We start from the raw sequence: 50522 nt of genomic DNA on the forward strand, positions 1-50522 counted from the left end.
TACTGCGGTAACACGTGGGAGAGTAGGTCGGTGCCAAATCTTAAAGAAAGCCTGTAGGAAACTACAGGCTTTTCTTGTTTAAAGAGGTTTTTTATCAAACAGAAATAAACCCGGCCTTCATATAACCCGGTATATATAATCTGTAGTATAGGGGAGTCAAACTCCTAACCTTGATCCGGCTCCTGGAAAAGATACACCTTATTGATAGTGATTGGAGCTATTTAATCCCTGGAATTCAATGAGGGAGAACTCAGAAAGATACCTCCCATTATAAGCCCTGTAACGCATTATCTATAATTGATCACCTGATTGTATCACTCTATGCGCATTATTCGATCTGAGCGCAGGTAAATATTCTATCCTAACTCTATTTGTCTTCTGATACTTTCTTCCAGTGAGATTAACGTCTCAGTCCGCTGTATACCTTCTACTGCTTGGATTTCTTCATTCAGTACATGGCGTAAATGATTTGTATCTCTGCATATGATTTTAGCGAACATACTATACGCACCGGTCGTATAATGAAGCTCCACAACTTCTTTAATTCTGCTGAGTTGTTCTACAGCATCCTTATATTGAATTCCTTTTTCCAGGTATATACCAAGAAAAGCACAGATGTCATACCCCGCTTTCTGCGGATCGATGATTAAATGGGATCCTTTTATAATCCCCATTTCCTGTAGTTTTTTCATCCGGACGTGAATTGTTCCTCCCGAAACGATCAAATCTTTAGCTATTTCTGTGTAGGGTTTAGTGGCATCCTGCATCAGTTGCTTTAAAATGTCAATATCAAGGTTATCAATTTCTAAATTTTGGCTTTCTTTTTTGAGCATGATTTCAATTAATTATAATGATGATCTAATATAATTACAATAGTCGTAATAATGAAATTAAATCGTTAAAATATTTGCAACGTATGTAGTCTATCATTACATTTGTATCAAGCAAGTAAGAAAAAAACGTTCATTTTAATAATTGCTTATACTCTGTAGGGTGGTGGAACTGGCAGACGCACCTCCTTGTCTCGGTGGTGGAGAATATGGAAAACCTGAAAAGGCTAACCACTCCTTGAAGGTTCGACTCCTTCCCCTACAGCCAAAGAATGATTGTTCTTTATTTAATGTTGGGTGGTGAAATTGGCAGACACACCTTCTTGTCTCGGTGGTGGGGATCATGGGATAAACACAGTTTATGGGTTGACCACAAATTAATTTTTTGAACTGCAGCTAACTTCCCCTTGAAGGTTCGACTCCTTCCCCAACAGCCAGTTTTTTTATTTTAATAAGTTAGTTAATTAGGGTGATCCGGAGGCGGATTACCCTTTTTATTTTTTAAACTTAATCTATCGTGTGAAGTAAATTAACAATTCCAAGCTAGTTTAGCATTATAGAAAAACGATAGAAAAATCGTATTTTCATAACAATCTAACCGGAAAACAGTTTATGATGAACAACAGAAAACTACAGCTTTTCTTAATGGCAATCGGTGTATTCACCATTACCTCATGTAAGAAACAAGGAATTGAAAACGATATTCCTGCAATTAAAAACGAAAGCGCAATGACAAAACAGAACGCTTTGCCGAATTACTCGCTAAATAACTGGATGAGCTTTTTACCAGATACCACAAACATTGCACAAATTTCCATTCCTGGTACACATGATTCAGGCGCAAGGGTTGAACCTATAGCGGGTACTGCAAAATGTCAGACGCTGAGCATTGCGGAGCAGTTAAATGCTGGAGTACGCTACCTCGATGTGAGATGCAGACACATTAACAATAGCTTTGCTATACATCATGGTGCGATCTATCAAAATTTGAACTATGGCGACGTTTTAAAGGCATGTGTTGACTTCCTGAATGCAAATCCATCAGAAACAATTATTATGAGCGTAAAAGAAGAGCATACAGCTTCTGACAATACACGTAGCTTTGAACAGACTTTTGATAGCTATGTGCAGGAAAATGCGGCAAAATGGGACTTGGGTACAGGGATTTCCAGACTTTCAGCTATCCGTGGTAAAATTAAACTGCTGAGAAGATTTGGTTCAGGAAATGCAAAAGGAATAGATGCTACTCAATGGGGAGATAATACTACTTTTGACATTAATAATCCAGCTGCCAGCTTGAAAGTACAGGATGAGTATAAAGTTTCTAACACAGATACCAAGTGGACCAGGGTAAAAACACAATTGGACGCAGCGCATGCTGACAATTCTAACAGGTTGTACTTAAACTATAGCAGCGGTTACAAATCACTTATTTTTGGTATTCCTGATATTAATGCGGTACACAACGCTGTTAACCCAAAGATTGCTGCTTATTTTAATGGCAACATCAGTGGCAGGTATGGCGTAATCCCTATGGATTTTGTAACAGCCGATTTAGCAAGAGGAATTGTAAAGACTAACTTTAGTTCAACCTTATAATGATTCTAAATACCAATAAAAGGCCGCTGTTCATATAAGCAAACATTAATTTCTTATTTTTGAAGAAAAAACTTGTTATGGGTATTTATGAAATCTTGAAGAGTGCGCACTCTGGATGGCGTTATTTAGTAATCATCTTATTGCTGGTTGCTTTTATTAACGCATTAATGGGATATGTGGGTAAGAAACCATATACCGAAGGGAACCGTAAGTTAAATGTGTTCGCTTTGATCAGTGCGCATATTCAACTTGTTTTGGGTTTAGCAATCTATTTTATGAATAATTGGTACAAAGGAGACAGTTCAGTTGCTATACAGCGTTACTGGAAAATGGAACATTTATCCATGATGTTACTTGCAATTGTCTTAATTACAATAGGTAATGCCCGTTCTAAAAAAGGTGCTACTGCATTAGCTAAACACAAAACTATATTTATCTATTTTGGATTGGCACTTTTATTAATCACAGGGGCAATTTTTGCGATGGTTAAGGTAGATCCAAGCAGACATCTCTTCGGAATGTGATAATTATTTTACGATTTAATTTTGGTTTGTAAGATTTATTTCTATTTTTGCTACTCAATGATTAACAATAAACATACTACTTGGCAATGGCGCGGTAATTCTGAAAAGAGTTTCGTCGTAGTCTCGTGTACCTTATAGTTTATCAACCTAAACCAAACCACACATACTAAACCCGACGTACAACACGTCGGGTTTTTTTTGTTTTAATAATTTCAGATGGAGAAGATAAAGATCAATACCGTTTTTAAAAAAAGATTAGCAGATACCATTACTCCTGTCAGTATTTATCTGCGGTTGAGGGACGTTTTTCCAAACTCCCTGCTACTGGAAAGCTCGGATTACCATAGCCGGGAGAACTCAGTAAGTTACGTTTGTGCAGATCCTGTGGCAGGTATTATGCTGGAAAACGGAAAGCTGTCTTCTTATTTTCCCAACGGAGAAAAGGTAGTAAAAGAGGAATTTGTACTGACTGAGGAAATCGAAGCCTTTAAAGCAAGATTTGATCCGCAAGCTGTGGAAGCCCAGGGCCGTATCTCTACAGGAATGTTTGGTTATTTTACCTGGAACACGGTACAGTATTTTGAGGACATCAAATTTACAGCCCAATCTCCAAAAGGAGAAGAGATTCCAATGATGCAATATCATGTTTATCGCTATATTATTGCTATTGATCACTTCAAGAATGAGGTTACGCTCTTTAAGAATAACTTCAATGATGAAGATGACGAAGATTTAGAAAGAATCGAATACCTGATTCAGAATAAAAACTTCCCTGAATATAGTTTTGACACGATAGGTGAAGAGCAGTCTAACCTGACGAATGAAGGCTTTATGGACATCGTGGAGAAAATGAAGAAACATATCTTGCGTGGGGATGTCTTTCAGATCGTTCCATCCAGAGCTTATAACCAGAAATTCTCGGGTGATGAGTTTAACGTTTACCGCTGTTTGCGCTCTATTAACCCTTCCCCTTATCTATTTTATTTTGATTACGGAAGCTTTAAGCTTTTTGGCTCATCGCCGGAAGCACAGATCACGATTAAAAATGGAGCGGCTAATATCTTTCCAATAGCGGGAACTTTTAAACGTACCGGTAATGATGAAGAAGATGCGGAACTAGCAAGAAAGCTGGAACAAGACCCTAAAGAAAGTGCGGAGCATGTGATGTTGGTAGATTTGGCTAGAAACGATCTGAGCAGACATTGCAGGGGGGTTGAAGTTAAATCGTTTAAAGAAGTTCAGTATTATTCTCATTTAATCCACCTGGTTTCAAAAGTAAGTGGAAATATACAGCCTGATGTTTCCGCTTTTAAAGTGGTCGCTGATACTTATCCGGCAGGTACTTTAAGTGGTGCGCCAAAATATAAAGCGATGCAGCTAATCGATGAATATGAAGGGTTGGCCCGTAATTTTTATGCGGGTGCAATTGGGTATATGGATTTTGGCAGTTCATTTAATCATGCCATTATGATCCGTACGTTTATGAGCAAGAATAACCAGTTGCATTATAGGGCTGGTGCTGGTATTGTGGCAGATTCTATCGCAATTAATGAGCTGAATGAGGTAAACAATAAGATCGCTGCGTTGCGCAAAGCAGTAGAAATGGCCAAAGGGCTTAATAAAATTTAAATTAAAGACATGCAAAAGAAAATATTAGTCATAGATAATTATGACTCCTTTACCTATAATTTAGTGCATTTAATTAATGAATTGGGTAGAGAAGCAGAAGTGTGGAGAAATGATAAATTTGCCCTGGCTGATGTCGCTCAATTTGATAAAATTTTATTATCACCTGGTCCTGGTATACCATCAGAAGCAGGGTTGCTTTTAGAGGTGATCAAAACTTATGCAGCTGAAAAAAGTATTTTGGGGATTTGTCTTGGACAACAAGCCATAGCAGAAGCATTTGGTGGTCAGTTGTTGAACTTAGGCAGACCTATGCACGGCATAGCTACCCCTATAAACGTAATTGATAAAGAAGAATTCTTATTTAATGACTGTCCTGAAGTGATTAACGTTGGCCGCTACCATTCTTGGGTAGTTAGCAGGGAAGGTTTTCCGGCTGAGCTGACTATTACCGCAACAGATGTGAGTGAGGAAATTATGGCACTCAGACATCAGACTTATGATGTGCGTGGTGTACAGTTCCATCCTGAAAGCGTGCTGACGGAATATGGAAAAGAAATGATGAAAAATTGGTTGGATAATTAAAATAGACACCATGAATATTTTAGATAAAATCGTACTCAGAAAAAAAGAAGAAGTTGAACAGGCTAAAAAGCTGGTTTCTATCAAAGAACTGGAACAGGGTGTTTATTTTAACAGAACACCTTATGTTTTGAAAGACTTTATGCTAAGTCCTGAATGTACTGGTATTATAGCAGAATTTAAACGCCGTTCTCCATCAAAGGGAATAATCAACGACCATTCTACAGTCGTAGAAGTGACTACTGGGTATGCAGCAGCAGGGGCTTCGGCTATTTCTGTACTGACGGACATCGATTTTTTTGGTGGTCATCCGAATGATTTACTGGAAGCAAGGGCGGCTAACACTGTTCCGCTATTAAGGAAAGATTTCATGATCGATGAATACCAGATAGTGGAGGCAAAAGGTTTGGGCGCCGATATTATTCTACTGATTGCGGCAATTCTTACGCCTGCGCAAATTGATACTTTCAGCAGACTGGCTAAAAGTTTAGGCTTGAATACACTGCTTGAAGTGCATAACCTGGAAGAATTACAGCGCAGTATTAATCCTCATATTGATGCAATAGGCGTGAATAATCGTAATCTGGCAGATTTTTCTGTCAATATTCAGACGTCGTTTGATCTGGCAGAGCAGATCCCAAAAGAATTTCTGAAAATATCTGAAAGTGCAATCAGTGATCCGCAGACAATTAAGCAGCTGAAAACAGCTGGATTTAACGGTTTTCTGATTGGTGAAAATTTTATGAAGACTTCTGACCCGGGAGCTGCCATGCATCAGTTCGTAGGGGAGTTGATCTCGGTATAACTTTTGTATCTTTGTACTTTACATGGGAAAAGAGAAAACTTATGATACCGCGGTTAAGCAGGAACGGGCAGTCCTGGTAGGTGTGATCAGACCGGGAGAAAAACCGGAAGAAACAAAAGAATATTTAGACGAACTAACATTTTTGGTAGATACAGCAGGTGGGGTAGTGGATAACATCTTCACACAAAAAATGCTGAAGCCCGATAGAGGTACCTTTGTTGGAACGGGAAAATTAGAAGAAATAAGAGCCTACGTGAAGTCGGAGGAAATTGATATGGTCGTTTTTGACGATGAACTATCTCCTTCGCAATTACGGAATATAGAGCGTGAACTGGAAGTTAAAGTCCTGGACAGGAGTAATCTTATCCTTGATATTTTTGCCGGAAGAGCGCAGACTTCACAGGCTAAAACTCAGGTTGAATTAGCTCAGCTGCAATATTTATTACCACGTTTAACACGTTTATGGACTCACTTGGAGCGCCAGAAGGGTGGTATTGGTATGCGTGGACCGGGTGAAACTCAGATTGAGAGTGACAGAAGGATGATCCTGGAGAAAATCTCCCTGTTGAAAGGAAGATTGAAGCTGATCGATAAGCAGAATGAAACACAGCGGAAAAACCGTACTGAATTAATCAGAGTGGCTTTAGTGGGCTATACCAACGTTGGTAAGTCTACGATCATGAACATGATTTCAAAATCAGAGGTTTTTGCAGAAAACAAGTTATTTGCAACTTTAGATACTACGGTAAGGAAAGTTGTGATTGAAAATTTGCCATTCTTATTGTCAGATACGGTTGGATTTATCCGCAAACTTCCGCATCACCTGGTGGAATGTTTCAAATCGACATTGGATGAAGTCAGAGAAGCTGATATATTAATCCATGTGGTGGATGTGTCTCATACGAGTTTTGAGGATCAGATCAGGGTGGTCAATGAAACATTGAAAGATTTGGGCGCAAGGGATAAAGAAACGATTGTAGTTTTCAATAAAATTGATGCTTACGTGAATCCTGAAGCTGATGAAATGAACGAAGAGGAGAAGGTGACTTTAACACTGGAAGACTTTAAAAGAAGCTGGATGGCACAGCACAACACGCCGTCGTTATTTATCTCAGCACTGCATAAGGAGAACCTGGAAGAATTTAAACAACTTTTATACGATAAGGTTGTTGCCCTTCATACGGTTAGGTATCCTTATGACAAATTATTATACTAAATAAAAGATTACAAAAATCATGGAAAGTAAACGTCAACAGAAATTTGCTGGTGTACTGCAAGAAGAATTAGCGACATTATTTCAAAGAGAAGGGGCAGAGTACTTACCCAATACATTAGTTACGATTACAAAAGTCCGCGTGTCTCCGGATTTAGCGGTAGCCAAGGTTTACCTGAGCTTTTTAAGCACAAATAATACAGGACTATCCATTGCAACTGTAAATTCACATGCCGGAGAAATCAGATATAAACTGGGTGCGCGTATTCGTCACCAGGTGAGAGTTGTTCCAAGTTTGACATTCTTTTTAGATGATACCAATACCTATGTAGAGCATATGGATAAGATCTTTGATAAGATTTCAAAAGAGCGCAAAGAACAAGGTAAGGAAGAAGAAGAAGAAACAACAGAAGATTAAATTCTGATGGATTCTCTGGAAAAACTTGAAGGGTGGTTATCAAACCCTGAAAATCAGATCAGCAGTGTGGTAAATTTCGATCCTTCTGCTGATCGGTTATATCCTTTCGATTTTACAGCGGCTAACCTGGAGCTCACGGATAGCATTCTCGCCGATACGTCAGTTTTCTCTTCGTGGGTTACAAAAAAGCTCGGAGATACCCATTCCCGCTATGGTATTGGGGGATACGATGAGCATCGGACTATTTATTCAAGAAGTATCCATTTCGATACAGTAGAAGAACCTCGGAGATTACATCTTGGGGTAGATATCTGGGGCCCTGCAGGGACTTCAGTCTATAATTTTTTTGATGCGCAGGTGCATAGTTTCAAAAACAATGATCATTTCGGTGATTATGGCGCAACGATCATTTTAGAATATCAACTCGGCGAACTTACTTTATATGCACTTTACGGACATTTAAGCCTGCAATCATTAGAAGGACTTGAAGTAGGACAGTTTATTGCCGGAGGAACTTTATTCGCTTCTTTTGGGATTCCTGCAGAGAACGGAAACTGGCCTCCGCATCTTCATTTTCAGCTGATGTTTGATATGCAGGGAAAAAATGGAGATTATCCCGGTGTTTGTCAGTTCTCTAACAAAGCTGTTTACCTGGCCAATTGCCCCGATCCGGGACTGATTCTTAAGCACACCTTTAAGATTCCTGCCGAATAATTTCGTAAATTAGGGAATGAAGAAGATTCTTGCTGTATTCCTGTTTTTCGTTGGTTTTTGTGCTCAGGCGCAACCCGTGCTTAAAGGTGGTCTCGATGCTTTTATCCAAACCAATATCATTTATCCCGGATTCTCCTTAGAACATTGTCTGGAAGGAAAGATTAATGTTAGTTTTAAGGTTAACCTGGCAGGAGAAGTTTATACCTCGAAGGTGAGCAGTGGAATGGGGATTGATCTTGATCAGGAGGCTTTACGTTTAATCAGGCTGAGTAGTGGGAAATGGCAGGTGCCTGAAGGCTATGATACCGCTTATGTAATTATTGCCCCGGTTAACTTTACTATTTCTGGCGGAGATTGTGCCACAATTGCCATTGCGGAAAAAAATAAAGCAATAGCAGCTTATAGGGCAAATGAGGGCCTGACAGAAGTGATTACTAACTTTTACAGGAATAAAGGGCAGGGGAAGTTTAATGAGGCTGAAGAAGGCAGAATAATCGCGCTGAAGGAAGAACTGGGTTATGATGATACTTACCTGAAGAAAAAAATCGGAGAGGGGCAAAAACGATTAAAACAAAATGATAAACAAGGAGCCTGTGAGGACTTTCTTTTTGTTAAATATATGGGTTCAGCTCTGGCTGATGAACTACTGGAAAAATATTGTAAGTAAATGCGTCTTTTATTCAAAGTATTCGCGTTGCTGGATCTGATCAGCATCGTTTCTTTAAGTCCTCAAATCTGGACTGTTCTGGTTAAATATCAAGAAATCCCGCTGGAAAGATTTGCTATAGGAAGGGTTGTCTTTACCCTCCTGATCTTCTGCTCATTATTTTTTTCTGCTGCTGGGCTGTTTAAGTTCAGGAAATACGGCATTATAACTTATTATATTCAATTACCTTTCAGGTTAGCGTTATGGGTATTTTCTATCGGGTTTATTACTTTTATACCTGAATTACTTCACCAGGGAGACCAATGGTTTGGTATTTTATTCAGGATATGTATCATTGCTGAATTTTTCAGAGGATACTATATCCTTCAGGCACACCGTAAATATTTCAGATAAACAAGGTGTTCAGGCAAGATAACTATACTATTTAGCTTAGCACTGGATTAAAAATCACTGTTATAGCCGCAGGCAATAGTTTAGCTTCTACCGTATTGACTTTGCCTATATATTCTCCGTCTACTTGAAAATGGGCCCTGTATTTAGTTTGAATACGCAAACTTTTAGTCTGAAAGGATTCAATTTTTTCAGGATTAAAAGGTAAATCAGTGAACCGTATCTTAATGATTTCCATTAAAGAGTATTTTTTGACCAGGATAACCTCAAAAACATCATCGTCCAGCTTTCCTTCCGGATTGATTTTGACACCAGTACCATACATGGTCGCATTCGCAATAACCACCATCGCTGCTTCTGAACGGATTGTTTCTTCCCCGATCTGGAATTCGACTTCCATCTTATGATGGCTCCACAATGCTTTCCATAAAGCTTTAGTGTATCCCCACATTCCTCTTTGTGGCAGGTCATCGAATTTTTTAACGATATAAGCATTGAATCCGATGTCAGATAAATGAATACATAACTCTCCATTCACTACCACTGCATGAATTTCTTTAGTTTCCCCATTGATGGCTAAATCAAGCGCTTCATTAATAGCTAATGGCACACCGAGTTCTTTTGCCATGCCATTTGCCGATCCCGCAGGAATAATCCCGATTGGTGTTTTCGTTCCTTTCAACAAATCGCAGACTAATTTCAAAGTTCCATCTCCGCCCACCGCAATCACGCGTGTTGCTTTTGCCTGGTCAATAGCTGCCTTAATTTGTTCGGTGCTACAGTCTTTAGTGAGTTCATAGATTTCAAACTTATGCTCCAGCGCTTTAAAAAAGTCTGTGATCACCGTTTTGAAATCTGTATGATCACTTCCCGAGCCTGGGTTGACAATAAATAATAATTTCATGGCGGTAAATTAACGTATCGTAATGTTCAATAGCACAAACAACTCTGCGTCTGCTCTGTTTGATTTATAATGAATAATTCTATCACTGTAAAAGTATATCATGGTTACGGCCACACGCACAACCTTGTGGTGTACGGCCATGTCTTTAAATTTAAAGCGAAAAATACCCAGAACTACAGCAATAACTTCTTTGTAAACATTATCTATCTGCTTAGAATGTTCATTTTAAAACCTTATCCATGGGTTAAAGTCAGGCTTAGCTTTTATACACAAACCGTTACCCAAACTACAGAATATGACGGTTTTTTTAAGTTTGAATGGAGTGCTGAAGAAAATGTGAGTGCAGGCTGGCACCAGGTAAAAGTAGAGGCGCTAGCCGATAACGGGGAAGTTTTAGCAGAGAGTACCGGTGATGTTTATGTTCCTCATGTTACCCAGTATGGGTTTATATCTGATATTGACGATACAATTATGATTTCACATTCTGCTACTATAGGCAGAAGATTGAGAGAGCTTTTTATTAAGAATCCACATACCCGGAAAACTTTTACTGGTGTTAGTTCTCAATATAATTTATTGGCTTTATCCCATACTGATGCCGAACATCCTAATCCTTTTTTTTACGTTTCCAGTAGTGAATGGAATCTGTATGATTATTTAGTCAGTACTTTCAGGTTTAATAATTTGCCGGAGGGGACTTTCTTACTCAACCAGATTAAACGATGGAAAGACCTGTTTAAAACTGGAAAAACAGGGCATGAAGGTAAATTAATTCGTGTAATGCGGATTATAGATGCCTTTCCTAATCAGAAGTTTATACTCTTTGGAGATAATTCACAACAAGATCCGGACATTTATTCGTCAATTGCAATAAAGTACCCAAACAATATAGAAGCTATCTATATCAGGAACATCAGGAAAGAGAAACAAGCTGTTACCCTTGAGCTGCTTAAAAAGGTGGAGGAACAAAATATTCATACCTGCCTCTTTACAGAAAGTAAAGAGGCAATGTTACATGCCGCTCAAATCGGACTGATCAAAGTTTAAATAAATCCCAGCGTGTTAAACCGCTTATTCAGTACTTGTGAATTGTTGACATCCAGCCATTTGTCCAGAATAGTGCCATATACCTCTCTGAAATCTACCTGGTATTTTAAATCTCCATTGTCCAGATTTGCTAAATCAGGTGCGGCGTTATAAATGCCTTGTTTTTTCAATCTGCCGCCAAATAAAAACATATTATTAGCCGTACCATGATCAGTTCCGTTGCTCGCATTTTGAGCCACCCGTCTGCCAAACTCTGAGAAAGTAATCACCAGCGTATCTTCCAGCTTATTATTTTGATGAAGATTTTTAACAAATGCATTCATTCCTTCTGCATATTGTTGCAATAACCGGCCTTGTTGATTAAGTTGATTAACATGTGTATCAAATCCGCTTAATGAGACATAATAAACCCTGGTTTTTAAACCAGAGCAGATGAATTTGGAAACAGTTTTCAACTGATTGGCAAAAGCTGAATTTGGATAGGTATAATTCGGCTTATAAATTTTGGAGGTATTCTGGATATAATTGGCAGAAGAAGACGTCTCGATCATCGTTTTATAGAGATAACCTAAATTTTCTTCATCCAGGTGTTCTTTATCACTCTGAATCATTTCTCTGAAAAAAGGTTCATTTGTATTGCGGAACAAAGCGGCCGGGTCTTTCAATGCAATTCCTTTTTTACTTAATCCTTTCATCGCTAAAGAGAGGCTGTCATCAACTTCGATTGCTGTGTAGGGGAATTTACAGGTTTGACAATTGGAGTCCAGGTAGCGGCCTATCCAGCCCGTAGAAAGGTATTGATTTGCATCACTTGCAGTTTGCCAGATATCCATAGAACGGAAGTGTGACCGGTCAGGATTAGGATAGCCAACATCGTTGATGATAGACATCCAACCCTGATCATAAAGTTCTTTCAAACAGCTCAGGTTTGGATTTAATCCTTGCATATCATTTAATTTGATAACGTCTTCTGGCTTAATTGCGATCCCGTTTCTCATTTGATAATAAATATCATTTCCAAAAGGTACTACCGTATTCAGGCCATCATTACCACCGGATAGTTGTACTACGACCAGGTTTTTATATAAACTCAGTTCATCCAATGCTAAAGCCTCAAACGGCTTGATGAAAGCGGGAACAACTAATGTCCCTGCTGCTGCAAAGGTCGCCTTTTTTAAAAAATCTCTTCTTTCCATGTTCTTCAGGTTAGCATAATTGATACTCTGGCATACTGGTTACGGCAATAACCGTGTTTTTTAGGTTAACATTCCCTGCCACCAGATCGCTGATTTTTTTTCCAACAGCAGGTTCCAATAAGAATGCGGCCATTTCTGTTTGTTTCATATCCCTGGGAAAACAGGATAGAAATTTTGGCCAGTCTGCTTGTGCATTGACATAAGACTTAACAGGTCTTGGCTTTTGTCTTTTATTCAGCGCAATTACGGCTTCTTCTTCAGGATCTGTCTTTCCATCAAAATCAAGGATTCCATCATTTAAAACCAGGGAAGGTATCTTTAGCCGAAGCATTAAAGAAGAACTGTCTATCCAGTTTTTACCTCCCGGCCATCCTGCTACATTGGGAGGATTAAATAAATACTGGCCAAGACTGCTCTGCAGCTGAATTAAAATCTGTGGCTTATTATAAGTCACATAAAACTCTCTGCTCAAATTGACAAGAAACTCTACTGGCGATTTTATTTTGTTGCCCATGTTTTCCTTACTATAGAACCACTCCGCGTTGAATAAACGTTGCATCAATGCGCTGATATCATATTGCTGGGTATAGAAATGTGCAGCCAGTTCTTTTACATGTGTTTCATTGGGAGTGTCGTTGACAAAGAAAGTATAAAGCTTACGGCAAATGAAAACCGAACTTTCGGGCTTGGCGAGTATTTGATCAATGATTGCTTCTCCATCAAAATTTCCCGTCTTTCCAAAAAATGTTTTTTCCAATGGATCGTGTGTCCTGGGATTGAATTCGAATTCTCCATTCTTATTGTATGCCCATCCAGTAAAAGAGCGGGCAGCTTCCTTGATATCGGTTTCTGTATAATTACCCCTGCCTAAAGTGAATAACTCCATCAATTCTCTGGAAAAATTCTCGTTGGGATGGCCCTTTTTATTCTGCTGATTATTCAGGTAATCGAGCATGGCAGGAGACTTGGACACCTCCATCAGCAGCGTCTTAAAACTGCCCAAAGCATTTTTTCTTTGAATATTATTGAGTTGTTGAGCGTAAAACGGATTATTGGCCCGGCAAGCAAAATGGCCATGCCAAAATAAGGTCATCTTCTCTAGTAATGGGTTTTCTGTGGAGATCATCCTTTGTACCCAGTTCAGGTTAAGATCGCGGCTTTTTTCATTCCTTCCCTTGGTAATGTCTTCCCGCTGTTGTTTTTCTTCTGGTGTCAGTTCTTTTTTGCCATTTAAACCGGCAAGTATAAGTTGTTGTTGTTTAAACTCATCGGAGGTAATTGTAGTCAGGTCAGGTCCTGGTGCCGGGCTGATGAATAGACCATTGACAGCCTTAGTTATTTTTCTTTTGCTCAACTGCAGCAAATCGGGGTAGGCTATCCCGAAACCAGCTCTGTTGTAAAGGTGCTTGATGTTAGAGAAATTGTCTTTTCTATCCATGGTGCAGGCTATTTTCAAGGGTTATGACAGTTATAAAACGTTTAGGTTTAAAATTTTATATTTTTGTCTCCATGATATTTCAGTTACCTGAAGAAGAATTGATTTTTCCTAATCCCTCATTAGCAGAGGAAGATGGATTGCTGGCTATTGGGGGAGATTTAAGTAAAGACAGGCTGGTACTCGCTTACCAGAACGGAATCTTTCCGTGGTTTAGCGAAGGAGATCCGATTTGCTGGTTTGCTCCACCTGAACGCTGTGTGATCTTTCCTGAGCAAGTTAAGGTAAGTAAAAGTATGCGAAAGGTAATTGCAGATGGTTTTTTTACCGTGACTATGGATCAGGTTTTTGAGGATGTGATTCTTTGCTGTGCGCAAACACCCAGAAAAGAAAAGTATGGTACATGGATTACCAACGCGATGCAGCAGGCTTATATAGGCCTGCATCAGCACGGTTGGGCCCATAGTGTCGAAGTCTGGTATGAAGGGGAGTTGGCTGGAGGTCTATATGGCTTGAAAATCAACGGCGTATTTGTTGGAGAAAGTATGTTCAGCTTAAGAAGTAATGCTTCTAAAACAGCTCTGATCTGGCTCTGTCAGCAAGGCAACTACAGACTGATAGATTGCCAGGTTCCTAATGATCATTTAATGAGTTTAGGTGCTGAAATGATTTCCAGGGAAGCTTATACCGAAATTTTGCAGGCAGATCTTTAGTCTTACACACCGAGCTTTAAGTCAGACACCAAGCTTTATGACCTGTAAACCTATTTTAAGATCTCTCTGATATCCTCTTTGCTCAAAGATTTGAAGAAACTTTCCTCTGTTGTAATCAATGAACTTGCCAGACGCTTCTTGCGGTTTTGCAGGGCCAGGATTTTTTCCTCGACAGTGTCCTTCGCAATAAATTTGTAGATAAAGACCTTCTTTTCTTGTCCGATACGGTGAGACCTGTCAATAGCCTGTTGTTCAACAGCTGGGTTCCACCAGGGATCTAAAATAAAGACATAATCTGCCTGAGTAAGGTTTAGACCAACTCCACCAGCCTTGATTGAAATCAAGAAGACCTTAAGATCTTTGTTCTCCTGAAATTCAGAAACAATCTCTCCACGGTTTTTTGTAGAACCGTCCAGGTAGGCAAATGGAATTAGCTCTTTCTCGAAATGATGCTTGAAAATAGTGAGGTGCTTTACAAACTGTGAGAATATCAATACTTTATGACCGCCTTTAAGTACATTGTCGAGCGTATGAATTACGTTCTCAAATTTACCAGAGTCCGATAAATATTCATCGTCAATCATGCTTGGATGATTGGCCAGCTGGCGTAAAGCGGTTAAGCCTTGCAAGAGCTGTACTTGTTTTTTAGCATAAGTACCATCATCCATACTACTCAGCAAATCATTCCGGTAAGCAGACTTTGTTTTTTCGTAATAAGAAGCCTGATCTTCGCTCATATCACAATAAATGATCTGTTCAGTTTTTGCTGGTAACTCTTCTGCAACCTGTTCTTTGGTACGTCTTAAGACAAAAGGTTTGATGATTGCCTGTAATTTCTTCGCTTTATCTTCATCTTTTCTCTTTTCAATAGCCTGTACATATTCCTCGTTGAAAAATGCCTGCGTGCCCAATAATCCAGGATTAAGAAAAGTAAGCTGTGTCCAAAGATCGCCTACCGAATTTTCTACAGGCGTACCGCTCAGAATTAACCGGTGTCTTGACTTTAACTGTCTGACAGATTTGAATGACTTAGAAGAGGGGTTCTTGATATTCTGACTCTCATCAAGAATAATATAATTGAAATAAAAATCCTGTATCTCGTTGACATCAACTCTGGTGATTCCGTAAGTAGTAATTACGATATCGTATTTTATAAAATGACTGACATCCTTATTCCGCGTACTGCCGGTATGTGGAAGGATTTTCAGTTTTGGTGTGAATTTCTTTGCTTCAGCCAGCCAGTTATAAATTAACGAGGTTGGCATAATGATCAAAGAAGTACTGTGTGTATGGTTCAGCTCGTCTTCTTCTTTCAGTTTTTGTAGCATCGCTAATGTCTGAATGGTTTTACCCAGACCCATATCATCTGCTAAGCAGCCACCAAAGTTATAGGTTCTTAAAAAACTGAACCAGTTATAACCAGCTTTCTGATAACTTCTTAGTTCACCTTTAAAATGAACAGGCATCTGGATGTCTTCGATGTTCTCAAAATCATTCAGTTTTTGAAGTTTGCGCTGTAAGGTTACATTGGCAATTCCATCACCAGCCAGATCATTGATCAAACCAATATGGTGTTTTTTAAGCTTCAGCATTTTTCCTCCGTCAGAGAGGCTGAATAAACTTCCGTATTGAGAGAACCATTTTTCCGGTATAATGGCTATGGTGCCATCAGGAAGTGGGAATTCTCTCTTTTTATGTAAGATATGCTGTTTAAGGGAAATAAAAGGAACAGGATGCACGCCGAAATATACAATTGCGTTGATGTCAAACCAATCGTTATCTTCTTTGATTTCAAAGTCGATTTTACTCGATGCAAACAAGAATTTTTTCTGACCAGTTGACTGCTCAATACTATAGCCTTTAGCTGCTAACTGTTCAATATGTTCGTTAACCCAGTTCAGGATACCGTAAGCTTTATCTTCAGTATCAGTTGCTACAAGTTCCAGGTTATAAAAGAGTGCGCTTGTTTTTTTAAGCCCCAGTTTCGTTAGCTCAGTATATTTATGCTTTTCCCATATTGTATCTCTTTTGACACGGGTAAACACATAGTTGTTCTCCTGTTTTTCAACATGGACGGTTACTTTCTTTTCATTCCCCAATGCAAAAACATGTTCACCATATTTGAAATAGAGCTGGAGCTGAGAAATACCACCCTCAATATAAATTACTTTTAGAATTGCAGTTGGCTCATGCTTCTCTGTCTGGATATCAAACCCTTCTGCATAAACGTGATATTTCTCTATTAATGGGGCTACGAATTTTTCAAAATAAGTTTCTTCTTTGGCAGTTGGGATCGTGATGTAACGCTTATTCAGAAAAGGGAATAGCTTTTTACCTTCGATATCCTGTTCAAAGAAATAAAGTACATCGTTTAAAAGTAGCCATGCTGGTTGATTACTTACAATCTGCGCTTCTTTAAACATGAAATCTATTCGCAGAGACTGGTATTTAATAGTAGGGAAGTAGCGGGTTTCTACCTCACTTCTTCTAAAGTGGAATAAAATCGTAGCAGGCTCAGTAGCCAGCTCAATTTTACGCTCTGCCGGCCATCCATCTTTATCCATGAGGTATAACTCATCTTTAACTTTAAGGATTTCCAGTACTTCAGCTAATTTCTTCTCGATTTTAGGCCTCGCATTTTCATAGAATTTATCATCGTAAAACTTGCTGAAAAACTCAAAAGGTCTGATCGCTTTTTTATGATACTTCTTAATGACGTGATCCTGCTCTGTTTCATCGAGCATTTTAATGATTTTGAGATCAGATTCTGTAAGATGTTTAGCGAATTCCTGAGCGGTATGGCTGAACAGACGCTGATAGGTTAAAGAAAAATCTCCCTGTGGATTAAGCTGAACGATATGTGGTTCAATTAAATAGCCTAAATACTCATGCTTGCACAGTGAATATACGATTTTGCAGGGTTTAGAACTATCGACGCGTAACATGAGGTAAATGATTAAAAAAAGAGGAGTCTTTAAGCTAGTAAAGCTTTAAACATACATCAATTTTGAATCGTGGTCAAATAGAAAATTGATTTTTCAGAGGATTATTCAAAAAAAACTTAATACAGGCGGGGTCGGTGGACATAATTTTGGTTAATGGCAGTTGATGAGCACGTTGAGTTGGTCGGAAATTTAAAGGCGTTTGTCGGGTTTGATCCGGTTATGGTATAAAAGACAAAAAACTTTGCAACGTATCGTGGGAGTTTGCGTCTTAATTACAAACTGTTTAGAAACAGACCATTAGAAACCATTAAATATAAAGATATGAAAACTTCATTCAAAACATTAGTAGCATCGGCAATGACTGCCATCGTTTTATCTACCACAGTAGTTACAGCTTTTGCTGCAGAAAAAGTAACAGCAGCAGAGAAGGTATCCGAAAATCAGGATATTAAAAAAGTAGTTGTCAGCGGAACTACTAAAGTGTTCATTGTGCAGAGTAACCGTGACTGGATTTCTATCGGAGATGATAACCAGGATAAAGTGTCGGTTAAACAAGTTGGAAATACATTAAGTATCAACTCATCGGAAGAAACGCCGGTAGTAGTGACTGTATATGTGAAAGATCTTTACAGGATCGCTGTTGCAGATCATGCAGATGTAAGTACTGTTGGGACAATTAACCTGCCTTATCTGCAAGTAGTGATGAGAGATCATGCTAAAGCACATATCAAAGCTAAAACTGAAAGCTTATACACTGACCTGGCTGGTGAAGCAAACCTGGAACTATTAGGAGCTACAGAGAGCCACACTATAAAAAATGCAAGTGCCGGAGATTTAAAAGTAGAAAGACTATTGGCTGCTAAAACTGAGAACTTACCAGCAGGATCAAGACTGGCTATGAATGATACTACTGTTCAAGCTAAAAGAATAAACGCGAAAAAATAGTCCCGCCGATTATCAGGCCTGATCAAGCATAAGATGTTTTTACTGTAAATGAGCTTACAGCAAAGAAATGTCTTATGCTTTTTAGTTTATAGAATTGTCTTTGATTTAAAGAGAAATGAAAAGAACCCTGATTTTAAGGCAGGCCTTCTGCTATAAAAGACCTGCCTGTTATTTATTTATAAATCAAACTTGATACCCTGTGCAAGCGGTAAGGTATCCGCATAGTTTATGGTATTCGTTTGTCTGCGCATATATCCTTTCCATGCATCAGATCCGCTTTCTCTGCCGCCGCCAGTTTCTTTCTCTCCACCAAAAGCACCACCAATCTCAGCTCCTGAAGTACCAATATTAACATTGGCAATACCACAATCAGATCCAGAACAAGAAAGGAAAAGTTCGGCCTCTCTCAGGTTTAAAGTCATGATCGCAGAAGATAATCCTTGCGGAACTCCATTTTGGAGTGAAATTGCTTCCTCCAGCGTTTTATATTTAATCAAATATAAAATTGGTGCAAAAGTTTCTTCCTGTACAATCTCGTAATGATTCTCCACTTCGGCCACACACGGTTTAACATAACAACCAGAATGGTAAGCTTCGCCTGTTAGTGTACCGCCCTCTACTACAAAATGAGCACCTTCAGTTTTTCCTTTTTCAATAGCTTTATTATATTGATCAACCGCATCTTTGTCAATCAGCGGGCCAACATGGTTATGCTGGTCTAAAGGATCTCCGATTCTGAGCTGACCATAAGCTTTAACTAATTTGTCTTTGAAAGCATCATAAATAGCTTCATGGATAATCAACCGCCTGGTTGATGTGCAACGCTGACCAGCAGTACCCACAGCACCAAATACTGCCCCGATGATAGACATATCCAGGTCTGCGTCTTTAGAAATGATAATCGCATTGTTACCACCCAATTCTAAAATGCTTTTTCCAAATCTTGTCGCTACGGCTGCAGAAACTTTTCTTCCAATACGGGTAGAGCCTGTAAAGGAAACTAATGGAATTCTTTTATCATTATTGATCAGGTCTCCAACCGCATTGCCAATCAAAAGAGAACTGATTCCTTCAGGCATCTCATTGTCCTGTAGTACTTTTGCTAAAATATGCTGACAAGCAACTGCACATAATGGTGTTTTAGAAGAAGGTTTCCAAACACAAACATTACCACAAACTAAAGCCAATGCAGTATTCCAGCTCCAAACAGCTACAGGGAAATTAAAAGCAGAAATTATTCCTACAATCCCAAGCGGATGCCACTGTTCATACATGCGGTGATTTGGCCGTTCAGAGTGCATTGTTAAACCATACAATTGACGGGAAAGGCCGACTGCGAAATCACAGATATCAATCATTTCCTGTACTTCTCCAAATCCTTCCTGTAAACTTTTTCCCATCTCATAAGAGACCAGCGTACCCAAATCTTCCTTGTGTGCACGTAAGGCATCACCAAGCTGGCGTACAATATCACCACGTTTAGGTGCCGGCAAACTGCGCCAGTAAATGGAAGCCGTCTGTGCCTGCGTTAATACCGTTTCATAATCTTGCTGATCAGCAAGCTGTACTGTCGCAATCTTTTTGCCGTCTACCGGCGAATAACTGTCGATAGTTCCACTGCTTGCTTTCCCGCCCCATACACTTCCGGTACTGTAAGCTGGATTTGAGTCCAGTATACCTAGGTTTTTTAAAACTGAATTGATATTGGTTTGCATAGTTTATTGGTATTGATTTATACAAATCAACAAAAAAAATCCTGAATGGTTCGGAAACTTCCCCAGAGTCTCAAAAAAGAGACCTGTTGATTTCTTGACTTGAATTTTACGCAGATTAAAATTAAGTTGCGTTACTTTGTATCAATTCAGGAAAAACCCCAGATAGCAATATTAAACCTGCATGAGTTTTAACTCATAACATGGACATGCTTAAGCAAGCTTCATTACAGCTAACACTGTAAATCGTATGAATAATGCTGACCCAAGCCAGACGGCTTATTTACTGCTAAATTTAATACTATCAACGAATTACGATGTCAGTTGTTTGGATGTTGATAATTATTTCGGTTGCATGCTATATAATACTGTAAACTTATACTGTATTTTAGGAAAAAAGGGAGCTGTTCTTTAATTATTCAATACAATGGAAGAGGAATTTTACTTTGATTTTAGTGATGATGCGCAGCGTTCGGTAGAGCGTTACGAAGAGATGATAAGGAACCAGGATCAGTATTTTTTTGATGCCCAGGCTTTTGAGAACATCATTGACTACTATATAGAAAAGAGTGACCCCGTAAAGGCACTTCAGGTGATAGAGTATGCCCTAAACCAGCATCCATACGCTGCAGTTTTTTTAATTAAACAAGCGCAGCTTCTTTTCGTTACTGATCAGATAGACAAAGCATTTTTCTCTTTGCAAAAAGCAGAAATGCTCGAAGCATCAGAATCAGAAATCTACGTACTTCGCGGAAATATATACAATAGCCTGGAGCGTTATACCGAAGCATTGGATAACTTTCAGATTGCATTGACATTCGCGGAAACTACAGATGAAATTCTGCTTCAAATCGCTTACGTCTATCAGAATATGCTGGATTACGAAAGTGCAATCAAGTATATTAAACTGAGTCTGGAACAAAATATGGAGAACAAAGACGGTTTATATGAACTGGCCTTCTGTTACGATATTTTAGACAAACAAGAAGAAAGTATCCAGTTTTATATGGAATATATCGACAACGATCCTTATTCCTATGCCGCATGGTATAACCTGGCTAACTCTTATCATAAACTTGATTTGTTTGAAAAGGCGATCGATGCGTATGATTATGCAATTCTGATTAAAGATAATTTTGCTTCAGCTTATTATAACAAAGGAAATGCACTGGTTCAACTTGACCGTTATGCCGAGGCTATAGAAGTCTATAAGCAAACCTGGGAATATGAGCAGCCAAATGCAGATACCTATTGTGCGATAGGGGAATGCTATGAAAAGCTGGAACGTATGGATGAAGCACGCGCCTACTATAAAAAATCCGTGAAGATGGATAATAAGCTGGCTGATGCCTGGTTTGGAATAGGGGTGACGCTGAATTTTGAGGAACGCTATTTTGAATCTCTGCACTTTTATAAGAAAGCGATAGAGCTGGACGATGAAAACCCTGACTTCTGGTTTGCGATGGCTGATGCTTATTATAAACTCGGACAAATCGAACAATCTGTTGAAGCCTATTATAAAGTATTGGAATATAATCCACTTGACATAGAGGCATGGCTGGACTTTTCCACCGTTCTTTATGAACAGGGGAGACTGTTAGAAGCCTCAGAAACTATTTCTGACGGAATCAAAAATAACCCGGATGCTGCAGAGCTTTATTACAGACAGGTTGCCTATTTATTTGCCCTTGGACAACATAAAGAGGCATTGGTTTATCTGGAGACAGCTTTAGTGACTGATCCTGACAAACATTATATCTTGTTTGAATACCTGCCGCAGTTACAGGATAACAATGCAATTATTGAAGTCATCAACAGATATATTAAATAGCCACATTATCGTTACCTGATAATACAGAATGCAATTTAACGTTATGCAATTAATAACATCAAAAAAGCTTATGTCAATATCTGGCATAAGCTTTTTTGAGTGAAAAACAAATTTATAGTGATGAAATAAGCCTTATTTTTTTCACCTTTACAGCAGATATGAATTACCCATTAAATAATATTCCCGAACGTCCAGTAAAACCACGCCAGAGCGGCATAACTATGGTGATGGACAAGGGCCTCAGTTTGAGACAGACAGAAGACTTTATTGATGTCGCAGGTGTCCATTCCGACATCGTTAAATTAGGTTGGGCTACCTCTTTTGTTACCCCAAGATTAAAAGAAAAACTAGATATATATCGCAGTGCAGGTATCCCGACTTATTTTGGCGGTACTTTGTTCGAAGCATTCATTATCCGCAATCAATTTGAAGATTATATCCGTGTACTGGAACAATTTGGTATGGAATACGCAGAAGTTTCTGACGGTTCTATTGAAATTGAACATGATCTTAAGTGTGAATATATTCATAAATTAGCGAAACATGTTACTGTAATTTCAGAAGTTGGCTCTAAGGATGCTACAAAAATATTTGCGCCTTATAAATGGATCAAATTGATGAATGCTGAAATTGAAGCAGGTTCTTGGAAAGTTATTGCAGAAGCCAGAGAAGGTGGGAATGTAGGTATTTACAGAGGATCGGGTGAAGTGCGTGAAGGATTGGTAGATGAAATACTGACACAAATACCAGCTGAAACTATTATCTGGGAAGCTCCTCAAAAAGAACAGCAGGTTTGGTTTATCAAGTTGATTGGTACCAATGTGAACTTAGGTAATATTGCTCCTGCAGAAGTTATTCCATTGGAAACTATTCGTCTGGGATTAAGAGGAGATACATTTGATTACTTCCTTAATTTAGCAAAATAGCCGGTTATCCGGTTTGCTGCTGTTGCATATATGAGAACATTCGGACTAATTGGTTATCCGCTCGCGCATTCATTTTCAAAAAAGTTCTTCACAGAGAAATTTCAGGAAGAAGGAATTGCCGGTCATCAATATGAACTGTTTCCTATAGAAAATATAACTGCTGTAGTCTCTTTGATTGCAGCAGATGATTCTCTTTCAGGATTGAATGTCACTATACCCCATAAAGTGGGTGTAATGGCCTACTTGAATGAGCTGGATCCTGCAGCAGAGACCATAGGTGCCGTAAACTGTATTTCTATCCAGCATCAAGACGGGAAAACCTGGCTTAAAGGATATAATACAGATGCATATGGCTTTCAGGAATCTCTTAGACCGTATTTGAAAAAACACCATACTCATGCGCTGATTCTTGGCGATGGCGGAGCAGCCAAAGCAGTGAAATATGTATTGGATCAATTGCAGCTTACTTATCTTTCTGTAGTCCGTTCGGCAGCTCCGGATGCGATCCTGTACAGCGAGCTCACAGCAGAAATCTTTCAGCAGTACCAGGTTATTATCAATACCACGCCGTTGGGTACTTTCCCGAATATTGAAGCGGCTCCGGCTATTCCTTATGAGTGGATTACCGATCAGCATCTGGCTTACGATCTGGTTTATAATCCTGAAGAGACTGAGTTTCTGAAACGTGCCAAAGCAAAAGGAGCAGCGATTAAAAACGGATTTGAAATGTTGCAGCTTCAGGCAGAACGGTCCTGGTTTATCTGGAACCCTTAGGCCAAAACGAACATGAAATCATATTTACTGTATAGCGTCTTTTTTCTTTTATGCCTGAGTGCGGCCTGTACCAGTAATGAAACTTATACCCCTAAGCCGAGAGGCTATTTTCAGATTAAATTCCCTAAGAAAGAATACCTGACCTACGATGATGGCTGTCCATTCACTTTTGACTATCCAAAATATACAAAAATAGAAGCTGACCAGGAACGTGGAGCAGGTAATTGCTGGAGTAACCTTCATTTTACGCAATTTAATGCCCGTATTCACCTTACCTACTACAATGTTTCTTCGAAAAAGGAATATGAAGGTTTGGTAGAAGATGCCCGTACATTAGCTTTTAAACATACCGTTAAGGCCAATGCCATCGATCAGAAGCTGATTAACTTTCCAGACCGGAAAGTTTACGGTATATATTATGCAATTGATGGAAACACCGCATCTTCTGTGCAGTTTTTTCTGACAGATAGCGCTAAACATTATTTCAGGGGGGCTTTATATTTTAATGAGCGCCCGCAATATGACTCTGTTGCACCCGTTGTGACTTTTATAAAGAAAGATATCGACCGTATGATTGATACTTTCAGATGGAAAAACTAATTTAAACTCTGATGATTACTCTTAAGCAATTTACATTCAACCCATACCAGGAAAATACCTATGTTTTATATGATGAAACAGGGGAATGCGTAATTATTGACCCGGGGATGCACGATGGCAGGGAGCAGAATATACTGGCCGGCTGGATTAAGGAAACCAAGCTGAAACCAGTGCTGCTGTTAAATACTCACTGCCATATAGACCATGTTTTTGGCAATAAATTTGTTTTCGATACCTGGAGTTTAAAACCGCAATTTCATAAAGGAGAGTTGTATATTCTTCAGGCAGTTCCAGGATATGCTCCACAAATGGGCTTAAACTATGAGCTCTCACCAGAACCAGAGGTCTTTTTAGAAGAAACAGGAACAGTGACTTTTGGAAATAGTGAATTAGAGTTGATTTTTGCGCCTGGTCATTCTCCGGCACATTTGTGTTTTTATGCAAAAGAGGATGGATTTATTGTTGGCGGTGATGTTTTATTCTATACCTCAATTGGCCGTACAGATCTGCCAGGCGGTAATCATCAGCAATTAATAGATAATATCAGAGAGAAGCTATTTATCTTGCCAGACAACGTAGAAGTATTTCCAGGTCACGGCCATCCGACTACAATCGGCTTTGAAAAACTAAACAATCCATTTTTAAAATAAGTACCTGTATATTTGACCAAACCACCATCATTTGAACACAGCCCTTTATATTGCCCGCAGGTATCTCTTTGCTAAAAAGTCTACCAATGCTATAAATATCATCTCTACTATATCAGTACTGGGTGTTTTTGTAGGCAGTGCGGCGTTGATTATTGTTTTATCAGTATTCAATGGATTTGAAGATGTTGTGCTGAAGATGTTCAATACCATTACCCCGCAACTGGTCATTGCACCCGCAGAGGGAAAAACCTTCAATCCGCACAGTGTTTTCTTTACAGAGCTTAAATCTGCAAAAGAAGTTTATTCCTTTACCGAAGTACTCTCTGAAAATGCCTTGCTGAGATACCGTGATAAACAATCGGTAGGAACGGTTAAAGGCGTGAGTACGTCTTATCTTAAGAATAAAAGTCTGGACAGTATTACTGTACAAGGGAAATTTATACTGCAGACTGAGGCAGGCCCTAATGCAGTGATTGGTTCTGCGCTGCAAAACTATTTAATGGTGAATACCAATGACCCGTTTACACAATTGCAGGTCTTTTCTCCCAAAAAGGGGCTGAAAACAAGTTCTGTGAATCCGGCTGATGATTTTATGGATCTGTATATTCCTGTATCAGGCATTTTTGAAGTACAACAGGATTTTGACAACATTGCGATTGTACCGCTAAGTTTCGCCAGAAAATTATTAAACGAGGAAATTAAAGTCTCTTCGATAGAGCTTAATTTACAAAAAGGAGTAGACCCGGATGTTTTTAAAGCGAAGATTGCACAACAGCTGGGCAAGAACTACGTTGTTAAAGATAGAGTGGAGCAGAACAAAGCATTATATAATATTTTAAGTACTGAAAAGTGGGCTGTATATATCATTTTAACATTTATTCTGATCATTGCCATTTTTAATATTATAGGCTCACTAACCATGCTGGTTATTGATAAACTGAAGGATATTGCGATATTGAGCAGTTTGGGAGCTGGAAAAGGCCTTATTAGAAAGATATTTCTTTTCGAAGGAATGATGATCACTTTAGCAGGCTGTGTTTTTGGTCTTTTTGTCGGGCTGGTTTTTTGTTTATTACAGCAGAAATTCGGATTGGTCAAAATGTCACAGGAGAACCTGCTGATGAGTAACGCCTATCCAATTGGCCTTAAATGGAAAGATTTTTTATTAGTATTCATCACAGTGAGCATTTTCTCGTTTATGGCATCAGCTTTGTCATCTAATTTGAGCGTGAAGAATATTAATCACTTAAATCAAGATCTCTAACATGAATTCCTTAAAACATACATTTTTATTATTATTCGTCCTTTCTATTGCTTTTACAGCTTGCAACCATACCGGCACAGAGACTCAAAAAAGTAAAACCAGAATAATCAAGGGATTGTATAGCTATGGCCCGGAAATCAAGTCTTTTACAGACTGTGAAGAGGGCAGGGAATACTGGGTTGCTGATAGTTCTAAAACGTTAGAGCTGGGTTATAGTAAATTCAATTTTGAGAAACCATACGAACCTGTTTATATTGAGGCAGAATGTCATGCTATTAAATCGGACAGCCTGGTGGTCTCAGCAGATTTTGACTCTACTTTAGTGGTGACTAAACTGATTAAAATTACACGCGAAATTCCTGATGGCCCCTGCAATCAATAGCAGGCCGATGCTTAATCGGTCACGTAAAGATTTTGCTTAATTTCAGGGATAATTCCTTTTTCCTGAGCCATTTTGAACAAGATATCTATCGCTTTTCTGCCTTCAGTACCCAAATCAACGGAGTATTTGTTGACATATAAATCGATGTGTTTATACATGACTGCTTCTTCCATTTCCTGTGCATGGGCAGAAATAAAGTCAATTCCTGATTTTGGGTTTTGGAAAGCGAATTCTACAGATTTGCGGATCAGGCGATTCACTTTCAGCTGTATTTCATGATCTAGCTTACGATTAATTACAATACCTCCCAGCGGGATCGCGCAACCTGTCAGTTCTTCCCAGTAACTACCCAGATCAACTATTTTATGTAATCCTTTTTCTGTATAAGTAAAACGGTTCTCATGAATAATAAGACCAAGATCAATGCGATGATTCAACAGGGCATCCTGGATCTCTGAGAAAACCATTACCTGTTTATTGAGCAAATTGGGAAAAGCAATACCCAACAGGAAATTTGCAGTAGTCAGTTCTCCGGGAATAGCCACACTCAAAGTAGAATCTTTTTGTGTTAAGCGTTCACTGCCAATTAAATCTTCATTTTTGCAAATTAACAACGGGCCGACTCCAAAGCCTAATGCACTTCCGGCATCCAGCAGTGCATATTTTTCTACTACATGTGCAAAAGCATGAAAACTTAACTTCGTAATATCCAGTTCTGAACGTAACGCCTTTTGATTTAAGGTTTCTACATCATCAAAGAATACTTCGAACTCCAGGCCCTCTGTATCAATTTTATGATGAATTAATGCGTCAAAAATAAAAGTATCGTTTGGACAAGGAGAAAAGCCGAGTGAAAGTTTCATGTGGTAAATGTAAGGAGTTCCAGTAGCCGCTTGGTTAACTGTTTGTCAAAAATTCAATTGCCCAATCGTTCAGATTTTTAATTGCTAACCCTATTTTCCAGCTGTCGCGGTTTCTTTCTTCCACATAATTGGAAATACTGCGAACTTGAATGCAAGGTATACCCAGCCGTGTACAGCAATAAAATACAGCAGCACCTTCCATACTTTCGGTAACCGGATTAAGGCGGCTGGTAATGGCCTGGATACTTTCCTTATTACCATGTACTTTGTTCACCGTAATCCCGTTCACTTCTGGTAAACCGGATAGCACCGCTTGTAAATTGGCAGATGAAGGTATTGCTTTCCCAGTGTACTTGCCTTTTCCAAAACCCAGCTCATCAATGGTCAGAAATTCATCTTTATTCTCTGCACCTAATTCTGAAAACTCGTCATTCACAATATTAACCAGGCTGCCTAAAGGGATTTCGCGATCAAAACAGCCCGCAATTCCTAAATTAACAACTAATTTATAATGCGTAGCTGCGGATAAATGCTGACCCATTGCAAATGCAGTAGCTGTCATTCCTACGCCAGTAATTAAAAGATCAAAATGCGGGGTTTCTATAAAACTTCCTTCGGCCAGTTCAAAAGCCGTACAACATCCGGCTAATTCGGCTCTTGTTGCTGCAACTACCAGTATCTTCATTTAACGAAGTTACAAAATAATGAATTTACCTGATTGTAAACCCGCTATAAACGAGTTTGCTGCTGTAAAACAGCTGAGCCAGAACATACCTTGCTTGTTTTTAGATAGTCTTCGTATATTTGCGGTCAATTACTGAAATATGATTTATATAACCCGCAAAGAATCTTTCAACGCCGCACATAAATTAGCAAGACCAGACTGGTCTGATGATCATAACCTGGAAGTTTTTGGCAAATGTGCCAATCCAAACTGGCATGGTCATAATTATCAGCTATTTGTTACTGTAAAGGGAGAAATAAACCCTGAAACAGGTTTTTTGGTTGACCTTAAATGGATGAAAGAAATTATCAATGAGCATATCATTGACAAACTTGACCATAGAAATCTCAATCTGGATGTAGATTTCATGAAAGACAAACTGGCTTCAACAGAAAACCTGGTGATTGCAGTTTGGGATCAATTACTGCCCCATATTCAACAAGGTGGTGCAATACTGCATTGCGTTAAAATTTACGAAACTGAAAACAACTTTGTAGAGTACTTCGGTTAATCACACGATATACATGGAAAATAATACACTAGATGCCTTCGATGAAGAAAACGAAGGGTATGTTAAAATAGATCGTTACAATACAGCAAAAACAGCTTCTATTTCCAGTCATTATACGGATATATTGACTCAGCTGGGAGAAGATCCTCAGCGGGAGGGCCTACTAAAAACACCTGAACGTGTGGCTAAATCTCTGCAATATCTGACCCATGGTTATGATATTAAGCCAGCTGAGATCTTACGTTCAGCCATGTTTAAAGAAGATTACAGCCAGATGGTTGTGGTCAAAGACATAGAAGTTTATTCTATGTGTGAACACCATATGCTGCCTTTCTTCGGGAAAGCGCATGTAGCTTATATTCCAAATGGCCATATTGTTGGTTTAAGCAAGATCCCACGTGTAGTAGATGCTTTTGCAAGAAGATTACAGGTACAGGAAAGACTGACGAATGAAATCAGAGATTGTATCCAGGAAACTTTGAACCCTGCAGGAGTAGCTGTAGTGATCGAATGTCAGCATTTGTGTATGGCAATGAGAGGGATACAAAAACAAAATTCAGTGACAACTACCTCAGCTTTTACAGGAGAATTTGCCAAAGATAAAACGAGGGCAGAGTTTTTGAGGTTAATAACAGCACGGTTACATTAGAAAACAATAATAATATAAATGAAAGCATATTTATTTCCAGGGCAAGGCGCGCAATTTTCAGGTATGGGTAAAGAACTGTACGAAACTGAAATGGCCAGAGAATTATTTGAAAAAGCAAATAATATTATTGGCTTCCGCATCAGCGACATCATGTTCTCGGGTACTGAAGAAGAGTTGAAACAAACCAGCGTTACTCAACCTGCCATATTCCTGCACTCGGTGATCCTTGCCAAATCTTTAGGAGATGATTTTAAACCAGATATGGTTGCAGGACACTCATTAGGTGAGTTTTCAGCATTGGTTGCTGCTTCAGCAATCTCCTTTGAAGATGGATTGAAGCTCGTGATTGCACGTGCAAATGCGATGCAGAAAGCCTGTGAATTACAGCCTTCAACTATGGCTGCAATCTTAGGATTAGCAGACGATGTAGTAGAGAAAATCTGTGCAGAAATTGACGAAGTAGTCGTGGCTGCAAATTACAACTGCCCGGGCCAGTTAGTTATTTCCGGCAGTATAGAAGGTATCGATATTGCCTGTGCAAAACTAACAGAAGCAGGAGCAAAGAGAGCCTTAAAATTAAATGTAGGTGGTGCATTTCACTCTCCGCTGATGGAACCAGCAAGAATTGAACTGAAAGAAGCCATAGAAAATACTACAATTCTGCCTCCGGTATGTCCGATTTACCAGAATGTTGATCCAAGACCACAAACAGATCCTGAAAAGATTAAATTTAATTTGATCACACAATTGACAGGTGCAGTGAGATGGACACAAACAGTAGAACGTATGCTGGCAGACGGAGCCGATGAGTTTATAGAAGTAGGACCTGGTAAAGTATTACAAGGCCTGGTTAAAAAAGTAAGCAGAGAAGCGCAGACCAGTTCGGCTGCAGTCCCTGTTTAATCGGTAATTATTAACTAAAACATCCGGCGTGAATATAGGGGGTAAAATTAGATTTCTTTTATTGATTCTGGGGATATGCTGTATAGTTACTGCATTATCGTTAAAACACTCTATAACAGAAAAAGACCTCCTGCAACATGAGGCAAGTAAACTTCAGGAAAACCTTGCCTTAAACGAACAGACAGTATATGATTTCTTAGCAGATGCGCAGCAGCTTGAAAGAGCCAAGCAATTTCACCTGAATGAAACATTTGCTTTGAATTATATTAATTCCTTTGGCGCCAAAGGAATTAATATTCTGACCTACGACCATTCCGTCCTTAAATTCTGGAGTTCTTATAAAGCGATACCACCAAACCTGGATAAGGTAAAAGAAGGGTCTTCCTTCCTGCAACTAGCTAATGGATGGTATGAAGCGATAAAAAAAACAGAAGGAAGTTATACTTTGATCTTTCTGATTGATGTCAAAGATCAGTTCAGCATTCAGAACCGGTATCTTAAAAACGGTATTGTAAAAGATTTATCTTCCTCTAATTCCCTTGCCCTGGCCTCTTTTATGGATGAACAGGTGAACGGCATTATGAACCTCGATGGCAAATTGCTGTTTGAGGTTAAACTCAAACCCAATTACACAGAGAGCGTTTACTCTACGATACAAATCTGGCTCTGGATAGTTGGTCTATTCAGTTTTGCCCTTTTTGTGAACTCATTTTGTGCGCGGCTGGCCAAAAGAGGCTATTTGATTCCGGCAACCCTGTTGCTTATTGCCTTTTTTTTAGGTGTAAGGGTTACAGATCTGGAATACGGATGGTATAACCACCAGTTCAGCCTCGAAATTTTCAGCCCTGCTATTTATGCAGAAAGTTTCTTTTTACCATCTCTTGGAGATTTTCTGCTCAATGTATTATCCATTACCTGGGTTGTACTCTTTATGTTTACTTATAAAGATGAGTACCGGCTTCCACAATGGATGGTCAGGAGTAAAGTTGCAGGTCTGTTCTTTCACCTGTTGCTATTGCTGCTGTTCTCTGGCATTGCCTTTTTGATGAATGATGTCTTTTTTGGTCTTATTTATAATTCCAAGATCAACTTTGACATTACCAATATTATTAATCTGAGCTGGTTAAGCTGGGTGTGTATTATCATTCTTTGCCTGGTTTGGTTTAATGTTTATTTGTTAGCCAATATCTGTATAGAACTGACCAGACAGTTAAACGTCAGCAATAAGGAGAGGTTGATTCTATTCCTGACAATGTTTGCCCTGTATTTCGTCTATATGTTATGTATAGATTTTACAGCTTTCTTCATCGCTTATGCTTTATTTCTGTTTATCATTTCTTACAATGGCTATATTCAGAAGAATAAGTTTTCCATAGGTGTTTTTGCTGCTGTTTTTTTCTGTCTTGCCTTTGTATCCTCTATTAAGTATTTGAAATTTAATGATATTAAAGAGCGAAGCAACCGGTATGTAATTGCGCAGAAACTGCAATCTTCGGATGATCCTAAGGTCATTAATTCTATTGAAAGCCTTGGTAATGGAATCTCCAATGATTTATTCATTACTGATTATTTTAAAAGTCCGGGATCAAACCGGCATCTTGCCCTGCAGAATTATATTATCAAGACCTTTTTAGATGGGTATTTATCCCCATTTGAACATAATTTTTATGAATTTAATGCCACCGATTCTACGCTTGCTGTAAGAGAAGACCGGTCGTTGCAACACTATCAAAACCTGGTTAAATCGGGTTCTGTAAAGATTTCGAACTTCTTTTACCGCCTGAATGATACCTTCGGTTATCAGAACTACTTCGGGATCATTCCAATCTTTGACGATAACCATATTCTGGGCACATTGGTCATCGAGCTGAAGTCACAACAATACAATTATAACAGCCAGTTTCCTGAGATCCTGATTGATGGCAAATTAAAAAATGATGAAGATTATAGTAATTACTCTTTTGCCTTTTATAACAATAACAAGCTGATTAAGCAGGCTGGAAAGTACACTTATAAAATAGCCAACACAGAGTTTAAAGGCGTTTACGGTGAGCCTGTAATTGTGAATGAACCTAAATTGGGTTATAGCCACCTGATCTATTCTGCTAGTAACTCCAAAATCATTGTGATCAGTAAAGAAAAGGTGAATTATATTGTCAGGCTTGCTGCATTATCTTTCTTCTTCCTGATGTTTATTATCTTTTCTGCGGCTTTATACATGCTGATCTGGCTATTGAAGAACATTGATAAGAGCTGGGGAGGGTGGTTTAATATCAACCGCTCTTTAATGATCAATGCAAATAAAATTCTATATAAAACGCGGATACAATTGTCTATCGTACTTTCGGTTGTAGCCACCTTACTGATTGTTGGCTGGTCTACTTTCTTTTATATCCGTGACGAGTACAGGAAACAACAAGAAGACTTTATCAGAGAAAAGATACGGAAAGTCCAGCTTTCTTATGAAAAGCAGATCTTCAGCACTGGTATACCAGAAGCTACTGATATGGCCGTGATTAATTTCAACCAGTTTGCTGATATCAATTCGGCCTATTTAAACTTGTTTGACACGGATGGGAACCTGTTGTTTACTTCATTGCCTAAGATGTATGATTACGGTATTATAGGGACTAAAATGGAGCCTAAAGCCTATATCTATCTCAAGCAGGTTCAAAGGTCAGAATATTCCAATCCCCAGGAAACCATTGGAGAATTCAAATATTCTTCTGCTTATGCGCCGATCCGTAATGCACAAAATCAGACTGTCGCTTATATAGGTTTGCCTTATTATGGAAATGAAGCTGATTATCAGTCAAAAATCGGGTTGTTTATCAATACATTGATTAATATATATGCCCTTGTTTTTGTGGCTATTGGTATCCTGGCAGTTTTTCTGGCTAACCAGATTACAAGTCCGTTAACTTTTATACAGGAAAGTATCAGAAAGACTAAACTTGGACAGAAAAATCAACCTATTATCTGGTCACGTCATGATGAGATCGGTTCACTGATCAAAGAATATAATAAAATGATAGCTGCACTGGAAGAGAGTGCGGTGAAGCTGGCTAAGTCAGAAAGGGAGAGTGCATGGCGTGAAATGGCCAAGCAGGTTGCGCATGAAATCAAAAATCCACTTACTCCATTAAAATTGGGTGTACAATTGCTGGAGAAATCATGGAAAGAGAAAGATCCTAATTTTGAGCAGAAATTTGAGCGTTTCTACAGGTCTTTTGTAGAGCAGATTGATAGCCTGGCGACCATTGCCTCAGAGTTCTCTAATTTTGCTAAAATGCCAGACACCAAGCTGGAGAAATTGAAGTTGATCCCAATTATTGAACAAACAAGAGATGTCTTTGTCAACACTAAAAATGTAGAAATCTATATTTCTAACCTGACCAATAAAGAGGTACTGATACAAGGCGATAAAGATCAGATGCTGCGGTCGTTCAATAACCTGATGAAGAATGCAATAGAGGCTGCAAACATGAAAGAGAAGTGTATGATCTTTATTAAAATTACCAACGACCAGAACTATGTTTGGGTGGAGGTCGAAGATAACGGAAAAGGAATCGACCTGGACCTGCAGCCGAAAATATTTGTTCCTAATTTTACTACTAAATCTTCTGGGACAGGTTTAGGTTTAGCCTTTGTGAAACAGGCTGTAGAGAATGCAGGCGGAACAGTCGACTTCAAATCAGTAGCCGATACCGGAACTACCTTTTACCTGAGTTTCCCGCTTGTTCAGGGACAGGCCTGAGTATAGGAAGGCAGGTTTAAATTATTTTAAGGTAATCGCTGCTTTCCCCATTGTAAAGCCATTTGCATAAAGCAGAATCGCATAAGTACCTTTCACAAAAGGTCTCGGATTTACCCATTCAATAGTGTAAGCCGTTGCATCATTGTTATAAGAAATAGTAATCATGTCACTATACTGCATTTCCTGGCCTTCTGCTTCAAACATATTCTGTTCATCAGCAATCAGATTTCCTGAAGGATCAAAAACACGGATGTATATCTTGTGATAGTCTTTTGTTGCCAATTCATTAGGAATGATATTAAAATAAGTGACCAGTTTTTTAGCAGTGGAAGCTTTGGTGACTTCTACATTTTTACCACTGTTTTTAACTTTAAAGGCGGCAAGAGCTACATTGAAAGCCTTTAAAGCGGCCCCACTTTTTACCTTGGCATTTAATTCTGAATTTTTCTTTTCCAACGCATTCGCTTTGGCAGATACCGTAGTTACTGACCTGACCAGGCTGTCTCTTTCAGCTTTAAGAAAAGAGTTCTCTTTTTCCAGGCGGGAGAAATCATCTTTATAGTCTGTTAAAAATGCGCGTAATTTTTTAAGCTCTGCCTGGGCGGCTATGAGTTCTGCCTGAGTAACTTGTCCTTTTTGTAAAGATTGTTTGAGTGCTGAAATTTTTATTCTGGCCAGTTTTTGCTCATTCTGAAGTTTTTCAGTCAGGGCAACATTCATCGTGTTGACCTTGTCAAATTCGACCTCTATCTTTTCTACTTCCAGTTTTAGTCTTTCTTTCTCTGTATTGGTTGTGACGAAACGTTCCTTTTCATATTTGTCCTTAAAATATAAAAAGGCGTTTGTGCCCAATAAGGCCACTATTACTACAATTAGAAAATATATTTTATTACGGTCTCCTTTATTTACGGGATCTTTACGGTCTAACATTTGAAATCAAAAATTGAGGTTTCTTTGTCGAATTGTTTATGATACTTATTGATAAAAAAAACGAACATAGGATAAATAATATAATTTGTGGTAAAAAAAATGACTCAAATTGTATGAGAGCTAAAAAAAAATCGTTTAATTGCTAACGTTGGAGGGCAAAATTGAGTATTACGTCCCCACATTTATTTTAAATTTAAACTACCAAAAGAACCAATAATGCTGAAAAAGATTGTTTTTGCAATTCTAACAACTTTAATTACCCCAATTTTTATCTATGCACAAACAGCAGCAAAAATTGCTCCAAAAAGGGAGTTCAGAGGGGTTTGGGTTGCAACTGTTACGAATATTGACTGGCCTTCAAGACCAGGCCTGAGTGTGGATGAACAAAAGCAGGAGCTGATTGCACTGCTTGATCAGCATAAAAGAAACGGAATGAACGCTATTATGCTGCAGGTAAGGCCGGCAGCTGATGCATTTTACCGTAAATCAAGAGAACCCTGGAGTCAATGGCTGATGGGGAAACAAGGTATTGCGCCAAGTCCGGGATATGATCCTCTGGAGTTTGCAATTGCAGAAGCGCACTCCCGTGGCATGGAGTTGCATGCATGGTTTAACCCATATCGGGCAAGTATGAGTGCAAATACAGTCTTCAGTGAAGATCATATGACCAAAAAAAGGCCGGATATGTTTTTCACTTATGGCGGAAAGAAACAATTCGATCCGGGATTACCTGAGGTCAGAGAATATATTGTGCAGGTAATTCTGGATGTGGTTAAGGGTTACGATGTAGATGGAATTCACTTTGATGATTACTTTTATCCTTACCCTATTGCCGGACAACGTATCAATGACGGAGCTACCTTTAGCAAATACTCCAATGGATTTACCAATCTGAATGATTGGAGAAGAAACAATGTTGACCTGCTGATCAAACAGCTGGATGATAGTATTCACCATTATAAAAAGTATGTGAAATTTGGGATCAGTCCATTTGGAATCTGGAAAAACAGAAAAGAAGATCCGGAAGGATCTGAGACGCACGGTCTTTCTAACTTTACAGAACTCTATGCTGATTCCAGAAAATGGATTAAAGAAGGTTGGGTAGATTATATTAATCCACAGGTCTATTTCAGTTTTACCAGGAAAGCTGCACCGTTTGATACTTTAGTAGACTGGTGGAGTAACAATACTTACGGCAGACACCTTTATATCGGACAGGCTGCTTACCTGATGAACCAACGCATGGAAGCAGCATGGAGGGATCCAAGTCAGATCCCGGACCAGATCAGATATATGCGGGCGAATAACCGGGTGCAGGGAAGTGTGTTCTTTAGTTCCAAATCATTTTCTACAGTAGCAAGGGCAACTGCAGACTCCCTGAGGAATGATTTATACAAATATCCGGCACTTCCTCCACAAATGCCATGGTTGGACGAGATTGTACCAAACATACCACAAGGTTTAACTGCTGAGGCGGTTGGTGTGGGTGTTCAGCTTAAGTGGTCAGCCCCATTAAAAGCTGAAGATGGAGAAACGGCTTCGGGATATGTAATTTACCGCTTTGATGAAGGAGAAAAAATCAGCGTAGTTAATCCTAAGAATATTGTTAAAATCAGTTTCAATGATACCCCATCCTTTCTGGATACCAATACCATTAAAGGAAGAAGATATACTTACCTCGTTACAGCGCTCGACAGGTTGAAAAATGAGAGCGATGCAAGTGGCCCGGTAGGGGTCGAGACTAAATAAGAAAAGCGGCCACTATGCAATGCCCACAGAAAGTATCTAACTTTTTGGAGGCATTGCATAGTGGCCGCTTTTTGCTTAATCTGTAGATTTGTTATTTCTGCGGCATTAAGACCATCCGGATATAGTTATCCTGTTTTAAATACTTTTGCGCATTCGTTTTAGAAGATTCAGTGGTCACTTCGTTGAGTCTTTCTTTTGCAGTCAATAACTGATTCAGCTCATCTTCATATTTAAGTCTGGTAGTCAGATAACCAAGCCAGTATCCATTGTTACGCAGATTCAGTTCCTGCTGACGCTGTACCTCAGACTTGAATTTCGCCAGGTCCTGTGCAGTGACGCCATTGGTTCTTATTGTTTTTACTTCGTCCAATGCTGCGGCAATCAGCTTTTCTACGTTCGCTGGTGCACAACTAAAAGAAATCGTGAAATAATAATGTGCTCTTGGATATTTATTCACACTCAATGAAACGCCCGGAGAATAAACCCCGCTTTCTTTTTCGCGCAACCTCTCCAGGATTTTAATTTCCAAAGCGCTGCTTAAAGCATCAAGCTGTACATTGTTTGAAGTGGTATAGTCATAGTCACCGTGAATGTAGAGCTGAACACTCGCTTTTTCTTCTAAACCTTTGTAAACTGTTTTGCTCACCAGGCCATTTGGCGTACGGGAGCCGAGGTCTATATAATCGGTCTTTTTATTCAAGGTAGGTAAACTGGCAATATAAGTCTCTATAAGCGGCTTAATAGTATTCAGGTCAAAGTTGCCAACAAACACAAAGCTCTGTTCTCCAAGGCCCGCAAAACGTGCTTTATAGAAAGAGAGGGCTTTGTCCAGAGAGATCTTATCAATATCTGCTAAGGTATAAGGCATACTTCTTTTGTTGTAAGAAGAAAGTACCGCTTGTACTGTGTCTGCAAAAACGCTTTCAGGCTCTGCATCTTTATTTTCCAGACTTACTTTAGCATCGCTGATCGCCTTGTTAAAAATCTCTGTGTCTTTACGCGGGTTCAAGGCCGAAGCAGTAACCATCTGTAGTGCATTTTCCAGGTCTTTAGGTGCAGCACTTCCACTAAAACCCTGGTACAATTCGCCTACATAAGCACCAGCACTGCCTGTATTTCCCGCTAAAAGCCTGTTGAGTTGTGAAGGATTAAAGTCACCTAAACCACTTTGTGTAATGATGCCCACATTATCAGCAGATTGATAATCATTCGGATCTGCTAATGAAGTCCCGCCTTTAGAAAAGGAGCTGAACAGGATCTGATCGTTTTTGAAGTCTGTTGGCTTCAGCAAAACTTTTATACCATTGCTCAGTGTCCATTGTGTAACCCCGATATCCTCAAATTTCTTTTCTGCAATCACTTTCCCAGCTATTGGTTTTTGTGCGAGAAGCGGTTTGTTAACAGCGTTATCCACATAAGGCTTTAAGTTTTTTGAGGCATTGTCCAAAGCAGCAAGCAATTGAGCTGTGGTTGGAAGATTTGCTTTTTCCTTTTCAGGGGCCGTGACAATAACGATTTGGTTTTCCTTGGTAATCAGCGTTTTTGCCAGTGCATTGACTTCAGCAAGGGTGATTGTCTTAAGGTTTTCTTTCGTGTCTGCATAGTTGAACTCAATGGAGCCAATCGCCGATCCGGTTAAAAAATTACTCAGGTATTCTCCTACAAAAGCAGCAGACGAAGTTTTGTCTTTCTCTTTCAATAAGATTTCATTCCCGGCTTCAATATTCTTTTTAACTACATCAAGTTCTGATTGCAGAAAACCAAATTTAACAGCACGTTCACTTTCGCCAATTGCTGCGGTAAATGCGTGCAAGAGGTCTTTTCCTGATTTTGCACCGGCACTCGTTTGAAAAGCATTGATTTTAGGAACTAAACCTCCCTGATAACCTCCAAAGGAGCCTTGTGCAAATAAGAATGGGGCGTTGTCTTTTTCCAGAATTTCCTGATAACGAGCAGACAACATAGAGTTGACCATACTGTAAATAACATTTTTTCTTTGATCTGCTGTCGTTTTTAAGATGTTTCCGCGTTGTTTCCAGGTCACCGAAGCTACATTGTACTGTTGTTCTGCATCAGTAATAATCTTAACTAATGGTGCTTTGTTATCCGGAAGATCATAATTTAATCTTTCCTTTTCTTTGACCGGATTTTTTAAACCGGAGAAGTTGGCAATAATTAATTTTTCTACTTCATTCACATCAAAATCCCCAACAGCAATCACTGCTTGCAAATCTGGTCTGTACCAGTCTGCATAAAAGTTTCTGATTTTATCGTGTGTGAAATTTTTTAGCAGCTCAATTTTTCCGATAGGAAGCCTGTTTTCATAACGGGAATCTTTCAGCATGATTGGAAGCAATTGCTTTCTGATCCGCTCTCCTGAATTTTTACCGCTCTGGCGATCTTCTTCAATGATTACGCCTCTTTCTCGATCTATCTCGTCTCCATTCATAGAGATTTTTCCTGCCCAGTTGGCCAGAATTTTAAAGCCAGTATGGAAAAGTTCAGTACTGTCAGTTGGAATAGGCAATTGATATACGGTCTGATCAAATGAAGTATAAGCATTTAAATCAGCACCAAAACGTACACCTGCTTTTTGCAGATAATTGATGATTTCATTTTTGGGAAAATCTTTTGTCCCGTTAAAAGCCATGTGTTCGGTAAAGTGAGCCAGTCCTAACTGATCGTCATTTTCCATTAAAGAACCGATTCGGTTAGCCAGGTAGAGCTCAGCTCTGTTTTTAGGCTCCGCATTTTTCCGGATATAATAAGTAAGGCCATTGGGTAATCTGCCGATTTTAACGGCTGGGTCATTAGGGATTAGCTTTCCAGTGCGGGCTTTCTGCTGAGCAGCTGGTTGGTGTTTTGTAGTCTTTTGTTGTCCTGATACAGGGTTGTTAATTGCGGCAAGCACAGCTAATCCGATGATCGGGATGATATTTTTATACATATGGGTTTAATTTAAGCGCCTGTTTAAGAAACGGTCTAAAACTCTATTTTGATATAGTTTTGAACGATTTCTTAAACAGGCGCTAAGATTTTATTAAAAATAATGCTTAGAATTTCCAGCGGACGAAAGCTTCCATCGCTTCGTATTCCGCCAAGCCTAAGTCATCGTAAGCTCTCGCTGTGTCTCTGTTTCTATCTTCAGCGCGCTCCCAGAATTCTCTGGAATCATCACCCGGAAATACTGCTCTGTCTTTTTGTGACTGGTGTTTGAAAATTGCATATTTCTTTTTCAATAGTTCCTGAGGACTCAATGGAACTGCCATTTCAATTTCATGGGTATCAAATTCCTGCCATGCACCACGGTACATCCATAACCAGCAATCTTTTGCCCATGCTTCTGTTTTGCGCAACTGGTTCATTGCCTCAATAATGATGTTAAAGCAAACCAGGTGTGTTCCGTGTGGATCTTCGAAGTCTCCGGCAGCAAAAATCTGCTCAGGTTTAACTTTTTGGAGTAATTCCATCGTCAGTTCCACATCCAGATTGGTTACCGGGTTTTTCTTGTTTTTCCCACTTTCATAAAAAGGAAGTGCCATAAAATGGATATGATCATCTTCCAGCCCGCAGTAACGTGCTCCTGCTATCGCTTCACCTTTTCTGATCAGCCCTTTTACGGATTGAATTTCTGGTGTATCTACCTGATTAGGTTTTTTATCCGCAATAAATGTGCGCATGTGATCATAAATACCTTTCAGTTCTTTTTGATCCAGTCCCATTTTCTCTGCGAAGTCAATGCTGAATTCTACAAATCTTAAGGCGTCGTCATCCCATACTGCAGTATTTCCTGAAGTCTGGTAGGCCACATGTACGTCGTGTTGCTGATCGACCAGGCGGATAAAAGTACCGCCCATAGAAATGACATCATCGTCTGGGTGCGGGGAGAAAATCACCACTCGTTTTTTAGCTGGGGCTGCTCTTTCCGGACGCTGAGAATCATCTGCGTTTGGTTTACCTCCCGGCCATCCGGTAATAGTATGTTGTAATTTGTTGAAAATATGAATATTGATGTTGTAAACCGGGCCTCTTTCAATGGCTAATTGTGCCATACCGTGATTGTTGAAATCATCTTCGGTAAGTTTCAAAATTGGTTTCTTTAAGGTATTTGCTAACCAGATTACTGCTTTTCTTATTAATTTATCTTCCCATACACAGTCTTTAACAAGCCATGGGGTATCAAAACGGGTTAATAACGATGCTGCATCTTTATCCAGGATAAATTCTACATGATCAGATAGTTGCAGGTAGGTAGCGGGTACTTCACTTGAAATTTCTCCTTCTACTGCTTTTTTGATAATAGAAGCTTTTTTCTGGTTCCATGCCATCAGGATGATTTCACGGGCTTTGAAAATAGTTCCGATTCCCATCGTGATTGCTTTGGAAGGCACGAAGGATTTTCCTCCGAAGTCTCTTGCTGCATCTCTTCTGGTCAGGTCATCAAGGGTAACCAGACGGGTTCCTGAATTGGGAGCCGAACCTGGTTCGTTAAATCCAATGTGCCCTGTACGTCCAATTCCGAGGATTTGAATGTCCAGACCACCTAGTTCTCCGATTTTGCGTTCGTAATCAAGGCAGAATGCGGGAATAGCTTCCAGTTCGAGTGTTCCATCGGGAATATTGATATGCTCTTTAGGGATATCAATGTGATCGAATAAATTCTCGTTCATAAAGGTCACATAACTCTGGGCAGCGTTAGGCTGCATCGGGTAATATTCGTCCAGGTTGAAGGTGATGACATTGCTGAAGCTAAGATTTTCCTCTTTGTGTAAACGTACAAGCTCTGCGTATACTGCAACGGGGGTAACTCCGGTTGCAAGGCCTAGAACTGCCTTTTGCTTCTTTTCTTGTTTGTCTCTGATGAGATTAGCGATACGTTGTGCAACGTTAATGGATGCTACTGCTGGGTTATCAAATACTGAAACAGGGAGTTTTTCGAAACGTGTTTCTTCCAAAAGATTTAATCTAGCCATTGTAATTATGGTGTTTTTGAGGATTTAAGGAAGACGTAAATATAAAAAAGTTTTTGGGTCTTCGATAAAAAAGGGATGTAGTGTTTTTTTGACGCATTCATGAAGAATAAATGCACGTCAAAAAAACACTACATCCCTTTTTTATCTCAGCTTATGGGGAGGCTGGAGGGAGGGTAGTTTGAAAGGGGTTTATTTAAGAATAGCAATTGATGGGTACCTGTTGGAGAGGAGGGTAGTTTGAAAGGGGATAATTTACAGGAGGATAATTAGGAAGCCTGCGAATAACTCAATAAAATAACTCAATAAAATAACTCAATAAAATAGTTCAATAAAAATAACCCAATAAAAAGAATTCGATTAGAAAGATCTTGATAGCTAAAAAACTTAATAAAATGGACTTTATTAGAAAGTTTTTAAAGAAAAATAGGCTTCGAGTTCTTTCAGGGTGTTTTCGTTGGTGTACATGTCTTTGATGATTTTTCCTTTTTCGAATAAAATGATGCGTTCGCATACATCTGTAACATGGTTAAGGTCATGGCTGGAAATCAGGGTAGTGAGTTGTCTTGCTTTTAAAGTTTTTAAATGGTCTTTAAGTCTGATTTGTGTGGTTGGATCAAGGTTTGCAAAGGGTTCGTCCAGGATCAGCAGTTCGGGGTTTTGGAGCAGTGCTGCCACGATGCCTATTTTGTTTTGATTTCCCATTGAAAAATCGCGGATGTATTTACCACTGTTCATAATCTCTCCGTTAAAGAGTTCTGTATAGGGGATTAAATAATTCATGACCTCCGAAGGGCTGTACTGTTGCAGGGAACCGATAAAAAGAAAATATTCTTCTGGAGTAAGGTAATTGATCAGAAATCCTTCGTCAAGAAAAGATGCTGTATAGTTTTTCCACTGTTCGTCGTGGGCTACATTTTTACCTTTGGAAAGTATCTCTCCTGAAAATGGACGGATCAGATCCAGCAGCATTCTGAACAGGGTTGTTTTACCGGCGCCATTGTTGCCTACAATGCCAACAGTCTCTCCTGCGTTAATGATTAAATGATCAATATCTACTACGGTAGTACCAGCGTATTCTTTTTTTAATTCTTTAATTTCCAGCATCTTATTTTTGTCTAAAGCCTTCTGCGATTAGGTATTTTCTTTTTTGGAATTCTTTGGTCAGGAAGTTTATCCAGAAACTTCTGGTAGCTAAACCTGCAAGGCCAACCATAGCTACTGCCGCAATTCCCCAATAAGGGTTTGAAACCAGGGATACCGGTAAATAAATTAGATATGTGCTTAGCATGAGGGGAATAGTCTGCAGCATTGTAGAAGCGGTAATGCCCTGCCAGTTCATTGAAGATCCTTTGCTTAAGTCGAGGGCTTTGTAGTTTCTGGTGGCAAAGTATAAAGTGATCACTGAGGTGACGCCGATATTATAAAAATAGACAGCAAACTGCAGGATCAGGATTTTCCAGCTGATTAATCCGTAAAGGCTTACTAAGGCTGTCAGCACTGTTGATCCGATAGTAAACAGGAGGAACTTTGCCCTGAAAAAGGTCTTTATATTAAGCCTACTGGTTAAAAGTCCGTCAAATTCGGCACTTTGCCAGCCAAACATAAATTGTCCGTAGAGCATAATCATGTTCCCGGTCATAAAAGCCGCGGGGAATAGCAGCGTCCAGAATTTATCGGCAGTTAGTTTGTCTTGTTTGTAGAAAAGAAGGCCATAGAAGATGAAAAGCAGCCCTTTAGTCAGGGTGGAACGGGATCTTTTGTTTCGTAATATTAATTTAATCTCCAGGGCAAGGTAAATGCCTGTTTCTCCAAACCGGTCCAGAAATGGATAATCTGTACTTGATTTTTTCTGTTTTGCTGATTGTAATTCTTCGAGATAAAGGTTCCCTTTTAAAAAGCTGGTATTAATTGCCAGCATCACTATAGCTGCAACGGGAAAGATTAATGCGATTATTGGGGTTGTGGTTATTGCATGAAATGCCAGGTTTGATGCTGATGCGATAGAGAAGACTTTGAAATATTCAAACAGACCTACGGCAACTAAAAAGACTGAGCCGAGTATTCCTGCTTTAAGATTTCCAATAGTCAGTCTTTTGAAATAAAGCGCTGCATAATTATTGAAAACGACCAGAGAGGTAATAGCCAGTAGATACATGATACAGGTAAACGAACCAAAATCATTGCTGATCTTTAAAATGGAAAAAGGAAAAAACAAAAGGAGTGGCAGCAGGTTGAAAACTGAGAAAAGTGCTGTGATATTTAAGAAAGAGATGAGTTTCTTTTTAGGGATATTCAGGTGCAGGTAGGGCTGTACGGCAAGGGTAGGCAGCTCTTGTAATTGTAAACGCATCAGGAATTCCAGTGTGAAATAATACAGGATCATGCCGTTGAAAACCAGCATAACGTCTTTGCCGGGAAGCATTTCCTCAATGATATGCTCCATATTATACCCAATAAAAATGGAAACAAGGGCCAGATAAAGAATAATGAAACCCATAATCAGCTGGGTCGCAATTGTACCACCCTTGCCTTTGGATCTCCAAAAACTCATCCACTGATGTGCTAAAAATGTTGCGTACATAATCGTAAATATATATAAAAATTAACTCCGTGCTGCACCTGAATTTCGCTGTGGAGCAAGCGGCCGGCAGATCTGCTATATAGAAGGTGCTTTGTTGAGTTATTGCTGTTTTTTTTTCATATTTTTGCGGGAAAGAATATATTATGGCAAGCTTTACGTTCACTCCTGAATCAGCAGAAAGAGTTAAAATCAAAGTCCTTAGAAAGTATAGAGATTTAGCTAAAGAGAATTTAATATTTGCACCTGGTCAGGAAGATCAGCTGGTTAATCAATTGACTGCTTTACTAAAAAGAGATGTCAGGTATGTTGAATTTACCATCAATAAAGCACTGGCCGATCCTAACGGGAACAGGTTGTAAGCAATAGGTACGCTCATCCTCTTTAACTCATCCGCATGCTCATGAAACGAAATAAGTTTGCACTTTTATTTGCTCTTATTGCATTAGCGACCTTCACCTGGTCTTTTAAGGAGGATCTATTCCTGGTCTCTAAAAATCTGGACATTTTCGCGTCTTTATATAGGGAGATTAACATCAATTATGTTGATGAAACTAATGCCGGAGATTTAATGAAGAGCGGTATCGATGCAATGCTGGACACATTGGACCCTTATACTACTTATATTCCTGAATCTGAAGTAGAGGATTATAAGCTAAAATATGTGAGCACACAATTTGGCGGAATCGGTGCGAGTACTGTTTTTATCGAAGGGAAACTTTTTGTAAATGAAGTGAGTGCGGATTATCCTGCCTTCAAGCTTGGCATTCAGCCAGGTGATCAGATTGTAAAGATCAACGGGATTGAAGTGAAAGGAAAAGAACGTGCTGAGGTAAGCCGTTTACTGCGTGGCCCACGTGGTTCTGCTGTAGATTTGCTGCTGGTGAGAGCGGGAACTGTCATTCAAAAACAGTTGGTCAGAGACGAAATCAAACAACTCAATGTTTCTTATTCAGGGATGATCGGTGATCTGGCTTATATCAGGCTCGATAAGTTTCTGGAGAATTCTGCACAAGAAGTACAGGACGCAGCGGTTGAATTGAATAAACTGCATCCAAAAGGGATGATCCTTGACCTGAGGTATAATGGGGGAGGGATTTTGCAGGAAGCGGTGAAAATTGTCAATCTGTTTGTCAACAAAGACCTGGTTGTAGTAACTCAAAAAGGTCGTAATCCTGAAAAAACAATTAATTATAAAACAAGCAATCTGCCACTGCTGCCGGATCTTCCGTTAGTGGTATTGATCAATGGTTCTTCTGCATCAGCTTCAGAAATAGTTGCAGGTGCTTTGCAGGATCTGGACAGGGCTGTGATCATCGGGCAAAGGAGTTATGGCAAGGGTCTCGTTCAGCAAACTTTTAACCTGCCTTATAATAGTCTGGTTAAAGTTACGGTAGCCAAGTATTTTACACCTTCTGGAAGATGTATTCAGGCGGTAGATTATGCGCATAAAAATAAAGAGGGGAAAAATGTAAAGATTGCCGACTCCCTGATTGCAAAATATAAAACCAAAACTGGCAGAAGCGTCTATAACGGAAGCGGTGTTTATCCGGATGTAGAAGTCGGGACTATTAAGTTAAGCCCTATAACCATCTCATTAATTAGCAAGAGCATGTTTTTTGACTTTGCCAATGCTTATAAAAAGAGCCATGCAACAATTACCCCGGCTACTGATTTTCAGGTGTCGGATGAGGATTATACTGCTTTTGCCAATTCGCTGGATGGTAAAGATTATGCTTACACTTCTACCGCAGAAAGATTGTTGTCAGAGTTGAGAGCTGAAGCAGAAAAAGAACAAAAGCTAGGCTTGGTAAAGACAGATCTGGAAGACCTGAAGGCTAAGATGCTGGTTGCTAAAAAAACAGAGATATTTACGCACAAAGCAGAGATCAAAAGAATGCTTGAAACACAGATTGTAAGCAGGTATTATTTTGAGAAGGGTAAAATAGTGCAAGCATTCCAGTATGATAAAGAACTGGAAGCCGCTAAATCAGTGCTTGGCAATTCCACTAAAATGCTTGCAATATTAAAAGGTGAGGGTACTTATAAAACTATAGGTGACCCGGCAAAAGCAATTGCTGCCCCTGCAGATAGCAATTAATCAGTTCCGTGTAATTTCACAACTAAACCATCCATTTCATGGCTTAATTGCAACTGGCAGGCTAATCTTGAATTCGGTAAAAGATCAGGTAAAGTGTCCAGCATGGCATATTCGTCATCTGTCATTTCCTTTAACTTGTCTTCGCCTTCCAGAACATCCACACAGCAGGTTGCACATAAAGCCATGCCACCGCAAGTTGCTAAAATATCATATTCACACGCTTTAAGATACTCCATCAAGCTTAATCCCATATCTACAGGAGCTTCCAGTGAAGTTAAAGTGCCATCAGGGTTCTGAACGTGTACGGTAATATTATTTTCTTCCATTATTTAAAATTCTGCTACTCCGTTAACTGTCGTATATTTCATAGTGTATTTAATACCAGGGTTCATGTACTGGTAAGCACTGTGACTCATTAATGCAGCCTCGTGGAATCCGCAAAGGATTAGTTTCAATTTATTTGTATAAGTATTGATATCGCCAATTGCGTAAATACCCGGGATATTAGTAGAGTAATCATCAGTGTTAACTTCGATCGCACTTTTATTAATATTCAGGTTCCATTGCTCAATCGGGCCTAATTTAGGGCTTAATCCGAAAAGAGGAATCAAATGGTCAGCATTAACGATAGTTTTTTCAAGTGTTTTGTTATGTACAATTTCTACATTTTCCAGTTTGCCTGTTCCTGTTACAGCTCCCAGATTACTGTTCAATACAAGATTGATCTTTCCACTTTCTGCCAGTTGCATTACTTTAGCGACAGAGTCTGGTGCTCCACGGAAGCTTTCGCTGCGGTGCACAAGTGTTAATTCTTCTACAATATCAGCCAGGAATATAGTCCAGTCTAATGCAGAGTCACCACCACCTGCAATGACCATTTTCTGTCCGCGGTACTGCTCAGGATCAAGGATCATGTAATTTACACCACGTCCGTTTTCAAACTGCTCCAGTCCGGATACCACAGGTTTACGAGGTTCAAAACAACCTAATCCACCAGCAATTACTACGACTTTGGCTTCTATGATAGTACCCATATTGGTTGTCAGGACGAAATCACCTTCACCACGTTTCTCCAAACCTTCAATACGTTCGCCCAAAGTATAACCAGGATGAAAAGGTTTCGCTTGTTCTACCAGGTTATCAACTAGTTCCTGAGCTAATACGCTCGGATAACCAGGGATATCATATATAGGTTTTTTAGGATAAATTTCGGAAAGCTGACCTCCAACCTGAGGTAAGTAATCAATTAAATGACAACGCATTTTAAGCAAACCTGCTTCGAAAATAGCAAACAAACCTACGGGTCCGGCGCCAATGATGGCTATATCTGTAGAAATCATGTATTTAAATTTGTTGCGAATTTACGAAATTTGTTTGTAATGATTCTCAATTGTCTGCATTTGATTCAAAATTGAGGCAGATTTGACAAAGTTGACTGATCTAATGGGTTAAGTATTCATTTTATCATAGAGTTAGGGCCGTTTGTCTGTAAAAATTATTTTTGAACATGATTGATAAAATGGTTGACTATCTTTGAATATTGATGAAAAAGAACATATATTTTGCCTCTGATTTTCATTTAGGGTCACCAAATCATGCTGAAAGCCGTCTTCGCGAGGACAGGATTGTACGCTGGCTAACTTCCATTGAATCAACTTGTGCAGAGTTATTTTTGATGGGAGATATTTTTGATTTTTGGTTTGAATATAAAACCGTTGTGCCTAAAGGATATATCCGTTTGCTCGGAAAGCTGGCGTCGCTGTCTGATGCTGGTGTTAAAATCTATTTTTTTAAAGGAAACCACGACATGTGGGTAGATGATTATTTTACCAAAGAAATGGGGATACAGATTGTTAGTGATGAGCTGGTTATCCATCGTGGAGGGAAGAGTTTTTATCTGCATCATGGTGATGGACTGGGGCCTGGCGATGCAGGTTACCGGGTGCTGCGGAAATTCTTCAGGAATCCCATTTGCAGGTGGTTATTTTCCGTCCTTCCGCCAAGGATTGGTCTGGGAATCGCTACGGGCTGGTCAGGCCATAGCCGGATTGTGAATACAGCTACAGAAGAGGTTTTTCTGGGCGAGGATAAAGAGTGGTTGGCTGTGTACTCAAGAGAGGTGCTGGAAAAACAGCACTATGATTATTTCATTTATGGACACCGCCATTTACCAATGATCGTTGACTTGGGTAAAGGGAGTAAATATTACAATATAGGAGAGTGGTTTGGATTTAATTCTTATGCTGTTTTTGACGGCGAAGAGTTGAGTTTAAAGTATTTTGAGAAGGCAGGGGAGTAAAATATACACTAATGCGCTGATCAATTATTAGTTGAGTGCCCCGGTCGTCCTTGAAAAACAATCCTATATTTCACCGAAATTCCTTATTTTTGTAGTCCTATAAATACCAAATGCTTCAGTGAACCTTTCTGATCCGGTAATTTCTCGCCAATTAAGGTAGATATTAACGGTATAAACATTGTTGAAAGGGGCTGAGCAGCTATTTATTTGCTGAATAAAAAGATTATGTTAGAGAAATTAGAAGCTATAAAAATTCGCTGGGAAGATGTAGAAGAGCAATTGACTAATCCTGATACTATGCAGGATATGAAACGTTTTGCCCAGTTAAATAAAGAATATAAAGATTTAAGCAAGATTGTAAATGAATATTTGATTTACAAAAATGTAATGAGCAACATTGACGCAAACAAAGAAATTCTGCTGACTGAGAAGGATGCGGAAATGCGTGAAATGGCTAAAGAAGAATTGGATTTACTGTTGAAACAACAGGAAGAGATTGAGGAAAAGGTTCGCCTGATGCTGATCCCTGTAGATCCTGAAGATTCTAAAAATGCAGTGTTCGAGATCAGAGGTGGTACAGGTGGTGATGAAGCAGCTTTATTTGCTGGTGATTTATTCCGGATGTATACCCGTTTCTTTGAGCAGAAGCGCTGGAAAGTTGAAGTTGTGGATGTTACTGAAGGTACAGCCGGCGGATACAAAGAGGTGATCATGAAAGTTAGCGGGGAAGATGTATACGGACAATTGAAATATGAGTCTGGTGTACACCGTGTGCAGCGTGTGCCTGACACAGAAACACAAGGGAGAGTACATACGTCAGCTGCTTCGGTAGCCGTATTACCAGAAGCAGAGGAAATTGATTTCTATTTGAACCCTGCTGATATTGATCTGCAAACTTCACGCTCAGGTGGTGCAGGTGGACAGAACGTAAATAAGGTAGAGACTAAGGTACAGTTGACACACAGACCATCAGGTATGGTTGTTGTTTGTCAGCAGGAACGTTCACAGTTAGGGAACAGAGAAATTGCGATGGAGATGTTACGTAGTAAGTTATATGATATCGAATTGCAGAAACGTAATGGAGACATTGCTTCAAGACGTAAAACGATGGTATCTACTGGTGACCGTTCAGCTAAGATCAGAACCTACAATTATCCACAGGGTAGAGTAACGGATCACCGCATTGGTTTAACGTTATATAACCTGAATGGTGTGATGGATGGTGGTGTTCAAGAACTTATTGATGCATTACAGTTTGCTGAGAATGCAGAAAAGATGAAAGAGGGCTCTGTAGCTTAATGAGTTAGGTTTTTATTCAAAAATAATTGAAATATTAATTTTGAATTGTAATTATAGTTCCTATATTTGCAATCCCGAAAGGGAAAGACGGACCGGTAGTTCAGCTGGTTAGAATGCCGCCCTGTCACGGCGGAGGTCGCGGGTTCGAGTCCCGTCCGGTCCGCAAGATTAGACAAAACATTAAAAAACCCTGTTATCATTTGATGACAGGGTTTTTTGTTTTAAATGGTTTGGCTCCTTTGGGATCAAGCGGAAAAGTTGGGAGGAATGATTTTAGGCATATATTTTAGAAAGTCTGAATAAGAAGAATTTGATATCTCTTACGCCTCTGGAAGTTGCTCAGAAAGCCTTAACCTTTGCATTAAAAGATTCTGCGGAAGCATTAGTAGCCCTGTTGGCGAAGAAGTTCAGAATAGATAAATAATGTGACTGAATAGACCTTGATACTGTTTTGAATGCCTCTATCTCAGCATCTTCTACGTCATTGTACCATA

General features: G+C 39.3%; 45 protein-coding genes and 3 tRNA genes. 32 read left to right on the forward strand and 16 right to left on the reverse strand.

From position 1 onward, the window contains the following. Positions 1 to 356 precede the first annotated feature (356 nt). Positions 357 to 833, reverse strand: a complete 477-nt coding sequence (locus tag ABIB30_RS26060; RefSeq protein WP_068404967.1) for an Lrp/AsnC ligand binding domain-containing protein — start codon at positions 831 to 833, stop codon at positions 357 to 359. Positions 834 to 987: 154 nt separating this feature from the next. On the opposite strand from ABIB30_RS26060, the gene ABIB30_RS26065 reads away from it, so the two are divergent. From ABIB30_RS26065 to ABIB30_RS26120, 12 genes are all read left to right on the forward strand, one after another. Then, positions 988 to 1098 (forward strand) — tRNA-Asp (locus ABIB30_RS26065). 23 nt (positions 1099 to 1121) lie between these two features. Beyond that, positions 1122 to 1267, forward strand: a tRNA-Asp gene (locus ABIB30_RS26070). A 175-nt stretch (positions 1268 to 1442) separates the two neighbouring features. Continuing rightward, positions 1443 to 2429 carry a phosphatidylinositol-specific phospholipase C gene (locus ABIB30_RS26075; RefSeq protein WP_354305961.1) on the forward strand — a complete coding sequence of 329 codons (987 nt, stop codon included), beginning with the start codon at positions 1443 to 1445 and terminating at the stop codon, positions 2427 to 2429. A gap of 59 nt (positions 2430 to 2488) precedes the next feature. After that, positions 2489 to 2953, forward strand: a complete 465-nt coding sequence (locus tag ABIB30_RS26080) for a cytochrome B (RefSeq protein WP_354305962.1) — start codon at positions 2489 to 2491, stop codon at positions 2951 to 2953. Between the two features lie 216 nt (positions 2954 to 3169). After that, entirely contained in the window at positions 3170 to 4582 is a 1413-nt protein-coding gene (locus ABIB30_RS26085; RefSeq protein WP_354305963.1) for an anthranilate synthase component I family protein, read from the forward strand. 9 nt (positions 4583 to 4591) lie between these two features. Then, positions 4592 to 5164, forward strand: coding sequence for an anthranilate synthase component II (locus tag ABIB30_RS26090; RefSeq protein WP_354305964.1), 573 nt, complete (start codon positions 4592 to 4594; stop codon positions 5162 to 5164). Between the two features lie 10 nt (positions 5165 to 5174). Beyond that, positions 5175 to 5966 carry an indole-3-glycerol phosphate synthase TrpC gene (gene trpC, locus ABIB30_RS26095; RefSeq protein ID WP_354305965.1) on the forward strand — a complete coding sequence of 264 codons (792 nt, stop codon included), beginning with the start codon at positions 5175 to 5177 and terminating at the stop codon, positions 5964 to 5966. A 22-nt stretch (positions 5967 to 5988) separates the two neighbouring features. Further along, complete coding sequence (gene hflX / locus ABIB30_RS26100) at positions 5989 to 7182, forward strand: GTPase HflX (protein WP_354305966.1); 1194 nt, start codon at positions 5989 to 5991, stop codon at positions 7180 to 7182. A gap of 19 nt (positions 7183 to 7201) precedes the next feature. Continuing rightward, the gene (rbfA, locus tag ABIB30_RS26105) at positions 7202 to 7597 is read left to right on the forward strand and encodes a 30S ribosome-binding factor RbfA (protein WP_354305967.1); all 396 of its coding nucleotides are present in this window, start codon (positions 7202 to 7204) and stop codon (positions 7595 to 7597) included. Positions 7598 to 7603: 6 nt separating this feature from the next. Next, positions 7604 to 8311, forward strand: a complete 708-nt coding sequence (locus ABIB30_RS26110; protein ID WP_354305968.1) for a peptidoglycan DD-metalloendopeptidase family protein — start codon at positions 7604 to 7606, stop codon at positions 8309 to 8311. A gap of 16 nt (positions 8312 to 8327) precedes the next feature. Then, positions 8328 to 8978, forward strand: a complete 651-nt coding sequence (locus ABIB30_RS26115) for an energy transducer TonB family protein (RefSeq protein WP_354305969.1) — start codon at positions 8328 to 8330, stop codon at positions 8976 to 8978. Beyond that, complete coding sequence (locus ABIB30_RS26120) at positions 8979 to 9371, forward strand: hypothetical protein (protein WP_354305970.1); 393 nt, start codon at positions 8979 to 8981, stop codon at positions 9369 to 9371. Positions 9372 to 9402: 31 nt separating this feature from the next. Here ABIB30_RS26120 and ABIB30_RS26125 read toward each other — a convergent pair whose 3' ends face one another. Next, complete coding sequence (locus ABIB30_RS26125) at positions 9403 to 10272, reverse strand: diacylglycerol/lipid kinase family protein (protein WP_354305971.1); 870 nt, start codon at positions 10270 to 10272, stop codon at positions 9403 to 9405. 69 nt (positions 10273 to 10341) lie between these two features. On the opposite strand from ABIB30_RS26125, the gene ABIB30_RS26130 reads away from it, so the two are divergent. Continuing rightward, positions 10342 to 11319: an App1 family protein phosphatidate phosphatase gene (locus ABIB30_RS26130; protein WP_354305972.1), complete on the forward strand. Its 978-nt coding sequence runs from the start codon at positions 10342 to 10344 to the stop codon at positions 11317 to 11319. Here ABIB30_RS26130 and ABIB30_RS26135 read toward each other — a convergent pair. Next, entirely contained in the window at positions 11316 to 12515 is a 1200-nt protein-coding gene (locus tag ABIB30_RS26135; RefSeq protein WP_354305973.1) for a DUF1501 domain-containing protein, read from the reverse strand. The genes ABIB30_RS26130 and ABIB30_RS26135 overlap by 4 nt on opposite strands. A 10-nt stretch (positions 12516 to 12525) precedes the next feature. Continuing rightward, complete coding sequence (locus ABIB30_RS26140; protein ID WP_354305974.1) at positions 12526 to 13953, reverse strand: DUF1800 domain-containing protein; 1428 nt, start codon at positions 13951 to 13953, stop codon at positions 12526 to 12528. A 71-nt stretch (positions 13954 to 14024) separates the two neighbouring features. On the opposite strand from ABIB30_RS26140, the gene aat reads away from it, so the two are divergent. Then, the gene (gene aat / locus ABIB30_RS26145) at positions 14025 to 14663 is read left to right on the forward strand and encodes a leucyl/phenylalanyl-tRNA--protein transferase (RefSeq protein ID WP_354305975.1); all 639 of its coding nucleotides are present in this window, start codon (positions 14025 to 14027) and stop codon (positions 14661 to 14663) included. A gap of 50 nt (positions 14664 to 14713) precedes the next feature. On the opposite strand, the gene ABIB30_RS26150 is transcribed toward aat, so the two are convergent. Further along, positions 14714 to 17608: a DEAD/DEAH box helicase gene (locus ABIB30_RS26150; protein WP_354305976.1), complete on the reverse strand. Its 2895-nt coding sequence runs from the start codon at positions 17606 to 17608 to the stop codon at positions 14714 to 14716. Positions 17609 to 17929: 321 nt separating this feature from the next. Between ABIB30_RS26150 and ABIB30_RS26155 the strand changes: the two genes are divergently transcribed. Next, positions 17930 to 18553: a GIN domain-containing protein gene (locus tag ABIB30_RS26155; RefSeq protein ID WP_354305977.1), complete on the forward strand. Its 624-nt coding sequence runs from the start codon at positions 17930 to 17932 to the stop codon at positions 18551 to 18553. 176 nt (positions 18554 to 18729) lie between these two features. Here ABIB30_RS26155 and amaB read toward each other — a convergent pair whose 3' ends face one another. Next, on the reverse strand, positions 18730 to 20268 hold the full coding sequence (gene amaB, locus ABIB30_RS26160; RefSeq protein WP_354305978.1) for an L-piperidine-6-carboxylate dehydrogenase: 1539 nt from the start codon (positions 20266 to 20268) through the stop codon (positions 18730 to 18732). A gap of 424 nt (positions 20269 to 20692) precedes the next feature. On the opposite strand from amaB, the gene ABIB30_RS26165 reads away from it, so the two are divergent. From ABIB30_RS26165 to ABIB30_RS26195, 7 genes are all read left to right on the forward strand, one after another. Further along, positions 20693 to 22096 carry a tetratricopeptide repeat protein gene (locus ABIB30_RS26165; protein WP_354305979.1) on the forward strand — a complete coding sequence of 468 codons (1404 nt, stop codon included), beginning with the start codon at positions 20693 to 20695 and terminating at the stop codon, positions 22094 to 22096. 158 nt (positions 22097 to 22254) lie between these two features. Next, positions 22255 to 23022, forward strand: coding sequence for a phosphosulfolactate synthase (locus tag ABIB30_RS26170; RefSeq protein WP_183868418.1), 768 nt, complete (start codon positions 22255 to 22257; stop codon positions 23020 to 23022). A 30-nt stretch (positions 23023 to 23052) separates the two neighbouring features. Continuing rightward, complete coding sequence (locus ABIB30_RS26175) at positions 23053 to 23796, forward strand: shikimate dehydrogenase family protein (RefSeq protein ID WP_354305980.1); 744 nt, start codon at positions 23053 to 23055, stop codon at positions 23794 to 23796. A gap of 12 nt (positions 23797 to 23808) precedes the next feature. Next, entirely contained in the window at positions 23809 to 24396 is a 588-nt protein-coding gene (gldD, locus tag ABIB30_RS26180; protein ID WP_354305981.1) for a gliding motility lipoprotein GldD, read from the forward strand. Positions 24397 to 24407: 11 nt separating this feature from the next. Next, positions 24408 to 25046, forward strand: a complete 639-nt coding sequence (locus ABIB30_RS26185) for an MBL fold metallo-hydrolase (RefSeq protein WP_354305982.1) — start codon at positions 24408 to 24410, stop codon at positions 25044 to 25046. 31 nt (positions 25047 to 25077) lie between these two features. Continuing rightward, entirely contained in the window at positions 25078 to 26310 is a 1233-nt protein-coding gene (locus ABIB30_RS26190) for an ABC transporter permease (RefSeq protein ID WP_354305983.1), read from the forward strand. A gap of 1 nt (position 26311) precedes the next feature. Next, positions 26312 to 26692 (forward strand): hypothetical protein, encoded by a 381-nt coding sequence (locus ABIB30_RS26195; RefSeq protein WP_068405022.1) that lies wholly within the window; start codon positions 26312 to 26314, stop codon positions 26690 to 26692. 11 nt (positions 26693 to 26703) lie between these two features. On the opposite strand, the gene ABIB30_RS26200 is transcribed toward ABIB30_RS26195, so the two are convergent. Continuing rightward, positions 26704 to 27555: a menaquinone biosynthesis family protein gene (locus ABIB30_RS26200; RefSeq protein WP_354305984.1), complete on the reverse strand. Its 852-nt coding sequence runs from the start codon at positions 27553 to 27555 to the stop codon at positions 26704 to 26706. 34 nt (positions 27556 to 27589) lie between these two features. After that, positions 27590 to 28240, reverse strand: a complete 651-nt coding sequence (gene mqnB / locus ABIB30_RS26205; RefSeq protein ID WP_354305985.1) for a futalosine hydrolase — start codon at positions 28238 to 28240, stop codon at positions 27590 to 27592. A 139-nt stretch (positions 28241 to 28379) separates the two neighbouring features. Here mqnB and ABIB30_RS26210 point away from each other — a divergent pair, with 139 nt between their 5' ends. Genes ABIB30_RS26210 through ABIB30_RS26225 form a run of 4 tightly spaced genes read left to right on the forward strand, consistent with a single transcriptional unit; the run spans position 28380 to position 34099 of the window. Then, positions 28380 to 28790, forward strand: coding sequence for a 6-carboxytetrahydropterin synthase (locus ABIB30_RS26210; RefSeq protein WP_068405027.1), 411 nt, complete (start codon positions 28380 to 28382; stop codon positions 28788 to 28790). 13 nt (positions 28791 to 28803) lie between these two features. After that, positions 28804 to 29439 carry a GTP cyclohydrolase I FolE gene (folE, locus tag ABIB30_RS26215; RefSeq protein WP_354305986.1) on the forward strand — a complete coding sequence of 212 codons (636 nt, stop codon included), beginning with the start codon at positions 28804 to 28806 and terminating at the stop codon, positions 29437 to 29439. Positions 29440 to 29457: 18 nt separating this feature from the next. Continuing rightward, on the forward strand, positions 29458 to 30342 hold the full coding sequence (fabD, locus tag ABIB30_RS26220; RefSeq protein ID WP_354305987.1) for an ACP S-malonyltransferase: 885 nt from the start codon (positions 29458 to 29460) through the stop codon (positions 30340 to 30342). 28 nt (positions 30343 to 30370) lie between these two features. After that, a complete protein-coding gene (locus ABIB30_RS26225) occupies positions 30371 to 34099 on the forward strand; it encodes a sensor histidine kinase (RefSeq protein WP_354305988.1) in 3729 nt (1242 codons plus the stop codon). Between the two features lie 21 nt (positions 34100 to 34120). Here ABIB30_RS26225 and ABIB30_RS26230 read toward each other — a convergent pair whose 3' ends face one another. Next, a complete protein-coding gene (locus ABIB30_RS26230) occupies positions 34121 to 35029 on the reverse strand; it encodes a DUF8428 domain-containing protein (protein ID WP_354305989.1) in 909 nt (302 codons plus the stop codon). A 216-nt stretch (positions 35030 to 35245) separates the two neighbouring features. On the opposite strand from ABIB30_RS26230, the gene ABIB30_RS26235 reads away from it, so the two are divergent. Further along, the gene (locus ABIB30_RS26235) at positions 35246 to 36778 is read left to right on the forward strand and encodes a glycoside hydrolase family 10-like protein (protein ID WP_354305990.1); all 1533 of its coding nucleotides are present in this window, start codon (positions 35246 to 35248) and stop codon (positions 36776 to 36778) included. A 91-nt stretch (positions 36779 to 36869) separates the two neighbouring features. On the opposite strand, the gene ABIB30_RS26240 is transcribed toward ABIB30_RS26235, so the two are convergent. From ABIB30_RS26240 to ABIB30_RS26255, 4 genes are all read right to left on the reverse strand, one after another. After that, on the reverse strand, positions 36870 to 39725 hold the full coding sequence (locus ABIB30_RS26240) for a M16 family metallopeptidase (RefSeq protein WP_354305991.1): 2856 nt from the start codon (positions 39723 to 39725) through the stop codon (positions 36870 to 36872). Positions 39726 to 39831: 106 nt separating this feature from the next. After that, on the reverse strand, positions 39832 to 41751 hold the full coding sequence (nagB, locus tag ABIB30_RS26245) for a glucosamine-6-phosphate deaminase (RefSeq protein ID WP_354305992.1): 1920 nt from the start codon (positions 41749 to 41751) through the stop codon (positions 39832 to 39834). Positions 41752 to 42153: 402 nt separating this feature from the next. Then, positions 42154 to 42855, reverse strand: a complete 702-nt coding sequence (locus ABIB30_RS26250; protein ID WP_354305993.1) for an ABC transporter ATP-binding protein — start codon at positions 42853 to 42855, stop codon at positions 42154 to 42156. A gap of 1 nt (position 42856) precedes the next feature. Beyond that, positions 42857 to 44332, reverse strand: a complete 1476-nt coding sequence (locus tag ABIB30_RS26255; RefSeq protein ID WP_354305994.1) for a DUF5687 family protein — start codon at positions 44330 to 44332, stop codon at positions 42857 to 42859. Positions 44333 to 44475: 143 nt separating this feature from the next. Here ABIB30_RS26255 and ABIB30_RS26260 point away from each other — a divergent pair, with 143 nt between their 5' ends. After that, positions 44476 to 44691 carry a hypothetical protein gene (locus ABIB30_RS26260; RefSeq protein ID WP_111636124.1) on the forward strand — a complete coding sequence of 72 codons (216 nt, stop codon included), beginning with the start codon at positions 44476 to 44478 and terminating at the stop codon, positions 44689 to 44691. Between the two features lie 41 nt (positions 44692 to 44732). Further along, positions 44733 to 46430 carry a S41 family peptidase gene (locus tag ABIB30_RS26265; RefSeq protein ID WP_354305995.1) on the forward strand — a complete coding sequence of 566 codons (1698 nt, stop codon included), beginning with the start codon at positions 44733 to 44735 and terminating at the stop codon, positions 46428 to 46430. On the opposite strand, the gene ABIB30_RS26270 is transcribed toward ABIB30_RS26265, so the two are convergent. Together ABIB30_RS26270 and ABIB30_RS26275 are read right to left on the reverse strand one after the other, a co-directional pair. Beyond that, the gene (locus ABIB30_RS26270; protein ID WP_068405051.1) at positions 46427 to 46756 is read right to left on the reverse strand and encodes a 2Fe-2S iron-sulfur cluster-binding protein; all 330 of its coding nucleotides are present in this window, start codon (positions 46754 to 46756) and stop codon (positions 46427 to 46429) included. The two genes, ABIB30_RS26265 and ABIB30_RS26270, sit on opposite strands and share 4 nt — an antisense overlap. A gap of 3 nt (positions 46757 to 46759) precedes the next feature. After that, complete coding sequence (locus tag ABIB30_RS26275; protein WP_068405053.1) at positions 46760 to 47770, reverse strand: NAD(P)/FAD-dependent oxidoreductase; 1011 nt, start codon at positions 47768 to 47770, stop codon at positions 46760 to 46762. Positions 47771 to 47973: 203 nt separating this feature from the next. On the opposite strand from ABIB30_RS26275, the gene ABIB30_RS26280 reads away from it, so the two are divergent. From ABIB30_RS26280 to ABIB30_RS26290, 3 genes are all read left to right on the forward strand, one after another. Beyond that, entirely contained in the window at positions 47974 to 48729 is a 756-nt protein-coding gene (locus ABIB30_RS26280) for a UDP-2,3-diacylglucosamine diphosphatase (protein ID WP_354305996.1), read from the forward strand. A 225-nt stretch (positions 48730 to 48954) separates the two neighbouring features. Then, the gene (gene prfA / locus ABIB30_RS26285; RefSeq protein WP_068405058.1) at positions 48955 to 50028 is read left to right on the forward strand and encodes a peptide chain release factor 1; all 1074 of its coding nucleotides are present in this window, start codon (positions 48955 to 48957) and stop codon (positions 50026 to 50028) included. Positions 50029 to 50117: 89 nt separating this feature from the next. Beyond that, positions 50118 to 50191 (forward strand) — tRNA-Asp (locus tag ABIB30_RS26290). A gap of 176 nt (positions 50192 to 50367) precedes the next feature. On the opposite strand, the gene ABIB30_RS26295 is transcribed toward ABIB30_RS26290, so the two are convergent. Beyond that, positions 50368 to 50522 (reverse strand): transposase (locus ABIB30_RS26295; RefSeq protein ID WP_354305997.1); only part of this gene is annotated, 155 nt, incomplete at its 5' end.

The sequence above is a fragment of the Pedobacter sp. UYP1 genome, from assembly GCF_040547305.1.
GTDB lineage: Bacteria > Bacteroidota > Bacteroidia > Sphingobacteriales > Sphingobacteriaceae > Pedobacter.

What these genes read in the sequence shown, in the direction of transcription:
- ABIB30_RS26060 (WP_068404967.1), bottom strand. Translation starts at nt 833, where the DNA reads ATGCTCAAAAAAGAAAGCCAAAATTTAGAAATTGATAACCTTGATATT.
- ABIB30_RS26075 (WP_354305961.1), top strand. Translation starts at nt 1,443, where the DNA reads ATGATGAACAACAGAAAACTACAGCTTTTCTTAATGGCAATCGGTGTA.
- ABIB30_RS26085 (WP_354305963.1), top strand. Translation starts at nt 3,170, where the DNA reads ATGGAGAAGATAAAGATCAATACCGTTTTTAAAAAAAGATTAGCAGAT.
- ABIB30_RS26090 (WP_354305964.1), top strand. Translation starts at nt 4,592, where the DNA reads ATGCAAAAGAAAATATTAGTCATAGATAATTATGACTCCTTTACCTAT.
- trpC (WP_354305965.1), top strand. Translation starts at nt 5,175, where the DNA reads ATGAATATTTTAGATAAAATCGTACTCAGAAAAAAAGAAGAAGTTGAA.
- hflX (WP_354305966.1), top strand. Translation starts at nt 5,989, where the DNA reads ATGGGAAAAGAGAAAACTTATGATACCGCGGTTAAGCAGGAACGGGCA.
- rbfA (WP_354305967.1), top strand. Translation starts at nt 7,202, where the DNA reads ATGGAAAGTAAACGTCAACAGAAATTTGCTGGTGTACTGCAAGAAGAA.
- ABIB30_RS26110 (WP_354305968.1), top strand. Translation starts at nt 7,604, where the DNA reads ATGGATTCTCTGGAAAAACTTGAAGGGTGGTTATCAAACCCTGAAAAT.
- ABIB30_RS26115 (WP_354305969.1), top strand. Translation starts at nt 8,328, where the DNA reads ATGAAGAAGATTCTTGCTGTATTCCTGTTTTTCGTTGGTTTTTGTGCT.
- ABIB30_RS26120 (WP_354305970.1), top strand. Translation starts at nt 8,979, where the DNA reads ATGCGTCTTTTATTCAAAGTATTCGCGTTGCTGGATCTGATCAGCATC.
- ABIB30_RS26125 (WP_354305971.1), bottom strand. Translation starts at nt 10,272, where the DNA reads ATGAAATTATTATTTATTGTCAACCCAGGCTCGGGAAGTGATCATACA.
- ABIB30_RS26130 (WP_354305972.1), top strand. Translation starts at nt 10,342, where the DNA reads ATGAATAATTCTATCACTGTAAAAGTATATCATGGTTACGGCCACACG.
- ABIB30_RS26135 (WP_354305973.1), bottom strand. Translation starts at nt 12,515, where the DNA reads ATGGAAAGAAGAGATTTTTTAAAAAAGGCGACCTTTGCAGCAGCAGGG.
- ABIB30_RS26140 (WP_354305974.1), bottom strand. Translation starts at nt 13,953, where the DNA reads ATGGATAGAAAAGACAATTTCTCTAACATCAAGCACCTTTACAACAGA.
- aat (WP_354305975.1), top strand. Translation starts at nt 14,025, where the DNA reads ATGATATTTCAGTTACCTGAAGAAGAATTGATTTTTCCTAATCCCTCA.
- ABIB30_RS26150 (WP_354305976.1), bottom strand. Translation starts at nt 17,608, where the DNA reads ATGTTACGCGTCGATAGTTCTAAACCCTGCAAAATCGTATATTCACTG.
- ABIB30_RS26155 (WP_354305977.1), top strand. Translation starts at nt 17,930, where the DNA reads ATGAAAACTTCATTCAAAACATTAGTAGCATCGGCAATGACTGCCATC.
- amaB (WP_354305978.1), bottom strand. Translation starts at nt 20,268, where the DNA reads ATGCAAACCAATATCAATTCAGTTTTAAAAAACCTAGGTATACTGGAC.
- ABIB30_RS26165 (WP_354305979.1), top strand. Translation starts at nt 20,693, where the DNA reads ATGGAAGAGGAATTTTACTTTGATTTTAGTGATGATGCGCAGCGTTCG.
- ABIB30_RS26170 (WP_183868418.1), top strand. Translation starts at nt 22,255, where the DNA reads ATGAATTACCCATTAAATAATATTCCCGAACGTCCAGTAAAACCACGC.
- ABIB30_RS26175 (WP_354305980.1), top strand. Translation starts at nt 23,053, where the DNA reads ATGAGAACATTCGGACTAATTGGTTATCCGCTCGCGCATTCATTTTCA.
- gldD (WP_354305981.1), top strand. Translation starts at nt 23,809, where the DNA reads ATGAAATCATATTTACTGTATAGCGTCTTTTTTCTTTTATGCCTGAGT.
- ABIB30_RS26185 (WP_354305982.1), top strand. Translation starts at nt 24,408, where the DNA reads ATGATTACTCTTAAGCAATTTACATTCAACCCATACCAGGAAAATACC.
- ABIB30_RS26195 (WP_068405022.1), top strand. Translation starts at nt 26,312, where the DNA reads ATGAATTCCTTAAAACATACATTTTTATTATTATTCGTCCTTTCTATT.
- ABIB30_RS26200 (WP_354305984.1), bottom strand. Translation starts at nt 27,555, where the DNA reads ATGAAACTTTCACTCGGCTTTTCTCCTTGTCCAAACGATACTTTTATT.
- mqnB (WP_354305985.1), bottom strand. Translation starts at nt 28,240, where the DNA reads ATGAAGATACTGGTAGTTGCAGCAACAAGAGCCGAATTAGCCGGATGT.
- ABIB30_RS26210 (WP_068405027.1), top strand. Translation starts at nt 28,380, where the DNA reads ATGATTTATATAACCCGCAAAGAATCTTTCAACGCCGCACATAAATTA.
- folE (WP_354305986.1), top strand. Translation starts at nt 28,804, where the DNA reads ATGGAAAATAATACACTAGATGCCTTCGATGAAGAAAACGAAGGGTAT.
- fabD (WP_354305987.1), top strand. Translation starts at nt 29,458, where the DNA reads ATGAAAGCATATTTATTTCCAGGGCAAGGCGCGCAATTTTCAGGTATG.
- ABIB30_RS26230 (WP_354305989.1), bottom strand. Translation starts at nt 35,029, where the DNA reads ATGTTAGACCGTAAAGATCCCGTAAATAAAGGAGACCGTAATAAAATA.
- ABIB30_RS26235 (WP_354305990.1), top strand. Translation starts at nt 35,246, where the DNA reads ATGCTGAAAAAGATTGTTTTTGCAATTCTAACAACTTTAATTACCCCA.
- ABIB30_RS26240 (WP_354305991.1), bottom strand. Translation starts at nt 39,725, where the DNA reads ATGTATAAAAATATCATCCCGATCATCGGATTAGCTGTGCTTGCCGCA.
- nagB (WP_354305992.1), bottom strand. Translation starts at nt 41,751, where the DNA reads ATGGCTAGATTAAATCTTTTGGAAGAAACACGTTTCGAAAAACTCCCT.
- ABIB30_RS26250 (WP_354305993.1), bottom strand. Translation starts at nt 42,855, where the DNA reads ATGCTGGAAATTAAAGAATTAAAAAAAGAATACGCTGGTACTACCGTA.
- ABIB30_RS26255 (WP_354305994.1), bottom strand. Translation starts at nt 44,332, where the DNA reads ATGTACGCAACATTTTTAGCACATCAGTGGATGAGTTTTTGGAGATCC.
- ABIB30_RS26260 (WP_111636124.1), top strand. Translation starts at nt 44,476, where the DNA reads ATGGCAAGCTTTACGTTCACTCCTGAATCAGCAGAAAGAGTTAAAATC.
- ABIB30_RS26265 (WP_354305995.1), top strand. Translation starts at nt 44,733, where the DNA reads ATGAAACGAAATAAGTTTGCACTTTTATTTGCTCTTATTGCATTAGCG.
- ABIB30_RS26270 (WP_068405051.1), bottom strand. Translation starts at nt 46,756, where the DNA reads ATGGAAGAAAATAATATTACCGTACACGTTCAGAACCCTGATGGCACT.
- ABIB30_RS26275 (WP_068405053.1), bottom strand. Translation starts at nt 47,770, where the DNA reads ATGATTTCTACAGATATAGCCATCATTGGCGCCGGACCCGTAGGTTTG.
- ABIB30_RS26280 (WP_354305996.1), top strand. Translation starts at nt 47,974, where the DNA reads ATGAAAAAGAACATATATTTTGCCTCTGATTTTCATTTAGGGTCACCA.
- prfA (WP_068405058.1), top strand. Translation starts at nt 48,955, where the DNA reads ATGTTAGAGAAATTAGAAGCTATAAAAATTCGCTGGGAAGATGTAGAA.